This window comes from Janthinobacterium sp. PAMC25594 (genome assembly GCF_019443505.1).
Classification (GTDB): Bacteria; Pseudomonadota; Gammaproteobacteria; order Burkholderiales; family Burkholderiaceae_D; genus Janthinobacterium.
Genome location: NZ_CP080377.1, coordinates 2,687,803 through 2,745,473, shown reverse-complemented (window position 1 = coordinate 2,745,473; position 57,671 = coordinate 2,687,803). Strand labels below are relative to the sequence as shown.

Sequence of the window (57,671 nt, the reverse complement as noted above, 5' to 3'; positions counted from 1 at the left end):
AAAGCAAGAACGTCTGGCCAAGCTCGACGCGGAAAAAGAAGCCCAGGCGAAAGCCACGCAACAGGCTGAATTGGCTGCGAAGAAAGAAGCTGACGCGGAAGCGAAGAAAGCCGCTGCCAAGGCTGCTGCCGCGCCTGTCCCCAGCGCCGCTGCGCCTGTCGTTGACGACGCCGCTGCCGAAGCGAAAAAAGCTGCTGCCGCTGAAGAAGCGAAGAAGAAAGCCGCCGCCGCTGCTGTTGCCGCCAAGGAAGCCGCTGACAAAGCGGAAGCCACGGACCGTGCACGCAAGGCCGTTGCCGACGAAGTCGCCCAGATCAAGGCCATGATGAACGCGCCACGCCGCGCCATCAAAGCTCCTGAACCCGTACCGGTTCCGGTCAAGCCGAAGGCGCCGGAAGGCACCCTGCACAAGCCTGCTGACAAGAAACCTGGCGACAAGCCGGGCGACAAGAAGCCTGCTGTTGCAGACAAGAAATCCATCAAGTCGGCGAATGTGTCGTCCACCTGGTCCGATGACGCGAAAAAACGCGGCACCACCGGTGGTCCGAAGCCACGCGGCAATAGCGGCCCAGGCGGCCGTGACAGCTGGCGCGGTGGCGCGAAGGGCCGTCGCCCGACGCACCATGACGACCGTGAATCGAACTTCCAGGCGCCTACGGAAGCCGTCGTCAAAGACGTGCACGTACCGGAAACGATCACCGTGGCCGAACTGGCACACAAAATGTCCGTCAAGGCATCCGAAGTCATCAAGCATTTGATGAAATTGGGCCAGATGTGCACGATCAACCAGGTGCTGGACCAGGAAACCGCCATGATTCTGGTGGAAGAAATGGGCCACAAGGCGTTTGCCGCCGAGCAGGATGATCCGGAAGCGTTGCTGGCCGATGTGGGCGAGCACGCGCACTTCGAGTCGAAGCCGCGCGCACCGGTGGTCACCGTCATGGGTCACGTCGACCACGGCAAGACCTCGTTGCTCGATTACATCCGTCGCGCCAAGGTTGCCTCCGGCGAAGCGGGCGGCATTACGCAGCATATCGGCGCTTACCACGTCGATACGCCACGCGGCATGATCACCTTCCTCGACACCCCGGGCCACGAAGCGTTTACCGCGATGCGTGCCCGTGGCGCCAAGGCAACCGACATCGTCATTCTGGTGGTTGCCGCCGACGATGGCGTGATGCCGCAAACGAAAGAAGCGATTGCCCATGCGAAAGCAGCCGGCGTACCGCTGGTGGTGGCGATCAACAAGGTCGACAAACCAGGTGGCAACGTGGATCGCGTGACGCAGGAACTGGTCGCCGAGCAAGTCGTGCCGGAAGAATACGGTGGCGAATCGCCATTCGTGCCGGTCTCGGCCAAAACGGGTCAGGGTATCGACGATCTGCTGGAACAAGTGCTGTTGCAAGCCGAAGTGCTGGAACTGAAGGCACCGGTCGATGCGCCTGCGCGCGGCCTGGTCGTCGAGGCGCGTCTGGACAAGGGCCGTGGTCCTGTCGCGACGATCCTGGTGCAGTCCGGTACATTGAAGCGCGGCGACGTGATTCTGGCGGGCTCTTCGTATGGCCGTGTTCGCGCCATGCTGGACGAGAACGGCAAAGCCATCGCTGAAGCGGGTCCGTCGATTCCGGTCGAAATCCAGGGCTTGACGGAAGTGCCGGTTGCCGGTGAAGAAGTCGTCGTCATGGCGGACGAGCGCAAGGCGCGTGAAATCGGTCTGTTCCGTCAAGGTAAGTTCCGCGACGTGAAACTGGCCAAGCAGCAAGCTGCGAAACTGGAAAACATGTTCGACCAGATGGCCGAAGGCGAAGTGAAAAACTTGCCGCTGATCATCAAAACCGACGTGCAAGGTTCGCAAGAAGCGCTGGTCGGTTCGCTGCAGAAACTGTCGACCTCCGAAGTGCGCGTACAAGTTGTTCACGCGGCAGTCGGCGGCATCACGGAATCGGACGTCAACCTGGCAGTCGCCTCGAAAGCGGTCATCATCGGCTTCAACGCCCGTGCTGATGCCCAGGCACGCAAGCTGGCCGAGTCGAATGGCGTGGACATTCGCTACTACAACATCATTTACGATGCGATCGACGAGATCAGGTCGGCGTTGTCGGGCATGTTGGCACCAGAGAAACGCGAAACCGTCATCGGCCACGTCGAGATCCGCCAGGTTATCCTGGTCTCGAAAGTGGGCGCGATTGCCGGTTGCCTGGTCACCGATGGCGTGGTCAAGCGTGCTTCTTCCGTCCGCCTGTTGCGCAACAACATCGTGGTGTGGAGCGGCGAGATCGACTCCCTGAAACGCTTCAAGGACGATGCGAAAGAAGTTCGCGCCGGTCTGGAGTGCGGCCTGTCGCTGCGCAACTACAACGACATTCAGGTTGGCGACACCCTGGAAGTGTTCGAAGTCCAGGAAATCGCTCGTACCCTGTAATCTCAGCAAGAACAATGGCGCGGACATAGTGATGTCCGCGCAAACACGTGGGGCGCATTGGTCAACGGGCAACCGTTTGACTCATGCGCCCTGCGGCACTTAGGACAGCATAAAATCATGGCTAAACATAGCAAAACCATGCCAGCGCGCGGCTTGCGCGTGGCCGACCAGATCCAGCGCGATCTGGCTGAAATCGTCGCCTACGAATTGAAAGACCCGCGCGTGGGCACGATGATCACCATCACCGAAGTGCAGATCACGCCCGATTACGCGCATGCCAAGGTGTTTTTCACGATGTTGAAAGACAGCAAGGAAGCCATCAAGAACACCACCGAAGGCCTGATGGCCGCGTCTGGCTTCATCCGTGGCTTGCTGGGCAAGCGCCTGCACATCCATACCCTGCCGATGCTGCATTTCGTGCACGACAGCTCGACCTCGCGCGGCATGGAAATGTCCTTGCTGATCGACAAGGCCAACGCCACGCGCGCGGCCGACGCCGAGCCGGACGAAAAGCCTGCCGACAAAGCGGACGAGCAATAAACGTGGCGGGTCCGAAGAAACCACCGGGCATCAAGCGGGTGCGCGACCTGGTCGACGGCGTCTTGCTGCTCGATAAGCCCGTGGGCTGGTCCAGCAATGACGCCCTGATCAAGGCCAAGCGCGTGCTGAATGCGAAAAAAGCGGGCCATACGGGCACGCTGGACCCGTTCGCCACGGGCTTGCTGCCGCTGTGCTTTGGCGAGGCGACGAAATTCTCGCAGGACTTGCTGGAAGCCGATAAAACCTACGAAACCCTGGTGCACCTGGGGCTGACGACGGATACGGGCGATACCGAGGGCGACGTGCTGGAAACACGCGACGTCAACGTCACCGAAGAGCAGATCGAAGCCGTGCTGGCGCGGTTCCGCGGGCCGATTTTGCAGACGCCGCCCATGTACTCGGCCTTGAAAAGGGACGGCAAGCCCTTATATGAGTATGCAAGGGCAGGCATCACGCTGGAGCGCGAAGCGCGCCCGGTGACCATCCACAAGCTCGAGTTCCTCGGCTACGAAGCCCCGTTCCTGAAATTGTCCGTGATGTGCAGCAAAGGCACGTATATCCGCGTGCTGGGCGAAGACATCGGCCATGCCCTCGGTTGCGGCGGCCATCTGAACGCCTTGCGCCGCACGCAGGTGGGCAGCCTGACGTTGGATGGCGTTGTCACCCTGGACGAGCTGACGGCGCATGCCGCGCCGTTGAGCCTGCTGGCGCCCGTCGATGCATTGTTGTCGAGTTTCCCCGCCGTCCAGCTGACGGAAGAATTGGCCAAGCGTTTCCTGCATGGTCAGCGCATCGCACTGGGCAAGGAAGAGGTCGCCGTACCAGCCGAGCCGGGCAGGGTGCGCGTGTATCACGACAGCAAGCTGCTGGGCACGGGCCAGTTGCAGGAATACAGCATCCTGGCGCCGGAGCGTCTCATTGCCACGGCGCATCAATAAGTCACAGCAACGTCATATTACCCAGCGACACTCGTTAAACAGTGTCGCTTTTTTAAACAAATCGTCCCCGACTGTGGGAGCCGCCTGCATTTTTAGATAGCGCTGCAACGCAACATGCTATACTACGCGGTTCCGGAAATAGATTAGCATTCGGGTATCTCGTACACCTTGTACGCACTCCGCAGTTTTTCAGTAACTACTACGACCATGTCAAATACAAAACGCGCAATTCGTAATATCGCCATTATCGCCCACGTTGACCACGGCAAAACCACGCTGGTGGATCAGCTGCTGCGCCAATCCGGCACCTTCCGTGAAAACCAAGCGGTCGACACCCGAGTCATGGACTCGAACGACCTGGAAAAGGAGCGCGGCATTACGATTCTGTCGAAGAACTGCGCTGTTGAGTACGAAGGCACCCACATCAACATCGTCGACACCCCAGGCCACGCCGACTTCGGCGGCGAAGTGGAACGTGTTCTGTCGATGGTTGACTCGGTTCTGCTGCTGATCGATGCACAGGAAGGCCCGATGCCGCAAACCCGTTTCGTCACGCGCAAAGCGCTGGCACTGGGTCTGAAGCCTATCGTCATCGTCAACAAGATCGACCGTCCAGGCGCACGTCCGGACTGGGCCATCAACCAGACGTTCGAACTGTTCGACAAACTGGGCGCTACCGACGAGCAACTGGATTTCCCTATCATTTACGCTTCGGGCCTGAACGGCTATGCCGGCCTGACCGAAGACGTACGCAGCGGCGACATGAAGCCGATGTTCGACGCCATCCTGCAACACGTGCCTGTCCGTGATGACAATCCGGAAGGCCCGCTGCAGATGCAAATCACCTCGCTCGACTACTCGTCGTACGTCGGCAAGATCGGCATTGGCCGCGTCAACCGCGGTACCGTCAAGGTTGGTCAGGACGTTCTGGTCATCAACGGTCCAGGCGCTACGCCGATCAAAGGCCGCATCAACCAGGTGCTGAACTTCAAGGGCCTGGAGCGCGTGCTGGTAGACGAAGCCGTTGCCGGCGACATCTGCCTGATCAACGGTATCGACGAAATCGGCATCGGTTCGACCCTGTGCGCACTGGATACCCCGGAAGCGCTGCCTATGCTGACCGTCGACGAGCCAACCCTGACCATGAACTTCATGGTCAACAACTCGCCACTGGCTGGCCGCGAAGGCAAGTTCGTGACCTCGCGTCAATTGCGTGACCGTCTGGACCGCGAACTGAAAGCCAACGTTGCTCTGCGCGTAGCGCCGACCGACGACGACACGATCTTTGAAGTATCGGGCCGTGGCGAATTGCACCTGACGATTCTGCTCGAAAACATGCGTCGCGAAGGCTTCGAGCTGGCCGTATCGCGTCCGCGCGTGGTCTACAAGATGGTCGATGGCGTACGCCACGAGCCGTTTGAAAACCTGTCGGTCGACGTGGAAGAAGTCAACCAGGGCGGCGTCATGGAAGAGCTGGGCCGTCGTCGTGGCGACCTGCAAAACATGGAATCGGATGGCAAGGGCCGCGTGCGTCTCGAGTATCTGATCCCGGCGCGTGGCCTGATCGGCTTCCAGGGCGAATTCATGACCCTGACCCGCGGCACCGGCTTGATGAGCCACGTATTCAACGAATACGCGCCAGTCGACAACACCCGTGGCGAAATGGCTGGCCGTCGTAACGGCGTGCTGATCTCGCAAGATGACGGCGCCGCTGTTGCCTACGCCCTGTGGAAACTGCAAGATCGCGGCCGCATGTTCGTGGTCCACAACGATCCAGTGTACGAAGGCATGATCATCGGCATTCACTCGCGCGACAACGATCTGGTCGTCAACCCGATCAAGGGCAAGCAGCTGACCAACGTGCGTTCGTCGGGTACCGATGAAGCAGTGCGCCTGGTACCACCAGTGCAAATGTCGCTGGAATACGCGGTGGAATTCATCGCCGACGACGAACTGGTTGAAATCACGCCTAAATCGATCCGTCTGCGCAAGCGCTTCCTGAAAGAAAACGAGCGTAAGCGCGCCGGCCGCGACGCGTAATTGTTGTAGTGAGTGGTGCGGCGCTGCGTCGCCGCGCCAACCAGACCCGCTGTGCTTGCATGACCTTGCGGTGATGCGACGCAGCGGGTTTGCCGTTCTGGATTCCCTTTTTTGTAGCGAGCGTATTGTGACTGTCCCAACCCTGCCTTCCCGCCGCCTGTCCGTCGCCCCCATGATGGACTGGAGCGACCGCCATTGCCGCAAGTTCCACCGCGAAATCACGCGCCATACCTGGCTGTACACTGAGATGGTGACGACCGGCGCGCTGGTGTACGGCGACGTGGAACGCCATCTGCGCTTCAACGAGGAAGAGCATCCGGTGGCGCTGCAGCTGGGCGGCAGCGACCCGAGGGACCTGGCCACCAGCGCGAAGCTGGGCCAGCAGTGGGGCTATGACGAAATCAACCTCAATTGCGGCTGCCCGTCCGAGCGCGTGCAGAAAGGCGCGTTTGGCGCCTGCCTGATGGCCGAGCCGCAACTGGTGGCCGATTGCGTGAAAGCCATGCGCGACGTGGTCGACATTGACGTCACGGTCAAGCACCGCATCGGCATCGATGACAGCGAGTCGTATGACTTCGTGCGCGATTTCGTCGGCACCGTGGCCGATGCCGGCTGCAAGACATTTATCGTGCATGCGCGCAATGCCATCCTGAAAGGCCTGAGCCCGAAGGAAAACCGCGAAGTGCCGCCCCTCAAGTATGACTATGCCTACCGCTTGAAGCGTGATTTTCCCCAGTTCGAGTTCATTATCAATGGCGGCATCAAGACGCTGGACGAGATCGACCTGCACCTGCAGCACCTGGACGGCGTGATGCTGGGCCGTGAGGCCTACCACAACCCGTACGTGATGGCGCAGTTCGACCAGCGCTATTACGGCGACGACACGCCTGTCAAAACGCGCGATCAGGTGCTCGAAGCGATGATTCCGTATATTCGCGCGCAGCTGGAAAAGGAGGCGGGGCGGCTGAAGCTCAACAGCATCACGCGCCACATGCTGGGCCTGATGCAAAACCTGCCTGGCGCGCGCGGTTTCCGCCAGACCTTGTCCGACTCGAAGAAGCTGGCCTTGGGTGACCCGCGCCTGCTGCTGGAAGCGGCGGCGCGCCTGTCTCTGCCTGCCTGATGAACGGTGACTGCCACAGCTTTGCGCGCCTGATCGATGGCTACCTGCTGGCCGTCAGCGCGCTCAAGGATGATGGCAGCCTCTTCGCGTGTACCTATCTGGGCGCGCAGCCGCCGCAGGCATCCTTTGACGCGCTGTGCCGCGCGCTGCAGATAGCGCCGGACGGCCTGCGCCTGCAGCCGATCGAAACGGTCGTGTGCAGCGGCGCCCTGTGCACGCCGCGCCAGTGGCTGCTCGAGCGCTTGCACCCGATCAGCGAAGCGGACCGCCAGCCGCTCGATGCGCGTTTATATGACGGTTTCGCGCGCGAACTGGCCGAACTGCTGGGCAGCGAGCCGCACTGGTATCAACTGGTATCATCGGGTCGGCGCAGCCTGGCCGGACAATTGGGCGCCATCTGGAGCGTCTTTGTCTTTGGCACAGTGTGCCACGCCTATGTGATGCATTGCAGCTGGGACCGCTGATCCAACTTGTCTATACCGCTGCCCCGGCGCAGTGGTATTGTCCGCACTCCCCCTTCCTCTGAGTCCCCCTCCCGAAACGATGCCATATGGTTATGCCATGTGTTGTAAATGCGCTGTTTCGGCGCACGCGCGCACTGCCTTGGGGCATTTCTAGTAGGCAAGAAACGGCGTTGTTGCCATTTCCCCGAAGAAAGTTAATCAGGCATTTATTCAGGTACTTATTGCTTGCTTTGAGGCAAAATTTACACCTATAATTGATTATAGACAAATATTTCTCATATGAATGTTTGATGTTGATCTCACATCAACGGTGTCAATAATTCAGTGTGTGGAACAAATTTGCATTCGCAGTCACTGGCGTTTTCAGGGCTGTTGTAGACCAGGAAGTACCCCAGGCTGCGTGCGGCCGGATACCGCCAGCATACCAATGGGTAAGGGCGGATACCGGTGTCTCGCGGCCTTCGTCTTGTCGTGCCGGGCAAAAATTCTTATCAATAGTTTCATTTACGAAGAGCCGAAATGAATTTAGCAAAAATGAAGGTTGGTACACGCCTGGGCCTGGGATTCGCCCTGGTACTGGTTCTGCTGGTGGCCGTCACCGTCCTCGGCATCGCGCGCATGGCGCAAATCCAGGAACGTCTCGATCACGTGATCAATGTCAACAATGTCGTCACCCGCCTGGTGATCGACATGCGTGGCAACGTCAGCGACCGCATCACCTCGCTGCGCATCCTCACCCTGATGACCGACGCGAGCGATATGGAGCCGGAAATGGCGCGTATCAAGACGCAGACCAGCACCTATCAGGAAACGCAGAAAAAGCTCGAAGAGAAATTCGCCGCCGAGTCGACTGCCGAAGAAAAAACCTTGCTCGCTTCGATCAAGGAATACGAGGCGGCAGCCATGCCGGCCATCGCCAAGGCGTCGGCACTGTGGATGGCCAACGATGCGGAAGGCGCCACGCGCGTGATGATCAAGGAAATCCGCCCGGTACAGAAAAAATGGATGGACGCGCTGGAGCAACTGGCCACCCTGGAAGACAAGTTGAACGAGCAGATGCAATCGGATGCCCGCAAGGCGTTTGACAGCGCGCGCCTGTTCATGATCATCCTCGGCGTACTGGCCGTGGCGATGGGCGTGGCGGCGGCACTGGTGATTACCCGCGGCCTGCTGAAACAGCTGGGTGGCGAGCCTGACTACACGGCATCGATCGCCGGCAGCATCGCCAATGGCGACCTGTCGATCGGCATCCACACCGAGCCATCCGATACGTCCAGCCTGTTGGCGGAAATGAAGGAAATGCGCAACAGCCTGGTAGGCATTGTCGGCCAGGTACGCATCGGCACGGAAACCATCGGCACGGCGTCGCGCGAGATCGCCGATGGCAATATCGACTTGTCGTCGCGTACGGAAATGCAGGCGAGTGCACTGGAAAAAACGGCGTCGGCCATGGAAGAGCTGACCTCGACCGTGAAACAGAATGCGGACAATGCGCGCGAAGCCAACAAGCTGGCCGCCACCGCTTCGGACGTGGCCCTGAAGGGCGGCTCCGTGGTGTCGCAAGTGGTTGACACCATGAGCTCGATCAATGAATCGGCGAAGAAAATTGTCGACATCATCGGCGTCATCGATGGCATCGCCTTCCAGACCAACATCCTGGCGCTGAACGCGGCCGTGGAAGCGGCACGTGCCGGCGAGCAAGGCCGCGGCTTTGCCGTGGTGGCCTCGGAAGTGCGCAACCTGGCCCAGCGCTCCGCTGGCGCCGCGAAAGAAATCAAGATCCTCATCGACGATTCGGCCGAGAAGACGGAACGCGGTACGCGCCTGGTCGGCCAGGCCGGCGTGACGATGGGTGAAGTGGTCGACAGCGTGCGCCGCGTCACCGACATCATGAGCGAGATCGCCAGTGCCAGCCAGGAACAAAGCGCCGGCATCGAACAGGTCAACCTGTCGATCATCGAGATGGATGGCATGACGCAGCAAAATGCGGCCCTGGTGGAACAGGCGGCCGCTGCGGCGCAAAGCTTGCAAGACCAGGCGGCGGAACTGGCCCACGTGGTCAGCATCTTCAAATTGGTCGAAGGCGAAGAGAAGCCGGCAGCGTATGTGCCGGCACCGGTGGCCGCCGCACCCGTCGCCGTGCGCAAGCCGGCGCCGGCATTGCGCCCGGTCAAGTCGCTGACCCGCAAGCCGGAAGCTGCCGCTCCCGTGGCGGCTCCTGCGCCACGCAAGGCGGCAGGTGGCGGCAGCAATGACGAGTGGGAAGAGTTTTAAGCGCGGCCAACAGCGCACAGGGAATTGTAATTACCGTATCTGATAATCATGGGGAAGCACATGTTTGAGAATAAGCGTTTGATGAGTGTTGCAGCAGCCTTGCTGGTGTCCGTTTCTTCCGCCGCCTTCGCGGCCGAGGTGCCTGCGTCGTTCGATGCCAAGAGCTGCAAGGCCGACTATCCAAAAGCCTCGCTGATGAACGAAGAGCAGGGCACCGTGTCGATGTCCTTCCTGGTCAATGCCGATGGCAGCGTTGCCGATTCGAAACTCGACAAGAGCAGCGGCTTCAAGAACCTGGACAAGGCCGCCATCAAGGCCCTGTCCGCATGCAAGTTCAAGCCGGGCACCAAGGATGGCGCCGCGGCGCAAACCTGGACCAAGGTCGATTACGCCTGGAAGCTGGACTGATCCACCTAGCGCCGGGAGCGGGTCTCCCGGCATGGCCGTATCCGCCACGGGCGGCGCCTGCAAGGGTGCCGCCCGTTCTGTTATGTGCGCCAACCAACGGCACCGTCGCTGCCGATTCTGTTACCCTCGAAACATACCTTCGGGAAATCCCATCACAAGAGGCTTACCATGCTGCGCATCCTGACACTTTCCTCCCTGGCCGCCACCGGCTTGCTGCTTTCCGCTTGCACATCGCTGGGCACGCCTGCGGGCTTGCAGGAGGGGCAGACGGTGGCCGTCGTGAATAGCCTGAGCTGGGACAATCCCCTGACGGGCAAGCGCGACGGCGTGCGCACCAGTTGGCCCATCAAGGATGGAAAGATTGCCCCTGAATATTTTCCGCTGGCGCAATTGAAGCAATGCGCTGCGGATGGCAAGCCTTGCGCCTGGGGCGTGATGCGCGCGCAGCGCGGCGCACCCACGCTGGCCTATGTGGACGGCGGGGTGGATCTGGCCGTGAGCGTATCGATCGACGTGGCGCGGCGCCAGGATGCGCGCCAGGGCGAGACGCAAACGGCGATGGCGATTCCCCAGGATGTGGCCGCGCTGGCGGGCAAACAGCGCGTGCAGCCCAGCTGGAAATTGAAGTATGGCAAGGTCGAGCAAGTCGAACTCGATTACGGCGTGCGCTACCAGGTGTGCGTGCAGCGCTACGATGCCGCCGGCAAGGCCATCGATAGCTGCGCGATTCCATTTATCTGAGGAAACCTGCTGCGCAGGCCGCTTGTGGCGCCATTGCCACATTTCATGTTGCGGCGTGCGTCGGGGTGTAACAATCGGTAAAAGCGCAGCAAAGCTCGGCGTAATTTCTTATAGTACTTACTTGAAGTAGTAGATATTAGGAGAATTGCGATGAAAACCCTGTTGGCAGTAATCTCGCTGGCCGCCTTGGGTGGCTGCGCCGTGGCGCCCCCCGGTCCCGCGTATTACGGTTCGCGCGCGCCGCAGGGGGCCTACAATCCCTATGACTGGCATACGGTCTCGTCCGAGCCGGTGCAGTCGGGCCGCGTGATGAGCGCACCGCGCGTGGAATACACGAATGAACCCGTCTACGTGCAGCAGCAACCTGTGTACGTGCAGCAACCTGTGTATGTGCCGGCGCCCGTGTACGCGCCACAACCGTATTATTACAATCCACCCGTATCGATCGGGCTGGACTTCATGTTTGGTTTTGGACGCTACGGTGGACACCGTGGCGGCTGGGGCGGGCACGGACGCTACTACGGCCGCCGCTAGCATGTGACGATGTGACGCCAGAAAGCGCGCCACGAAGCGGAATCAGTGGAAATATACCGAATTCTGGTGCAGCACATCCGCCGAGCACAGGATATACACCGCCGCCGCTGCCAGACCTATTTGCAAGGCGCCAAAGCTGATCGGGATGAGGCGGGACATGTCGTACTCCTGAGTGGTGGGAAATGTGTGGTCAGGCTTTCATCATAGGTTGAGTTGATGCTCTCGGGCATCGGATGAATGTCCGCCGCGATGTAGGACAACACCTCGCGCCGGGCGCCCCGCCTCGCTCTCCCGCCGCCTAGCGGTTTTTCCAGCGCACCACAGGCTCTTCCGGCGCCGTGTCCGGCACGTTCGAGATCGCCAGCCAGTGCGTCAGGCGCTCCGGATGCTTGAGATTGATGCCCATGCCATCGATGATGCCGACCTGTTCCAGCATGCGCGCATCGATTTTCGCCTTCGACACCGTGGGCGCGCCCATGACCATGCGGTCATACGCCTTGCGCGCCTTGTGTTCCCACTTGTGCAGACTGCTTTCGTCGAAGCGGTTTGCTTCGAAGTACACGGTCAGGGTGCCATCGAGGTTGCCGAAGCCGACGATGCCAGCGCCCTTGCGGATGGTGGTGGTGTTGGCGATGTCAAATTCCGCCGTGGGCACGAAAATGCCGGCGCGGCCATCGATATCGGGACGTCCCACGGGCGTGTCCTTGCCGTAGGAACTGGTTTCGGTAATGGTTTTCTCTGCAGACATGGTGCGTGTGTGGCGGCCGTACCGGGAGCGCAATCGGGCCCGGCAGCGCCAGTCATCCTGTTCAAAAAATGCGTGCTGATGATCAGGGCGGGGTAGGGGCCCTGGCGGAGCGATGCTTGGCATTGCTTGATACCCCGCTATTGTAGCGCCAATTTAATTCTTCTTGGCAACATTTCCTGAAAATTATGCTCCCGTTTTCCTATGAAAAAAGCCGCCCGGCCAGGTGTGGCGGGGCGGCTGTTGCGCGGCGACTGTCCGGGTTCAGGCGGCGTTCTTGCGGCGCACCACGAAACCCAGCAAACCCAGGCCCAGCAGCATCATGGCGTAGCTTTCCGGTTCCGGCACGGCAGCCATCACCGAGACATTGTCCAGGTAGGAACCATAGGTCGGTGCGGAGACCGGGCCGATCGATTCGAAGCGCAGCAGGGTGGACGAACCGAGCGCGGACACGTTCTGGCTGTAGGTTTTCCATACGCCGCTCGTGGTGCCGATCAGGGCCGTTGGCGTGAGCAGGGTGGAACCCCAGTAGACATTCATCAGGCTGCTCGCGCCGCCTGGCGTATCCGGGCGGCCCGAATAGGCAAACGACAGCGCATACGTGCCGCCGGCCGTGGTGGCGATCGATTGCGATACGGACGTCAGGCGCGCGGCGTTGAGTTCCAGGTATTGTGTACCGGCGGCGGCGACGGGGTTGAAGCCGCTCTGGCCGCCTTGCGTGGCGCCTTTCTGGATTTCAAAGGCCGAGTTGCCGCTGGCTGACGAGGTCCAGCCTGTCACGCTGCTGAGCGCAGCCCAGGATGAGGAGATGACATTGTTTTCAAAACTGCCATTGACCACCAGTTCGGTCGCGGCATTGGCTGTGCCAGCGGTGGCCAGGGCGGCCAATGCGGCAATCTTCAAGAGGGTGGCTGGCATTTTCATGGTGTTCCGATTTAGTTGATTATAGGATAATTTAATTTCTTAAATGACATTTAAATGATATCACTAAAACTCACACAAAAAACAAGGACCGACTAAAAATATTTGCAATTGTGAAATCATTAATGTCTGTAATGCAATTAATTTGTGTGGCGAAGCAATTACTGCCGTGATGCAAGGCGAGCGCGACTATGAACCTTCTTGCATGGCAGTATTTTTGTAACATCAGGACGTAAAAAAACCTGCATCGTAACAACAACGTTGCAGGTTTTTTTTGAGGGTATGTGCGGCTGCGGCCACATATCGATTCGATAGGCACTGCCGCATGCAGCGCTCAGAACGCCAGGCGACCCTGCAGATAGACCATGCGCGGCGCGCCCACCAGCTTGCCCAGGTTGCCGTCCGAGGTGCGCGTGAAGTAGCGCTTGTCGGCGAGGTTGTTGACGCCGGCGACCAGCTCCAGGCCCTTCTGGCCCGGCACCTTCCATTTTACTTGCGTGTTCCAGGTGCGAAAGCCAGGAATCACACCCAGGTTGCCGGCCGGGTTTTCCACCACGGTGTTGGCTTCGTCGGCGAATTGGCGGCTCTGGTGGCTGCTCGACAAATCGAAGCCCCAGGCGCCCAGCTGGTAGTGGGCGCCGACGGTGTCCGTGGTGCGCGAATAGAACGGCACGTCATTGCCCGCGTTCGCGCCATCTTGCAAGGTCGCCTTGGTGTAGGCGTAGCTGGCGTAGGCGTTCAAGCCGGCCAGCGGGCCGGACTTGTCGAAATGGTAGTCGACGGCCGTTTCCAGGCCCCGGTGATGCGTGGCGCCCACGTTGTAGAAGACGACGTTTTCGCCGCTGCCGACGGACTGGATCTGGTTGTCGAACTTGATGTTGAACAAGGTCGCCTCGGCCGACAGCTGGCCACTCTTCCAGCGCGCGCCCAGCTCGGCGGTTTTCGCCAGTTCCGGCTGCAGCGGGTTCTTGCTCGACTGGGCATTGAGCTGCGTGTTTTGCACGGCGCCAAACGAGCTGTTGTAGTTGCCGAACAGGGTCACGTTGTTGCTCAGCAAGTAGGCCACGTTCAGCGAGGGCAGGGCCTTGTTGTTGAGTAGTTCGATCTTCTGGTCGACCGGCAAGTGGTTGTAGCGTTCCGTCTTGATGTGTTCATAGCGCACGCCGGGCGTGATGCGCCAGGCGTCGATGGCGATCTTGTCGTCGATATACACGGCTTGGGCATCGGTGGCATTGTCGGCGAAGCGCGTCGGCGCCTGCCGCACGCCGCTGGCGATGACCACGTTGTAGATGGCTTCATCGGCCCGCTCGGCCAGGTAGCGGTAGCCGACGGTGATGTCCTGTGTGACCTTGCCGGTAATAAAGCGCTGCGTGTAGCGGGGCTCGATGGCCGTCGTTTCATAGTTGCGCGGCTGGTGGCCCAGGCCTTTCAGGTTGGCGCTGATCAGCGTGCTTTCGCGCGAGCTCTTGTTGTAGTAGGCGCGCACCTCGAATTCCTGCGTGCCGGACAGGGCGTTCAGGTAGCCGATGTCAAAGGCCTTGCGCTCGCCGCTCCAGAAGTCGGTCGGGCGCGTGTTCTGGAACGGGTCGGCCTTGTATTGCGCCGCGGTCAAGCCGCCCGGCGTGCGCGACGTCACGTCGTAGTAGGACAGCTTGGCGTACACCTCGGCGGTGGGGCTCAGGTCGTAGCGCAATTTCAGGGCGAAGTCGTTGACCTTCTCGTCGCTGCCGACGCGCCAGTCGCTGCCGCGGATGCCGGAATACAGCACCGCCAGGCCCAGGCCGCTGTCGAGCTGGGTGCCGGCAAACACGCTGGCCTGCGTGTTGTGGCCCACTTCGCTGTACGTGTTGTAGCGCACGGTGGCGTCGCCCGTAACGCCTGGCGTGGTGGGCACGCGGCGCGTCTTGAAGTTGATGATGCCGCCCACGTTTTGCGGGCCGAAGCGCACGGCGCCGCCGCCGCGCACCACGTCGACCGTCTCGACATTGGCCAGGCTGACGGGCGCGAACGACAGTTGCGGCTGGCCATACGGCGCGACCGACATCGGGATGCCGTCCAGCAACACCGTGCTGCGTGGCGAATAGCGTCCGGCCAGGCCCCGCACGCCGATGTTGAGCGAGATGGCGCTGCCGGCGCTGCCCGAGTTGTCGCTGATCTGCACGCCGGGAATGCGGCGCATCACGTCGCTGAGGCTGGCCGCGCCCGAGTTTTCGATGTCATCCTTTTGCACCACCGTGCGGGCGCCGGCGAAATTCTTCGTGCTGGCGGCCATGCTGGTGCCCAGCAGGTTGCCGCTGACCTGGATTGATTCCAGGATGGGGCCGGCGCTATCGGCTGTACTGGCGCTATTGGCATCTTGCGCCCGCGCGGCGAGGGACGCGCCCAGGCAGGCGAGGGCGATGGCCAGCGCGCACGGGCGCAGGGAAAACGGCAATGGGGAAAAAGTGGCGGCCATGCATGGATCTCCGTAATGACAATGTTTGCGCGTTCGCTCAGGCGGCGCGACAACATCGTGGCGTAGGCGTCCGGCGCAAGGGGATAAGAATGATAATGATTCTCATTTTATCCGTCAATTGCGCAAACTGCGTAGGGCTGGCTTTCTCCGCGCGGGGTGGGGAAGTGTTGCTGGCGCGGTACAGCGGGGTGCCTGGATTGCTGCTTGGCACCATTGCTCGGGTGCGGCGGCATTGCGCGCGCTTCTTGTATACTGCCGTTTTTGCAGCCGTCAGACGTGAAGGTACAATGAGCCAGACAACTGAAACGACACCAGGCAGTTCCTCCATGGAACGCCGCCAGGACGACCAGCCGGCAAGTGCTGCGCGCAAACTTAATCTGCTGGTGGTCGACGACAACCAGGAAGTGGGCGAATCGCTGGCCATGCTGCTCGAAGCGCTGGGCCACCACGCGGTGGTGGTGCGCAACTGGCAGATGGCCGTCGAGCAAGTCAAGCTGTGCGTGCCCGACGCCGTCTACCTCGACATCGAAATGCCCGGCATCAGCGGCATCGAAATCGGCCGCCGCCTGCACCACAATCCCGAAACGGCCAACGCCGTGCTGATCGCCGTCACCGGCCACAGCCTGCCCATGTACATGGACGACGCGCTGGCCGTGGGCTTTCGCCACTTCCTTGTGAAACCCGTGCGCCTGGACGACCTGGCGACGACGGTGCAGTCGGTGCTGGCGGGGTAGTCTTACCGCTGCCACGCCTGATGGGTGGTCAGGTGTTCAGCGCTGCGGCGCGGAATTGCAAACCGAGTGCATGCATCACCTTCAAAATGGTGTCGAAGCTGGGATTGCCTTCGCCGGACATGCTGCGGGAGAAGAGGGCTGATGTTGCCTCATGCATGTGCGCGGAAATGAAAAAAGGGTTACAAGCCGAAGCATGTAACCCTTTTATTTACCGCTAATTCTGTGGGGTGGCTGATGGGGCTCGAACCCACGACAACAGGAATCACAATCCTGGACTCTACCAACTGAGCTACAGCCACCACTGTCTTACTTACCTGTTTAGCTGTTTTTCTGAACAGGTGCCGAATTATACAAAGAACTCGGCGAAGTGGCAAATCTAAATGCAGTCTTTTTTAAAGAATCGAAAGATTGCATGAAAACGGTCGCTTTTGCTCACACCGCTCATACGGACAGGTGTGTGACGGGCGGCTGCAAGTCCAGCAAACCGGCGAAGGCTTTCGCCAATGCTTCGACCCTGGCCGTCGTGTAGCCCTGCAACTGCGGGGCCTCGTTGTCGATGCGGCGCAGGCTTGCCGCGTCGAGCAAGCGGGCCAGCTGGCGCGCCACGGCGTCGCCTGTGTCCACCAGGGTAATCTGTTCCTGCGTATGCGCGCGCACCGTGCGTTCGATGGCGTCTTGCACGAACGGGTAGTGCGTGCAGCCGAGCACCAGAGTGTCGACGCCTTGCGCCAGCATGGGCGCGATGTAGCGTTCCAGCATGGCGCTGGTGGCGTCCGTCGGATCATTGCCCAGCTCGCACTGCTCGATGCGGTCGGCCAGGCCGATGCAGGGCTGCAAGATGAACGTGGCGCCCGTGGCGGCGCTTACCTGTTCGCGCAGGGCCAGCAGCTTGTCGCCGCGCAAGGCGCGTTCCGTGGCCAGCACGGCGATCTTGCCGTTGCGGCTGATGGCGGCCGCTGGTTTGAGGCCCGGTTCGACGCCGACGATGGGCAGGTCGGGGTAGCGCGCGCGCAGCGCCTTGATGGCGGCGATGGTGGCCGTGTTGCATGCCACCACCAGTGCTTTCGCGCCTTGCTGCAATAAGAAGGCGGTGATCGCCAGCGAACGATCGACCACTTGCTGTTCCGTCTTGTCGCCATACGGCGCATAGCCGGAATCGGCAAAGTACATCAAATCTTCCTGCGGCAGCTGCGCGCGGATATGGCGCAGCACCGACAGGCCGCCCACGCCGGAATCAAAAATGCCGATGGGCGCGTCCTGGCGGGCAATGCTTGCAGTAAAAGTCATAGGGAACCGTTGAAGATAAAAAAACGCCGCGCTGATGTTGCCGCGCGGCGTCTATGGTAGTGCTTGTTTAAGCGACCGTCACGGGAATCTTGCTGACGCTATTGAGTTGCTCGATCTTCGCCTGCCACTCTTTCGGACCCGTGTTGTGCACCGACGTGCCTTTCGCATCCACGGCCACCGTCACCGGCATGTCGACGACGTCGAATTCGTAGATCGCTTCCATGCCCATGTCGGCAAAGCCCAGCACCTTGGCGTGCTTGATGGCTTTCGATACCAGGTAGGCGGCGCCGCCCACGGCCATCAGGTAAGCCGACTTGTGCCGCTGGATCGATTCGATGGCGACAGGGCCACGTTCTGCCTTGCCGATCATGGCGATCAGGCCCGTCTTTTCCAGCATCATGTCAGTGAACTTGTCCATGCGCGTGGCGGTCGTCGGACCGGCCGGGCCGACGGCTTCGTCGCGCACGGGGTCGACTGGCCCCACGTAGTAAATGACGCGGTTCTTGAAATCGACCGGCAACTCTTCGCCCTTGGCCAGCATGTCCTGGATGCGCTTGTGCGCGGCGTCGCGGCCCGTCAGCATCTTGCCGTTCAACAGCAAGGTCTGGCCCGGCGTCCACGAAGCGACTTCTTCCTTCGTCAGGGTGTTCAGGTCGACGCGCCTGGATTTTTCCGTGTCCGGCGTCCAGTGCACTTCCGGCCATGACGACAGCGACGGCGGCGTCATGTAGGCAGGGCCGGAGCCGTCCAGCACGAAGTGACCGTGGCGCGTGGCGGCGCAGTTCGGGATCATGGCAACCGGCTTCGACGCGGCGTGCGTCGGGTGCATCATGATTTTCACGTCGAGCACGGTCGTCAGGCCGCCCAGGCCTTGCGCGCCGATGCCCAGCGAGTTGATCTTGTCGCACAGCTCGATACGCAGTTCTTCCAGTTTATTCTGCGGGCCGCGCTGTTTCAGCTCAAACATGTCGATGTCTTCCATCAACACCTCTTTTGCCATCAGCATGGCTTTTTCAGCCGTGCCGCCGATGCCGATGCCCAGCATGCCTGGCGGGCACCAGCCGGCGCCCATGGTCGGCACGGTTTTCATGACCCAGTCCACCAGCGAATCGGACGGGTTCATCATGATCATCTTGGATTTGTTTTCCGAGCCACCGCCCTTGGCGGCGACTTTCACGTCGACGGTATTGCCTTCGACCAGTTCCATGTGCACCACGGCTGGCGTGTTGTCCTTGGTGTTCTTGCGGTCGAAATGCGGGTCGGCCACGATGGAGGCGCGCAGCTTGTTGTCGTCGAAGTTATACGCGCGGCGCACGCCTTCGTTGACGGCGTCGGTGACGGTGCCGGAGAAGCCTTCGAAGCGCACGCCCATGCCGATTTTCAGGAAGACGTTGACGATACCCGTGTCCTGGCAAATCGGACGCTTGCCTTCCGCGCACATGCGCGAATTGGTCAGGATTTGCGCGATCGCATCTTTTGCCGCCGGGCTTTGCTCGGCCGCGTAGGCGCGCGCCAGGTGCTCGATGTAATCAGCAGGGTGGTAGTAGCTAATGTACTGCAACGCTGCGGCGACGGATTCGATCAGGTCTTCTTGCTTTATGACAGTCATGGTGTTCTCGCGGTGGATAAGAAGGGTAAGACTTTGATGCTGTTTGCTAATCAGTATGGGAGCGCCGGAACTTAATGGGGTGCCCGGGCCTGGTTCTGCGTCACCGTCATGATGCGGTCCGTGTACGCAATCGCCATCGCCGACAGGATGAAGACCATGTGTATCACCGTTTGCGCGATGATCACTTCGATCTTGTACGAGTTGGCGTTGATGAAGGTCTTCAGCAGGTGGATGGATGAAATGCCGATGATGGCCATCGCCAGTTTCGTCTTCAGCACGGACGCATTCACATGCGACAGCCATTCCGGCTGGTCCGGATGGTCGTCCAGGTGCATGCGCGAGACAAACGTTTCATAGCCGCCGATGATGACCATGATCAACAGATTCGAGATCATGACCACATCGATCAAGCCCAGTACCACCAGCATGATGGTCGCTTCATTGAGCTTGGTCGGCAGGGCGCTGCCCGGTACGGCCACGGCCGTCAAGACGTGCTGCAGGGCCGCGTCATTGCCGAACACGGCGCCGATCAGGTCCGACAGTTCCACCCAGAAGTGAAATACGTACACGCATTGCGCAAGGATCAGGCCCAGATACAGCGGCAGCTGCAGCCAGCGCGACATGAAGATGAAGGCGGACAGGGGATGCAGTTTGCTATGGGAGGGCTTTTGTGAGTGGTCGATCATCTGGAGTTTCCTGGGGGTAAATACCAATTTTTGGTATGCCCGACATTTTACACTTGCTACTGATCCCTGCGCATGCCCTCGATCTGGATTCTTGGCCTTGATGAAACACAAAGCGAGCTCATCTAATTGACTTGTTATCAGTTTTTCCATCCAGAATACTGGGCGGCGCGCGCTTGACGCCCGTCGCCGGTGGCGATTATGGTTAGAATGGATCGTGGAAAACGCTGCATGTAAGGCGTCCGTAAGACAGCAGGAATATGGTGTTACCAAACAATTACTACACTGGAGACTAGCATGGCCGCTATAGAGAACCAAGGGCAGGGCACTGAGCAGCAGGGACCGGAAGAGTCGCGCGTATTTCAACCGTCGGCAGCATTTGCCGCACAGGCAAGGATTTCCGGCATGGACGCCTACCGCGCCATGGTGGCCGATGCCGAACGCGACTACGAAGGCTTCTGGGCCAAGCTGGCGCGCGAAAACCTGAGCTGGAAAAAGCCGTTTACCCGCACCCTGAACGAAGACAACGCGCCGTTCTACAAGTGGTTCGAAGACGGCCTGTTGAATGTGTCCTACAACTGTCTGGACCGCAACATCGAAAATGGCCTGGGCGACAAGACGGCCATCATCTTCGAAGCGGATGACGGCACCGTCACCAAGGCAACGTATACAGAGCTGCACGAAAAAGTCTGCAAGTTCGCCAACGGCCTGAAAGCCAAGGGCATCGCCAAGGGCGACCGCGTCATCATCTATATGTCGATGTCCGTCGAAGGCGTTGCAGCCATGCAAGCCTGCGCGCGCATCGGCGCCACCCACTCCGTGGTGTTCGGCGGCTTCTCGGCGAAATCCCTGCAGGAACGCATCATCGACGCTGGCGCCGTGGCCGTCATCACGGGCGACGAGCAATTGCGCGGCGGCAAGAAGCTGCCATTGAAATCCATTGTCGATGAAGCGCTGGCGCTGGGCGGCTGCGAGTGCGTGAAAAACGTCATCGTGTACAAACGCACCGGCAGCGATCTGCCGATGGTGGCTGGTCGCGACATCTGGCTGCACGACCTGGTCGAAGGCCAGAGCGCGCAATGCGAGCCGGAATGGGTCGATGCCGAGCATCCACTGTTTATCTTGTACACCTCGGGTTCCACCGGCACGCCGAAGGGTGTGCAGCATTCGAGCGGCGGCTACCTGCTGTGGGCCGCGCTGACGATGAAGTGGAGTTTCGACATCAAGCCTGACGACGTGTTCTGGTGCACGGCCGACATCGGCTGGGTGACGGGCCACAGCTACATCGCGTATGGCCCGATGGCCGTGGGCGCCACGCAAGTGGTGTTCGAAGGCATCCCGACCTACCCGAACGCGGGCCGTTTCTGGGAAACCATCAAGAAGCACAACGTCAGCATCTTCTACACGGCGCCTACGGCCATCCGTTCGCTGATCAAGGCAGCCGACGTGGACCCGAAAGTCCATCCAAGCAACTACGACCTGACCAGCCTTCGTTTGCTGGGTACGGTTGGCGAGCCGATCAATCCGGAAGCGTGGATGTGGTACTACAAGCACATCGGCGGCGAGAAATGCCCGATTGTCGATACCTTCTGGCAAACGGAAACGGGCGGTCACATGATCACCCCGTTGCCAGGCGCCACGCCGATGGTGCCCGGTTCCTGCACCCTGCCATTGCCGGGCATCATGGCCGCCATCGTCGACGAAGCGGGCCACGACGTGCCGAACGGCCAGGGCGGTATCTTGGTCGTAAAACGTCCATGGCCATCGATGATCCGCACGATCTGGAACAACCCCGAGCGTTTCAAGTCCAGCTATTTCCCGGAAGAACTGGGCGGCAAGATGTACCTGGCAGGCGACGGCGCCATCCGCAACAAGGAAACGGGCTACTTCACCATCACTGGCCGCATCGATGACGTCTTGAACGTGTCGGGCCACCGCATGGGCACGATGGAAATCGAATCGGCCCTGGTAGCCAACCCGCTGGTGGCCGAAGCGGCCGTGGTTGGCCGTCCGGACGACACGACAGGCGAATCGATCTGCGCCTTCGTGGTGCTCAAGCAAGCGCGTCCGACGGGCGAGGAAGCGAAACGACTGGCGCTGGAGCTGCGCAACTGGGTCGGCAAGGAAATCGGCCCGATCGCGAAACCGAAGGAAATCCGTTTCGGCGACAACCTGCCGAAAACCCGCTCCGGCAAAATCATGCGCCGCCTGCTGCGCGTGCTGGCCAAGGGCGAGACGATCACGCAAGACGTCTCGACCCTGGAAAACCCGGCCATCCTGGATCAGTTGAAAGAAACGTCTTAATAACCCCAAGCAACATCCGGGGTCAGACCCGCCGGGTCTGACCCCAGCAGTTACTGGGCTGGGTGTTTCAAACTTTTACCCCAGGGTAAATAACTTTGGCAGTCTGTAGAATCTTTGCTATAATCTGCGGCTTCGCGACAAGCGATATGCAGTACACAATGTGAGCAAGCAAGACGCGCGCATTGCCTTCAGGAGAGATGGCTGAGCGGCTGAAGGCGCACGCCTGGAAAGCGTGTATAGGGTAATACTCTATCGGGGGTTCGAATCCCCCTCTCTCCGCCACGGATAGTAATTAAGTAAGATCAGGACGTCTCAGGAAGTCCCTCAAAAACCGCTTAGAGCCTTGATTCTAAGCGGTTTTTTCGTTTCTGGACGTTGCACAGCGTCCCAGGATATCCACCTCAAGTAGGCGCAAGTTTGGGGGCTTCTCGTACTCAGCCATTGCCGCTTGCCCCAAAAATTCAAAAAAACGACTATATTGATCTTTACAGCATGCCGCGCAGGAGGTTTGCCATGCCAAAGATCATTGCTCCGTTGACAGACTTACTCATCCGCAACGCCAAGCCACGCGAGCGGCCATACAAAATGTTCGATGGTGACGGCATGTACCTCGTCGTCGCGCCAACCGGTTCCCGCATCTGGCGTTTCAAGTTCCGGCAGGCCAATGGCAAAGAGAATACGCTGACGTTCGGCCCTTACCCGGAAATTACCCTGCAGGATGCACGGGAAAAGCGTCTGGCGACACGCCGCCTGCTGCTGCAAGGAATCGACCCCGCCAAGCATCGCGACGACGCCAAACGCCTGGCAAAGGATAAGGCGTCCAACACGTTCGAAAAAATCGCGCGCGAGTGGCACGGCAACAAAGTGCCGACGTGGAGCGAACGCACCGCCAAGAACACCATCCAGCGCCTGCAAGCGGACATCTTCCCAGCCATCGGCCGCATGCCGATCGATGAGATAAAGCACCGCGATCTGATCGCCGCACTGCGCAAGATCGAGGAACGTGGCGCAAGTGAAGTCGCCCATCGCCTGAGAGCGGTATGTGCGTCAATTTTCAGCTACGCGATTCAATGCGGATTCACAGAGCGCAATCTGGTCACCGATATGAAGGATGTGTTGAAGACCGTCCGGGCCGGACACTTCGCCGCCATCAGCGCCGACGAACTACCGCAGTTTCTGGCCATTCTGGACCGCAACGAAGCACGCATGTTCGCGCCGACCCGCATTGCGCTGCGGCTGATGCTGCTGTGCTTTGTGCGTACCAGCGAGTTGATCGAGACGCCCTGGAGTGAAATTGACTTGGAGCGTGGCGAGTGGATCATTCCATGGCAGCGCATGAAGCGCGGCAAGCTGACCGTCAATCCGGATATGACCAACCATCACGTATGCCTGTCGCGCCAGGCGCTGGAGCTGCTGCGCGAACTGCATGCGATCACGGGCCGCAGCAGGTACCTGTTCCCGAATCAGCGCGACCACGAAAAGCCGATCAGCAATAACACGATACTGGTGGCGCTTGGACGCATGGGATACAAGGGCAAGATGACCGGCCATGGCTTCCGGGCGCTGGCCATGAGCACCATCAAGGAGCGCCTGGGCTACCGGCATGAAGTCGTGGACCGGCAACTGGCACATGCACCAAAGGATAAGGTGGCCAGCGCCTATGACCGGGCGCAGTTCCTCGCGGAACGGCGCAAGATGATGCAGGATTGGGCCGACTACATCGATGCCGTCAGCGGCAAGGGAGCGCCGCCGCAGTCGCCCAGATTAACGCTGGTCAGCGGTGAATTTAGCCGGGATGGCGGAACAGGAGGGCACCATGTCTAAGTATGTACTGCGCCTCACGGATGCGCTTATCAAGCAAGCTGCTCCGAAGGACAAATTATATAAACTTTCCGATGGGGCCGGTCTGTACATCGAAGTGCAGCCCAGCGGCAGCAAGATCTGGCGCATGAAGTATCGCCAGCAAGGCGGTGGTGAAAGCGTTCTGACTTTTGGCCGGTATCCCGAAGTCTCCATCTCCAAAGCCCGCGAACACAGGCTTGCAGCGCATCAGATGCTGGAGCGGAAGCAGGACCCGAGCACAGAATTCAATCGAGAAAAATTGCATCCACTGCCAAAGCCTATTGCAATCGACGAAATATTCGATGAGCCGGAGTGGGGCCATGTGCAGACCAGTGTTCTGCGGGCGACCCTGCTCGCTATCCGTCACCTCGAAACCGCCTTATTTCCTGCATTGGAGCGGGAGCGCATTTCCATCAGTGAAGCACAGGATAGCATCCAGCAAGCAGCCATTCGGCAAATTGAACAGGACGGTTTGCAGGTCGTTTCCCGACACCTGGAGGGTGTCGCGACGGCGCTCGCTGCCAGCTATTTACGTAACGGTATGAGCATGGACCAATTGGTCAGTGCGACGAAGGAGTCAAGGAGGCGGGTACGGCGCGAGTCCGACAGCGTGCATTAGCTATTGGAGTCTTTGTCCGGGTCCCAATTCTGCGCACTACCAAAAGCGCACTTGATGAAACGAACCGCTTGCAAACGTCGTTAACCGGCATAAAATGAAGCTCTCTTATGTGGGAATCGCTCCCACGAGGGCATGCATCGAGCATGTCCCTATGCTTAGCGGCATAGGCGTTGCGGTCGTTACCCGCCACCATGATACATAGCAGTTTCTGCTAGATTGATCGCCGGGCCATGCAGAAGCATGCACATCTCGGCACGATAAAGCGCTGCCTTCAGCGTCTTCATATCCCACAATCCGCAAGACGGATTGCCTGGATGATTGCGCCCGATGGGCGCTTCCTCAAACAGGAGCAAGACTCCTGCCCCGATTGGTTCGCATGCCCCACGAGGTAGCGCACCGTATGAAGCACAGCATGGCTTTGCCGCAAGCCGCACCGTCAGCAGAAATGCCAGCGATGCGATGCCATCGCGGCTGCCGCCAGCGCGTGCGCTTCAGAGTCGCCAGTATCGTCACCGCGAGTGCGATGCTGGCATGTATGCCGTCACATGCCATGGCTACGTGCGCGCGTCGTTACTGGCGGCGTGCTGCCAGTGACGACGCGCCGCCGACGGCATAGGCCCAGGCGGCAAGTACAGAGCGTCTGCGTGACGGTGCTCAGTGACGAGGCCAGATGCCTCTCCATCGCAGGCTAGCCTTGCGATTTCCTTCGCCCGCTACGGGCTGATTAGTTGAAGTTGATCCGTGCACGATGTGCACTCCATGGACCCTGGGTGATTGGTCCCCGCTGCGGCAGCTCCCTCCGGGAGCGCGCAGCGGTGCCACACGCGCATGCGGCGCGGGCACGCAGTAACAGCAACCGCATACACGGGAGTGGTGTCCCGAGGCCCTTGATTCAACCTTTTCTGCTGAGGCAGTGAGGGTGGCCAGAAACACTTACCAGACAGGATTACACCACGCGGCATCGATGTGAAAACCAAGGATCGAAGGGATGACTTTGCCATGCGCGACCTGAACTACCAGCTCAAGCAACTGTGTCACCGCAACCGGGATGGCAGTTTTGCGACGCAGGCCGACCGCGAGCGCCTATTAAACCTGTGCGCCAACGACTTGGCGGAACGGGGCTTCCAGCATATGAGCGTGGACAGTCTGAAACCGAAGCATGTGGCGGCGCTGCTAGACAAGTGGAAGCAGGATGGCGTCAGTACCGGCACGATCAAGAATCGCATGAGCGCCTTGCGCTGGTGGGCCGAGAAGATCGGCAAGGAGAACATCATTGCGCGCACCAACGGCGAATATGGCATCGCGGAGCGGGTGTTTGTCACCAATGTCTCGAAGGCGAAGGTGCTTGATGCCGACACGCTCGCCCGCGTGAACGATCCTTATACGCGCATGTCCCTGCAGCTGCAGGCGGCGTTTGGTTTGCGGCGCGAGGAAAGCATCAAGATCAAGCTGGGGTGGGCCGATGGCGGGAACATTCTGCGGCTGCAGGATAGCTGGACCAAAGGCGGAAAGTATCGCGAGGTGCCCATTGCCACCATGCAGCAGCGCGCCGTGCTTGATGCGGCCAAGGCGCTGGCGGGAAAAGGCAGCTTGATTCCGGCGCAGTTGCGGTATCGGGACCAGTTGAACCGCTTTCGTGCGCAGTGCGACAAGGCTGGCCTCCATGGCGTGCATGGGCTGCGCCATGAGTACGCGCAGCAGCGCTATGCGGAGCTGACTGGCCGACCTAGTCCAGCCAGTGGCGGCCCGACGTCGAGGCAGCTGGATGCTTCGCAAAAACTCGCAGATCAAGCTGCGCGGCTGAAGATTTCAATGGAGATGGGGCATGGGCGTGAGCAGGTCACCTCCATCTACCTGGGGAGATGACGGCCCGCCTGTAGCAGGTCCGCAGTTCATGGAACAGAAGATATGCCAGGGGCAGCAATGATGCTGCCGGAACTACCGGGGAGAGGCGGCATGACTCTCCATTGTTTGCTGTTCATCAATCGAAGGAGAATCTTATGACCACGACTAAAAAATTCCTCCGCTTGCCTGCGGTAATCGAGGCCACCGGCTGGTCCCGCGCCACAATCTGGCGCAAGGTGAAGGCAGGCGTGTTGCCAGCTCCTATTCCCATCGGACCCAAGTCTGTTGCCTGGGACGCAGAGGAAATCGCTCTATGGCAGCAGCGCTGTATTGACGCTAGGCGTGGAGTCGCTTGAGTGGGAGTTAATAGTGGCTGGATTGAAGCGCCCCACCTCGTAAGGCGTCATGTGGTGGGCCTACCGGCCTTCTCTGAATCGTCCAACTGCTGCCGCTGCGCGGCGGCCCCGCGCGCCTGTGGTTCTATTGGGTATCGATTGAGCATGCTTTTACGGCGTCCAATGCATCAGGCTGTGTCCGAATGGCGGACCTGACTCTGGGGGCCTTAAAAGTGTTTTGCTGTGTGCGGCGTGAGCGAGCCTGCGCCCGTTGCGATCGAATCGTTCAGAGAACTGCTCCCAGTCGACCGATTGAGCGCGGCATCGCCGCGCCAGTGCCGTTGTACGCAGCAGTCTGGCGTGCGGCACAAGTCGGCTGCAGGATATGGTTGACTTGGGCTGTGCACGCAAGCTGTCGGCTGTGAGCGCTGGGTACTGGAATAGCTGTCAAGCTGATCTGAGAATCGCTAGCCGCTTCAATGAGGATATTCACTTTGACTACGCAGGGCAGGGTGTTACGTGCCACTATGCAACGATGTGACTTCCAATAACCTTACATTTGTTGACAATAATGCACATCTGTGGCCTGCTATAATTCCGTGCAAAGTTTTTGCACGGTACTGCTCTTGTTCAACTCGCGTATCGCACAAGGATAATAATGGCCACTCCCGCCGACAGTGAAGCACTTGCTCAGGTTGATGATACTGCTTTGCCTACCTCAGAAACAATACCAGAGCTATCGACATCGCCTTATACCTTAAGAATATCTCGTTTAACTGTTGATAAACTTGGAGTCAAGTTATACGACAAGGTAAGCGCTGTGGTAGCTGAGCTAGTTGCAAATGGTTATGATGCTGACGCTGAAAATGTTGTAGTTCGGCTACCGATAAATATTCAATTAGCCAGCAAAGCGGGGCGTGAATTGACGGATCTTAGTTATGCCATCGAGGTTCAAGATGACGGGCACGGTATGACACCGGCAGAGGCAATTTCATTTTATTTACGTATAGGCGCAGATAGAAGAACTCGCACGGATCAAGATGGGAGTAAATCTCGCATTAAGAAGCGGCCGGTCATGGGGCGGAAGGGCATTGGTAAGCTAGCACCATTTGGAATTTGCCGTCGAATTGAGGTTTTGTCTGCTGGGGGGGGGGGCGCACTGAACGTGGCTTTGCTGTAACGCATTTCTTTATGGATTTTGATCGTATTGTGCGAGATGACGATGACACAGTACCATTAGACGTTGGACCCGATGATCAGGGATGGAGTGAGAAGTCAGGAACTACAATAAGAATGACATCGTTTCTGGCAAAACGAGTTCCTGATTTAACTACTTTTTTACGTCAGTTGGCATTCCGTTTTACTTTTGCAAGAAGTGATTTTAATGTTCAGGTAATTGACTCGTTATCCGAAGATAAGCTTCCAGTAAAAGTAGATCCATTAAATATTCCACTTTTGCCAGGGACGCGAATAGATCTCGCGGATCGCCCTGTTATTACAGATGAAGGGGTGGCGCTGAAAGTGTCTGGCTGGCTGGGAATGGCGAAGGATGCCTATAAAAATGAAGAAATGACAGGCGTGCGTATATATGCCAGAGGAAAGATTGCTGGAGTCACACGCGATTTTAATCAACCTTCTGGGTTTACCGGGGAATTTGCGGTGCGCTCCTATTTGGTTGGTCATGTTAATGCTGAATGGCTGGATTTGGATGATGGTGATGATTTGGTTCGTACCGATCGACAAGACATCCTATGGGATTCTGAATACGGTCAATTACTACGTCAATGGGGCGCGGATGTAATCCGTGAAATCGCATCTAAATCTAGAGAGCCGAGACGCATCCGTGTTCGGGATGAATTTCTAAAGCGCTCGAAGATTGAGGAGCGAGCAAAAAATAGATTTGGTGATAAGCAGGTCGCAAAGGTCGCAGTCGAGTTGGCTAAAAAATTTGGTGGGTTTGCCGCAGAAGATGAACTTAATGACGATATATATGTTGAGGATCTATCGCTTATAATTTTATCGGTCGCTCCTCATCAGGCATTAATGGAGGCATTCCACGAGTTTACGAACCACGTAACCGCTGGCCAAACTTCTATCGATCAGATGGTAGATATTTTTGATAAGGCTCAAATAGCAGAATTGGCATCTTACGCTCAAATTGCATCTCAGCGTGTGAGAGTAATTAGTGAATTAGAGAAAATAATAGATGAAACATCAGATGAGCTTCAGTTTCAAAGATTGTTGGAGAAGGCGCCATGGCTAATCGAGCCTTCTTGGACGGTAATCAGTAAAAATCAGTCTCTCAAAAACTTTAAAAGTTCTTTCGAAAAATATTGGAAAAAAGAGACTGGGAATGATATAGTTCTAGCCATTGATTACGAAAATAAGCGCCCTGATTTTACTCTTGTTAGTGTTGATGGATTGCTGCACATTGTTGAAATAAAAAAGGCTGGACATAAGTTTGATGACGCTGATTTTGATAGACTAATTAATTATGTTGAGGCATTTGAGAAGTTTTTTGAAGAGAATCAATTTGTTGTTGCTGATTTCCGCAGGGGGTGGCGTATAGATTTTATTGCTGATGGGGTTGACGTTAAAAAGGCACAAAATAAGCGCGCTTTTACTCAGATTTGTGATGCGGGCCATTTATTTAGGATGACATGGCGAGATTTTTTAATAAGAACGAAAAAAGTGCATGAGCAGTTCTTGGATGTTCACGACTTAAATAGTAGTTTAAAGCAAGGAAAAGCTGTATGAGTTCGTTTAAAGCGGTAAGTCTTTTCTCAAACTGCGGTGCCGGTGATGTAGGTTACCGTAGCGCAGGATTTCAGTTTGAGGTTATGGCTGAACTCGACCCAGATCGTTTAGAGGTCTGTCTTTTAAATCATCCTGGAGCATCTGGAGTGCCCGGTGATCTGCGTAAGACTTGGGCCACTGTTGTGAACACGTATCGAGAGCGGGCGGGGGATGAGCGTCCTGCATTGTTGTGCGCGTGCCCACCCTGCCAGGGAATGAGTTCTGCAAGGTCTGGAATGGGAAAGCATGATGATGCCGATGCTGGTTCAAAAGATGAACGAAATTTGCTTGTGACCGTTATTGCCAAGGTCGCTAAAAAATTACAGCCATCATTAATTGTTGTCGAAAATGTTCCTGCTTTTTTTTCGAGAAAAGTAAATCACCCAAAGGATAAAAACCCAGTATCAGCGGCAAATTTTTTAATTTCTTCATTATCACGGGATTATGTGGCGTTCCCGTTAAGTGCTGATTTAAGCGATTTCGGTATTCCACAATCTAGAAACCGAGCGTTCCTTACCTTTGTGAGAAAAGATGTTGCAGGGCTACGCGAGCTTTTAAGATTAAACCGCGCACCTTTCCCAAGGGCTACTCATTCGATAAGTGCAGGCTTGGCGCCTCATGTTTCGATAGCAGAGGCGTTAACAAGTTTTAGGCTTCCTATGTTAGACGCTTCTACTAAAGGCTTGGCGCATGCTGAGGAGTATCGCGGATTTCATTCAGTTCCAGTGTGGAGCGAGCGGATTTATGCCATGGTTGCCGCGATACCACCGGCATCGGGGAGAAGCGCGTGGCAGAATTCTTCATGCTATGTTTGCGGTCCTGTGGAGTGTGGTGAGGAAACAGTTTTATGCCCTCATTGCAACGATCCTTTATTGCGACCAATCGTCCAAGAAAAAAATGGAACTTATCGTTTGGTTAAGGGTTTTAAAAGTAGCTATCGACGTATGCATAATGATCGACCTGCGGCGACGATTACAACCGCTAGCGGACACATTGGTAGTGATTACACGATTCACCCTACACAAAATCGGCTATTGAGTACTTTGGAATGCGCATTGCTTCAGACCTTCCCTAAAGACTTTCAGTGGGGTGATGCACTAGAAAGGCTTGGGCATACGAATGTTCGGGAAATGATTGGCGAGGCCGTTCCCCCAGGCTTTACGAAATTGCACGGTCTAGTGTTGTTGGGAATATTGAAACACCTCTGGACGCGTGCTCCTATCACTCAAGATGATGAGCGCTGTGAGAAGGGGTGGTCTGCGCTTAAAGAGGCTGCAAAAAAAGACAACCGGCAAGATCCTCGCAAATATTTCAATTATAAGAACCCCGTTATTAAACGCCCTTTTGCGCAATGTACCGTCGTTGTTGCTGCTTAGTTGATAAATACTATAAATAAAAGGTAAAACGATGACTTCGAGCGGTGAAACTATTATTAAAACTTTTAAGCTGGAATTTTCTAACCGAGTTATTGAACACCTTGGTATCAAGCTGTATCAAAATAAACCGACTAACGTTGTCGCCGAATTCCTATCAAATGGGTGGGACGCTGACGCGACAGAAGTAAACATTGAGCTAAAAGCTAAGGGTAAGGATGGGCATCCTATTGTCGTGATTACTGACAATGGACGAGGTATGTCTCGAGATGAGCTTACCGATGAGTTCTTAATCATCGGCAGGAATAGGCGAGCTGATCCTACAGCTCGCACGCCGGGTGGAAGAACTCCGATGGGGCGAAAAGGAATCGGTAAGCTTGCCGGGTTTGGTATCGCGAGAACTGTCGATATTCTTTCTTCACCCAATGGAATTGTCCGTAATGGTAAGCCTGACGACGATCCTAAGTTTTATTGGCTTCGTTTTTCTTTAGAGGACTTACTTGCTAAGTCCGCATCTGCTTTTGCAAGTACCTATGAACCTAAAGTTATTGCGGATGGGGTAAATTTTTCAGATTTTCAAAAAATCTTACTGTCTGAAAATCAAGGCGATGTCTTTGATCATTTCCTAGATAGTGTAAAACTAGGCGGTGGAGGTGTATGCGTATTTTTAAGTAATACTACCCTAAAAAAAGCAATGAATACCGAATCATTGTTGCAGTCAATGGGTAGGCGCTTCACGGTTTCTACTTTACGTCCTGATTTTGTAGTTAAGGTCAACAATAGAATAATTACTCCTGAGCAGGCTTTGCCTCCGTTGCATGAATTTGGCTTTGGAGATTGGAACAATCCGGTAGAGGAAATGATCGTTGTGAATGGAATTGATCGTAAGGTCAAGTATTGGATTAAGTTTGTGAGTTTACAGGGATCTGATTGGTCAATTGAAAATGCAGGTATTGGGGTTTATGCGCATGGAAAAATTGCTCAAGATAGACCATTCTTCTTTGGTAGCAAAGGCAAAGAAATCCTTAGTCGTTATCTATATGGCGTTATTGAGGCAGATTGGCTTGATGAGCTGCCAAGCGATGTTGTCTCGACTGATCGTCGATCTATCGACTGGGATACAGATGACACGATTCAATTCCATGAGTGGGGCAACACAAAAATATCCTCGTGGCTAGAAGAATTTCGTAAGTGGCGTGCTAAGTGTCAAGACCGGCCTGGTTATATACGCGTTTAACGAATAATTCCGGCTTTTTCTCCTGCCATTTCTTCATCGCCTGAATCGGTGTTGCGTTATCCAAGGCGCGCTGGGGAATGTTGTGGTTGTAGATTTTCAGGTAATTGCGCAGCGTCGATTCCAGTTCGGCCCGGGAGCCGAAACGAGTCTGGTTGACGACCTCGCTGATACGGCCATTGAAGCGTTCGACCATGCCGTTGGTTTGCGGGTGACGCGGCGGAATCAATCGATGTTCGATCACCAATTGCTTGCACAGCACGTCAAAGACATGCTTGCCGCTCGGGATACGGTCGCCGCTGACAGGGTCTTTTTTCTTGCTGGTAAAACGGTCGGTGAACTGGCTGCCGTTGTCAGTGAGTAGTTTGACGATGGTGATCGGGCAAGCATTTTTCAGTTTGAGCAGGAAGTCGGTACTGCTGCTGTCGGACTGGTTGGCATAGATTTCCATGAAGACCCAGCGTGTGGCGCGGTCAATGGCGACGAACAGGTAACGGCGTTCGGTTTCATCGAGCATCTGCGGTAAGTACTTGATATCCATATGTAAAAAGCCCGGCTCGTAGTCCTTGAACGACTTTTTGGTAACCGGTTTGTCGTCTTCGAGTGCGGCCATTTTAAGCAAACTGGAGACACCATGGCGCCGCAAGCAGCGGCCCAGGGCGCCACGCGAAAGCGCCGGGTTGACGAACTCACGCGCCACCGCCAGCAAGTCGTCGGTGGGCAAAAGCAAGGTGGTGCGTAGCGCGATGACGACCAGTTCCTGCGCTGGCGTCAGCGTCGTATGCATGGTGTGGGGCCGGTGCGAACGGTCCTCGGCGCTGTCGCGGTTCTGCCATTTACGGATCGTCAGGCGGCTCACGTTATAGCGCTCGGCAAGCTCCCGTTGGGGCAGTGTCGAGTTGCGGATTTCTTCCCGGATCAGGTGGGTGGTGCGGGCTCGGCTGTGAAGGGCTTGGGTCATGGCGCTGGCGGTGAGGTGACAGGAATCAACAGTGTACTCAACAGGCGCCTGGCTTTGAAGTAGGGCAAGCTGCGAATAGGAATATGATCACCCAATTCTAAACAGCTAAGCAACCAAAGAAAGATATAGTAGATAGGATTCGTTTGGTCACACCTCGATCGACGCTTACTGGTGCCGAGGAAGAGGCCTTAGCTGAACTTTTAAGCGATGTTTTACCAAGCCTCGCGAATGATGAAGAGGCAAAAAATCGCACGACGAAGAGTTTTACCGAGGCGTGGACGCATGCTCCTACGAGACTATTAACAAAGAATCTTTGGACGAAAATATTTTCTTCGCTCGATTCCGAAACCGCAGTCTTCGCTGAGCTAGTTGAAAGTTTACGAAAAAGTATGGTGCCTGAAGCTATGGGGCTTGCAGTTACGATGGCTCAGCGTGTAGCCGCTATTACGGTGATGCGGCGCATGATCGAAGAAGATAAGACCGAAACACATTTGCAGCGTTTAATCGAGGTATTTCCGTGGCTGTTAGGGCCGCAATGGGAACGTTTAACAGCTAATCAGGAAATTAGGACTTTAGTTACTAAAAAACATAAGCCGGATGAGGCATTAGGCGAATGGGCGTTAACTAGCCAAAAAATAAACTTAAAACCAGATTTCGTATTTTTAAGTGATCCTGGTGCACAAAAAGAATTTATTGTTTTTGAATTGAAGGGGCCAGAATCCGGTAAAACACTCCAACCTGTAGAGTATGATCAGCTGGCAGAGTATCTAAGGATTATTCGGGCCGTATATACTGATCGGAACATTTTAGTTAGAGGTGTTTTAGTCGGACATGATAAGGGCGGATTTGAAGAGCATGATAAACGTATTGAAGTACGTACATGGACTGAGGTGTTAGTTGAAGCGCGCAACTTACATCTTTCGTATCTTCAAGCGCTTCTTCTTGCTTCTGATCCCGGGGCCTCAGATATACGCCTTCAACAGATTGCAGATTTTGGCGGTAAGGAAACTATGGAACTTCTATCAAGGCTGGCGCCAGTGGGAGAGTTTCCAATGGTCATTACAGATACGTTGCATTTGCTCGATGGCAAGCCTAGTTAACTGTAGAGATTGAGAAAAAATTGACGCGAGTTTTATCCAATAATATATTTTAGGGTTGCGTTTCCTGTAATTATTTATCGCACGGAGACAACTTGCTCGTCATATAGATGAAGCCCTGAAAGTAAGAATGATGCGACGATTTCTTGCCAGATAGGGCTCGCCATCACCATCGCAATAATAATAAAGTTGGCACTTTGGCGAGAATTTTCTAGATGGATAATGATACCAACTAGGGAATGTCTTCCACGAGTAAAATTTTTTACTGATCTTCCCTTAAAATCACATATTCAAAGTCCTCCAGCGAAATTGAAGAGTAATCTATGCTTTCCAATGCATTGTTCATATTTATTTTGTAGCCAAGTGAGCGAAAAAAGTCTGCGTGGGTTTTTGGAATTTCTTTGCCCGATGATCCATCATGCCCAGTTCCGCTAATATTGACGGAATAAAGTTCTGCACCATTTCCATTTTTTCGCGCATAAACGTGTGCATGTTTTTCAGTTTTAGTATTTGTGTTGCCAGCATCCTGTCTATAGGAATTTGATGTGTTTGGTATTGTCTTGTAGGTTTGGTGTTCGAGCGCGAAGGTCAATTCAGAAAGGATTTTTTTGCGCTCATTTATTTCATTCAGTTCACGCAATAATTCCATTGGTTTTCGGCGCATTTTACAGTCCTTTTGATTATTGATGATTGCTTAAATGGAATCTTTTTTTGGGATGGCCATCCATATAGCTTCTTCAAGCTGCTAGGGATTCTAGTACTATCAGAAGAGTTGCCGCTGAGAACTACTACCTGTGTCGAGGATAGCATAAAGATCTGTTTTAAGAGTTACTTTGGTTTGGTTAAGACCTTGCTTATGGCGGTCTTTAAAAAACCTGCACCCGCTGGCCTCAGCCGGTAAGATTCCGGCGTTATCTAAGCCGGCAAGTCCCCACGATTATGAAGCCCCGGATCAGCCTGTTTGCCTAACATGAGAACGAAGATCAACGTACAAAAATCGGTGACCCGCCGGTCGGCTTAACCAAGCACATGGACTGCGAGGCGATGGCCGGCGGCATCAATGTGGCGGCGCAGAGCCCATCGCCAGCCTATGATGGCCGTCCTCCATTCCGACGTCCTGGTGCTCCAGCGGGGCATATTTGGGGGCATGTTCCGGCGTTGGTCGGGGAAAATGCAAAGCGTAGATCTGGATCTTTCTACGATGCGTATCCCCCTCTCGGGTCGCTGCTAGCTTCGCTGCCAGCCGGCTGGGCTGAGACTGGCTTGGCACGCGGGCGCGGTTTTACATTATTCCCCCTCAAACGTTATCCCATCTCAATTCCCCATATTTTTCCCTAATGTATCGTAAGCCTCTCCCACAAAGCTAGGAGAACCCCATGTCCTACACCTACACCAAAGTCGACGACCTGGAAAAAACCACCATGGTCGGCAACCATCAGTGCGTCGCGCTGGTCCGCCACTACGCGGGTGCGCCTGCCACGTTGGCCTGGAAGCAGGGGGAAGTAGTGCTGGGAAATCGCTTGCTGCGCAAAGGTACAGCCATTGCCACGTTTATCAACGGCAAGTATGCGAATCAACAACATGGCAATCACGCGGCCCTGTATATAGGGCAGGCGCTGGACGGCATCCTCGTCATGGATCAGTGGAAGGGCAAGCGCCCGCCTCTCGTTACGTCGCGGACCTTGCGTTCCAAAGGCCGTTACAAGAATGGCTTGTATATCGATCCCAGCAATAATGCCGACGCTTTTTTCGTCATCGAATAGGGGAGCATCGATGCAACATCAACGTTTGCTGGCCGGCGCCGCCTGCTGCCTATTCCCCGTGTTCGCGCAGGCTGCCATGCCCGCCCCCGCCCCCGCCCCCGCCGCCCATGCTTGCCCGGACAGCGTGCCTGCGGCATCGATCAGCCTGAATGCCGTGCCGGCTGGCTGGACGCCGTATATCGGCAGCCCACTCTACCTGAGCGCCGCGGCGCCGATCGACGGCGCACCGCAGCGCAGGGGGCAGCTGGTGCCGAGCGGGGAGCGCAAGAACAAAGGGCAAACGACGCTCAGCTACCGTCTGGAAGGCCGCTATCCAGACGGCAAGTGGTTGCAATGCAGCTACGGCGTGCATGGGGAAGTCACGCTGTCGAGGAGAATGGACGACAGCGTCAGCCTGTGCCAATTCACCTACAGAAAAGGCCGCAAGGCCGGGCAGAACGAGATCGATATCGATTGCCGGTAAGTGAGTTGGTATCGGCGCTATTGCTGGGGGGACCGCAGGCCGCAAAGCCCGATGCGACTGCGCCTGTGCATGTCGGCTTACGCGTTCGCTAAGCCGACCTACGAAATTGTCGCCTGCCCGAGCGCAGACGCAAAAAAAACCCGCCGAAGCGGGTTTTTCACTCTACAGTCAAGCCAAAAACTTAGAACTGGTTCATGGTGTTGTCTTTACCAGCCGCCTTCAGTGCCGCTTCGCCGCTGAAGTAATCCTTGTGATCGTCGCCGATGTCCGAGCCGGACATGTTTTGATGTTTCACGCAGGCGATGCCCTGGCGGATTTCCTTGCGCTGCACGCCGGCCACGTAGCCCAGCATGCCCTGGTCGCCGAAGTATTCCTTGGCCAGGTTGTCGGTCGACAAGGCGGCCGTGTGGTAGGTCGGCAGGGTGATCAGGTGGTGGAAGATGCCGGCTTCGCGGGCCGAGTCGGCCTGGAAGGTGCGGATTTTCTCGTCGGCCGTGATCGCCAATTCCGTCTGGTCGTATTCCACGCTCATCAGCTGGGCGCGTTCGTAGGCGGACACGTCCTTGCCGTCGGCCTTCATGATGTCATACACCTGCTGGCGGAAGTTCAGGGTCCAGTTGAACGATGGGCTGTTGTTGTACACCAGCTTGGCGTTCGGGATGACCTTGCGGATTTCGCTGACCATGCCGCCAATTTGCGCGATATGCGGTTTTTCCGTTTCGATCCACAGCAGGTCGGCGCCGTTTTGCAGCGAGGTGATGCAATCCAGCACGCAACGCTCTTCGCCGGAACCGGCGCGGAACTGGAACAGGTTGCTTGGCAGGCGTTTTGGACGCAGCAGCTTGCCTTCGCGCTTGAGGATGACGTCGCCATTGCCCAGCGCGTCGGCCGACACTTCTTCGCAGTCGAGGAAGGAGTTGTATTGGTCGCCCAGGTCGCCTGGTTCATTGGTGACGGCGATCTGCTTGGTCAGGCCGGCGCCCAGCGAATCGGTGCGGGCAACGATGATGCCGTCGTCCACGCCCAGCTCAAGGAAGGCGTAGCGGATGGCGCGGATCTTGGCCAGGAAGTCTTCATGTGGCACCGTGACTTTACCGTCCTGGTGACCGCATTGTTTCTCGTCGGATACTTGGTTTTCGATCTGGATGCAGCAGGCGCCCGCTTCGATGAACTGTTTTGCCAGCAAATAGGTGGCTTCGGCATTGCCGAAACCGGCGTCGATGTCGGCGATGATGGGCACGACGTGGGTGATGTGGCCGTCGATCTTGGCCTGGATCGCTTGCTTCTCAGCACCTTGGGCCGCGTCCAGCTGGCGGAACAGGCCGCCCAGTTCGCGGGCATCGGCCTGGCGCAGGAAGGTGTAGAGCTCGCGGATCAGGCTGGTGACGGCGGTCTTTTCATGCATCGACTGGTCTGGCAGCGGGCCGAACTCGGAGCGCAGGGCGGCGACCATCCAGCCGGACAGGTAGAGGTAGCGGCGGTCGGTGCTGTTGAAGTGCTTCTTGATGGAGATCATCTTCTGTTGACCGATGAAACCGTGCCAGCAACCGAGCGACTGGGTGTACTTGGATGGGTCCGCATCGTAGGCAGCCATGTCGTTGCGCATGATCTTCGCCGTGTAGCGGGCGATGTCCAGGCCGGTCTTGAACTTGTTCTGGGCGCGCATGCGGGCGGCGGACTCGGGATTGATGGCGTTCCAGGCGCTGCCTTGTTGGTCTTTCAAACCAGCAACAGCTTTGATGTCGTCTTGATATTGGGACATGTGAATCTCCTAAAAAGAAAAGCTATGTTTGAGAAAATCGCCGAGTGCGCCACAACGTCTTGTCGAAGCAAACTGCATGACTAAATAGTAGGCCGATTCGCGCCAATGTTCAAGTCTTATATAAGACATATAACTTAAATTAAGTCTTTGTTTTTCAATGGCTTAATTATGATTTTTCAGGATGTGAAATGAATTTTCAAAAAGTGAGAGCATCAATGGTTGAGTCTGCTGTTTGAAATTTCGCGATGTGAAACGCCTTTTCAGAATTTGGTGCAGCGCGACAAATCGGGGCGAAAAAAAACCGCCCGAAGGCGGCTTGGGGCGCAGGCGGCGCGTTTATCGTCCCACGGTCTGCCGCTGATCCTTGATGAACAGGGCCGTCAGCATGCCCACCACGCACACGCCGATCACATAATAGGCGGGGCCCAGCACGTTGTTTTTCAGCATCAGGGTCACGACCACGGGCGTCAGGCCGCCGAAAATCGCGTACGACAAGTTGTAGGAAAACGACAGTCCCGAGAAGCGCACCTGCGCCGGAAACGCTTGCACCAGCACGTAGGGCACGGCGCCGACGACGCCGACGCACAGGCCCGTCATCGCGTACAGGGGCAGCAGCAGGTCGGGGCGGCTGCCGATGGTGGTGTAGAAAATATACGTGGAAATGGCCAGCAGCACGGAGCCGACGAAGATCACGCGCTTGCCGCCCAGGCGGTCGGCCAGCATGCCGGCGATGATGCAGCCGAAGGCCAGGCACAGGGTGGCCACGGTATTGGCCACCAGCGTGGTGCGCGGCGCGATGTGGTGGATCTTTTGCAGCAGGGCAGGCGTCATCAAAATGACGACGACGATGCCGGCCGACAGCATCCAGGTCAGCAACATCGATACGACGACGGCGCCGCGGTGGCTGCGCAGCACGGATTTCAAGGGCATTTCCGTGGACAGCGCCTTGCGTTGCTGCATTTCCGCAAAGACGGGGGTTTCATGCAGCCAGCGGCGCAGATACATGGCGCCAAAGCCGAAGAGGCCGCCCAGCAAGAACGGATAGCGCCAGGCGCCATCGGTGATTTCCGCCGGCGTGTAGACGGTGTTCAAGCCCGTCGCGACGAGCGAGCCGAGCAGAATGCCCACCGTCAGGCCGGCCGTCAGCACGCCGCAGGCAAAGCCCGTGAAACGGCTCGGTACGTGTTCGGACACAAACACCCAGGCGCCCGGCACTTCGCCGCCCACGGCCGCGCCCTGGAAAACGCGCATTAAGAGCAGCAACAGCGGGGCGGCCAGGCCGATGCTGGCGTAGGTGGGCAGCAGGCCGATCAGCAGGGTCGGCACGGCCATCATCAGGATGGACAGGGTGAACATGCGCTTGCGGCCGAGCAAGTCACCGAAGTGGGCCATGACGATGCCGCCCAGTGGACGCACCACGTAGCCGGCGGCGAAGATGCCGAAGGTTTGCAGCAAGCGCAGCCATTCCGGCATTTCCGGCGGGAAGAACAATTGGCCGATGGCGTTGGCAAAGAAGACGAAGATGATGAAATCGTAGAATTCCAGCGCGCCGCCGAGGGCGGCCAGCGACAGGGTCTTATAGTCTTGTTTGGTGAGGGGACGGCTTGCGGCGTTGATGGCGGCGGTGTTGGAAGTAGGCATGTGTCTCGTTCTTGTGTGTTATCGGAGATTGCCAGATCTAGCATACGCATTTCCGCCGCGTGAGTAAATGCGGCGCGTATGGGGAGTAGCCTCAGCTGCGCTTAATACAACGCCGCTATCATCAGCGTTGACTTCATTGGAAAGGACACACAATGCACATCATGATCGTGGGCGCCAGTCGGGGCCTGGGACGCGCGCTGGTGGATGGTTTGCTCGCTGACGGTCATGCCGTCATCGGCGTATCGCGCCAGCAACCCGCCGACTTGCCTGCCGGCCAGGGCACGCAGCTGCAATGGATCGCGGCGGACCTGGCCGCACCCGCCGAGGCCGTCGAACGCATCGCCCGCGAAGCGCCCGCCGTGCTGGACGCGGTGATCTACAATCTGGGCGTGTGGGAAGAAAAGGCCTTCAGCGATGACTACGCTTTCCTCGGCGATGCGGACGAGGCCATCGTCGACATGGTCAATACCAACATCACGGCGACGATATTGCTGCTCAAGCGCCTGGTGCCGCGCTTGCTGGCCAGCAGCAAACCGCAGCTGATACTCACGGGGTCCACGTCCGGCCTGCGCCAGAGCGGCCGCCCGGAAGTGACGTTCAGCGCCTCGAAATTCGCCTTGAACGGCATCGCCGATGCCTTGCGTGAAGGTTTCCGCGCGCAGGGACTGGCCGTGACGGCGCTGCAGCTCGGTTATCTGAATACCTATGATGGCTTGTCCGTGCCGCTGGCGGACGCCGCCGCGCGGGGCGAAGGCGAGCTGATCCCCGTGCATGACGTCGTTGCCGTCGTGCGCATGCTGCTGAATCTGTCGAATGCCTCGTTCGTGCGCGAACTGGTGCTGCCGGCGCTGCGCGACGAGCGTTTCTGACTGTTATGCACCTTCGCCGTAGACCTCGGACCAGCCGAGACGCTCTTCCAGCCACTCGTCCACCTCCGAGCTATCCATGTGCAGCAGGGCAGCGCCCAGCCGCAGCTTGCCCTTGGCAAGGGCCAGCACGGCAAACACGGATTCCAGCATGACGGGATCGAGCTGGCCCTGCAAGTCGCGCGCGGCGATGGCGGGCAGTTGCGCCCCGGCGGCCTGGTAGCTGTCGGCCAGCCAGTCTGGCAGCGGCGGATTGTGCTTGCGGTGGCGCTCGATTTCAATCAGGGCGATGAGCGCATAGAAATCTTCCTCGCGTGATGGCGCGCCGCCCAGCATGGCGACGAGCTGGGGCACGGCCGCATACGAGGCGATGCCCACGTCGCCCTGGTGATGCAGCTCTTCCCACAGTTCATGCCAGACGTCTTCGCCCGCCTGCATGGCCTTGAGCGCTACGGCCACGTCGTAGGGCATGCGGTAGCCGCCTTCCAGGGTGGGCCAGATGGGGTCGTCGAGTGATAACAGCATGGGTTTCCTTCTTCAAACATATAAGTCATTATGCCTGGCGAGCATACGCAAACATATTAGTGCTGGAAGCGCCGCTGGGCTTCGTCGGGTGGCGTGAGGCTGTCGCCATCCTGGATGATATTGCCCACAATTAGTAATTCGGTTTTCCAGAGTTCAAAGGCGGTTGGCATGGCTGTGCCTGGCGAGAGTGGCGGCGACCCTGATTATGCCCCGACCATTGGTGTTTCAGCGTGCTGATTGAACATGCTACAGTCCGCCTTTGCCGCCAGCCCGGTGCGGCTTTGCCTGGATCAATGCGCTATGCCCACCTGGACTTCCCCGCCACAACTCGTCGCCCTGGCCGCCTTTTATGCGCAGGCGCAAGCCCATCCGGAAACGCTCAGTGATGCTGTCTTCCTGGACAACGTGAAAAACGCCCACTGGCCCACCAACTGCTGGAGTTACGCGCAAGCGTCGTTCGCCATCATCGCGCCCGCCTGCCTGCTGCGTCCGCATCTGACCGCCGAGCTGATCGCTTTCCCCATCGATGCCTTGATCGCGGGCGGCCTGGAGGAGGCGGAGCAAGTCATCGCGATCGGCCTGGACTGCGCCAGGCGCGACGCGCCGTATGTCGAGGTGAGCGAGGATGGCAGGCGCTGGCTGACACAGGTGTGGCCTGGACTGGGGGAGGTGGTCGAGACCGTGTTTCAGGCCAGTCTGCAGGCGGCGCTGGCCGATGATGAGGACTAAGCAAGCCTGTGCTTGACCTGGAAAGCTGGTTTACGTTAGGGTATACGTAACTACTTACATATATTCATTCAACATGTCTTCCAACCTGCAAACCTACGGCTCCCTGATGCTGGCCAGCCGCCTGCGCCGTCTTTCCGATCAACTGTATGCCGGTGTCGATACCAGTTATCTGGCGGCCGGCGTCGAACTGACGTCGCGCTGTTTCCCCTTGTTATTGCTGCTGCGCGACAACGGCCCCACGGCGATCACGGCCCTGGCCGCGCAGATCGGGCAGACGCATCCGGTGGTGGTGCAGCTGGGGCGCAAGCTGCTCGATGCCGGCGTGGTGACGGAGCTGCCGGACGCCAAGGATGAGCGGCGGCGCCTGCTGGCGCTGTCCGACGCCGGGCAAGCCTTGCTGCGCAGCATGGCGCCTTTGTGGGACGACGTGCGCGCGGCCGTCGATACGGTGTTCGAACACGGCACGCCGCAGCTGATGGCGAGCCTGGACCGGGCCGAGGCGCGCTTGCAGGCGCAGGGTTTCGGCGAGATGATCGCCGCCTGCCGGCGCCAGCGCGAACGGGCCGCCGTGGAGATCATCGCGTACGACGTCCAGTACGCGGCCGACTTCAAGCGCCTGAATATCGCCTGGCTGGAACGCTACTTCTATGTCGAGGCGCTCGACGACAAGGTGCTGTCCGATCCGCAACGCTCGATACTCGACGCTGGCGGACAGATTTTTCTGGCGCGCCTGGACGGCAAGATCGTCGGCACGTGCGCGCTGATCCGTGCCGGCGAGGCCAGCATCGAGTTGTCGAAGATGGCCGTCACGCCGGAATGCCAGGGCTTGGGCATCGCGCGCCGCCTGATCGAGCGGGCCTTTGACGCCTTCGAGGCCAGCGGCGCGCAGCTGCTGTTCCTGGAGTCGAACAGCAAGCTGGCGCCCGCCATCCGCCTGTACGAAAGCAGCGGCTTTACCCACGTGGCGCGGCCCGCCGGCGACGCCCATTACCAGCGCGCCGACGTCTACATGGAGTGGCAGGGCAGGTAGCACCCGCCAGGGCGCCACGCGGCGCCCCCCATCGGCCGTCTCCCGCGTTACAATACGCGCACCCATAACGGAACTCAGGTTCCACTATTCGAGACGCCGACGCCGCATGCCTTCCTTCCCGATGCCCTTCCCGCAGATGATCGTTCCACCGGAGCCCACCCAGGCGCGCAGCAAGCAAGCGTTCGAGCGCCTGCTGCTGGTGGGCGAACAGTTGCTGGCGGAAAACCGTTTCGATGAAATCGGCGTGGCCGACCTGGCCAGGCTGGCGGAAACATCCGTGGGCACCTTTTACCGCTTGCTGGGCGACAAGGACACCTTGAGCCGTTTGCTGCTGCAGCGCTTTTTTTCCGACATGGTGGAAAAGGTCGAGACCCTGACGGAGCTGCGCCAGTGGGAAGGGCGCAGCCTGGAAGACTTCATCCGCGCCATGGTAGCCATGTTCGTGGCCGTGAATGGCGGGCGCAGCGGCGTCTTGCGGGCCTTGATCACGCGCGCGTCGCAGGATGCGCAATTTCGCGACAGGGTGCACCAGATCAATCATTTGATCTCGCAACGCACGGTGGCCGTGCTGGCCAGCAAGTCGGCCAGCATCCGCCACCCGAATCCCACGCAAGCGATGATGGTGGTGCCGCCCGTGCTGCTGGGCATCCTGAACCAGCACACCTTGACGGGTTCGCTGTCCTTTTTATCGGGCGCGGCACTGGAAGATGAACTGGTGCGTGTTGCTTTAAATTATCTGACCTAAGATATTTAGCGATTTAACTTGAAATCGGAATTCGGATTCCGTATTATGTTTTCCAACAGCAGGAAAACATATTCCTGCACCTGAACACAAAGCATGTTCAACAGCAAGGAGACAGAATGCGGCGTCACACGACATCCGATGTTCCATTGCATTACCTCGACCTGGGCAAGGGGCAGGGCGATCCCGTGTTTTTGTTGCACGGCCTTGGTTCCTGCGCCGCAGACTGGCGCCCGCAGATCGACGCCCTCGGCGCAAGCTACCGTTTGATCGTGCCCGACCTGCGCGGCCATGGCGCCAGTCCCGCGCCAGACGGCGACTGGCAGATCGGCGACTTCGCCAACGACCTTTTCAATTTGATGGACCAGCTCGACGTGCCGCGCGCGCACATCGTCGGCTTTTCTCTGGGCGGCATGGTGGGCCTGGAAATGGCCAACCGCGCGCCTGGCCGGGTGGCCAGTTTGTGCCTGATCAACTCGCAACCGTTCCAGGGCAGCAAGCCGGCGTCGTTGCTGTTTGCCTACTGGCTGCGGCGCACAGTGATCGCCACCTTCGGCTTGAAAGCCATGGGCAAGATCATCGGCAAGAAACTGTTTCCCGATCCGTCCCAGCAAGCGCTGGTCGAGCGCTTCGCCACGCAAATGGCGGGCATGGACAAGCGCGCCTACCTGGCCGCGCTGGACGCCATTTTCCACTGGGATATCGACATTCATTTCCAGGCCCTGGCCATGCCCGTCTTCATCATGGCGGCCGACCAGGATTACACGCCCGTCGCCAGCAAGCGGGCCTTTGCCGCACAGTTTCAGCAGTGCGAGATCGAGATCATCGCGAACTCGCGCCACGCCACGCCCCTGGACCAGGCGCAGCGTGTGAATACCTTGTTGCAGTCCTTCCTCGCCACACATTCAAAATAAACAGGCCACTCGCCGCACGGGCAGGGGCCGGGAAACAGTCATCGCAGGACAGGTGCACGCTTTTTGCGCGCGGGTACCGTTACGTCTTGCGATCCTGGAATCCGGCCGTCTACCCTGGTGGCAAGCAAGCCTGACATTGGAGACGCTATGAAACTTGCTTTGAAATTGATGCCCGCCGCCCTCGCCGTTGCCGGCGCGTTTGCCACCCAGGCCCAGGCGCAGGAAGCCACTCCCGCTGCTGCCAGCACGGCCCAGGAAGCCAGCGATGCGAAAGAACGCATGGAAACCGTGACGGTCTCTGCCCGCCGCCGCGAAGAGCGGCTGCAGGACGTGCCGCTGGCCGTCACGGCGTTTTCCGCCAAGGCCCTGGAACGGGCGAATATCCAGAACCTGGCCGACTTGCAGGAGCGCGTGCCGAACCTGACCGTGTACGCCTCGCGCGGCACGAACACCACACTGACGGCCTTCATTCGCGGCGTGGGCCAGGCCGACCCCGTCTGGGGCGTGGACCCGGGCGTGGGCATTTATTTTGACGACGTCTACATGGCCCGTCCGCAAGGCGCGCTGCTCGACGTGTTCGACGTGCAGCGCATCGAAGTGCTGCGCGGTCCGCAAGGCACCTTGTACGGCAAGAACACCATCGGCGGCGCCATCAAGTACATTTCGCGTCCCCTGGCGAAGGAAAACGGCGCCTCGGCGGAAGTTGGCATCGGTAATTACAACCAGCGCAACTTCAAGGCCGCCTTCAATGTGGCCAACGAGAACGGCACCTGGCGCGCGCGCTTGGCGGCCGCCAAGCTGGACCGCGATGGTTTCGGCCGCAACACGTTTAATGGCGAACAGGTCAGCGACCAGGACAGCACGGCCGCGCGCCTGTCCGTCGGCTACTTTCCGCAGGACATACCGCTCACCGTCGTGCTGAGCCTGGACGCCACGGATGATAAGTCCGGCGTGCGCGGCTTCCAGCGCATGGGCGTGAGCGCGTTTGACCCGCTCAAGCGTCCCGCCAGCACCAGCGCCTACGATATCCAGAGCGGCATGCCGGGCAACAACTTCACGCATAACCGGGGCGGCTCGCTGGTGGCCAATTACACGCTGTCGAACCAGTGGTCCGTGAAAGTGATCGGCGCCAAGCGGCGCAGCACGTCCGAGCAAACCATCGACTTCGACGGCTTGCCGCAACCGATTGCCGACGTCTTCGGCGATTCGCGCGACGAACAGAAAAGCCTGGAATTGCAGGCCTCGTACAGCGGCGACTACGGCGCCGGCGTGATCGGCCTGTACCGCTTCGAAGGCACGGCGGGCGGCGGCATCTACAATAACTTCCTGGGGCGCCAGTTTACGGCCGCCGTCAGCACGGTGGAGACGGACAGCACGGCGCTGTACACGGACTGGACCTGGCCGCTGGGCAAGGTGTGGAGCATCAATGCGGGCTTGCGCCACACGCGCGAGGAAAAGCGCGCCATCGTGCTGAACCGCGCTTTTGCCGACGTGGGCTTCACGCGGCCCATCCAGACGGCGGCCGACTTCGACAAGTCCCTGTCGGTCAGCAATACCTCGCCGAAAATCTCCGTGCGCTACGAAGCGTCGAAGACGACGAATTTCTACAGCAACCTGTCGCGCGGCTTCAAGTCGGGCGGCTACAACGTGCGCGCCAACAACCTGGTGGTGCCCGATTCCGCGCGTCCCTACAAGGATGAAAAACTCGACGCGCTGGAAGTGGGCATGAAGTACGCGGCGCCCGACGACACGTTTGACGTCAACGTGGCCCTGTTCTACAACCGCTACAAGGATATCCAGTTGTCGGTGTTTACCAGCTATGTGCAGCCGGGCGGCGTGCCGGGCTTCTATGGCGACTTCACGAATGCGGGCAAGGCGACGGTGAAAGGCGCCGAATTCGAATTCTCGTGGCGGCCGAACCGCCAGTGGAAAGTCAACGGCTTCCTCGCGCTGCTGAACGCCAACTATGACGAGTTCATGAGCGGCGGCAAGAACATTGCGGATACGCAAAAGTTCAGCAATACGCCAGCGCGGCAAGTGGGCTTGAATGTGACGCGCACGGACCGCGACGTCTTCGGCGGCGCCCTGCGCAGCATGGTCGGCTACGGCTACCGCAGCAAGGTCTATCCGACCACGGACTTGAGCGCAACTCTGGCGCAGGGCGGCTACAGCATCTGGACGGCCGGCGTCGTGTGGGAAGCGCCGAAGAACTGGACCTTCAGTCTGCACGGCAGCAACCTGGGCAATAAACGCTACCGCACGGATGGCTACAACATTCCCGCCGTGTTCATCCTCGACGGTTTCTATGGCCCGCCGCGCCAGATCATCGCCAAGGCTGGCTATAAATTTTAAGAAGTTGTAGAAGTACCGGCTTGATGTGCATCAAGCCGGTTCGTTGTCACTGTTTTCGTCCTTAAGAATAATCAGGAGACTGGCATGGCACATCTGCATCAGCAACTGCGTCACTTCTTATCCGCAATCATCGCCGCCTGCGGTTTGCTGGCCGCGCTGCCGGCTGCCGCCGGGCAATGGGACTTCGGCCTGTACGCGAGCCTGTGGGGTTCGCGCGAGTACCAGGTCTGGTTACCGAGCAATTACAACCCGAACACGCCGCTGCCCGTCGTGCTGATGCTGCACGGCTGCGGTTCCGAGCCCAACAGCATGGCTGCCGTCAGCCGCTACAACCAGCTGGCCGACAGCGAAAATTTCATCGTCGTCTATCCGCGCCAGAACGCCACGGCGAACCCCATGCGCTGCTGGAATTTCATGTTGCCGCTGAACCAGGAGCGGGGCACGGGCGAGCCGGCCGTGTTGATGGGCATCTTGAACAAGGTCAAGAGCAAGTATGCGGTGCAGGACAGCCGCGTGTACGTGACGGGCATCTCGGCCGGCGGCGCCATGGCTTCCATCATGGCCGCCTGCTACTCGGACGTGTTCGCCGCCGTGATGGTGCATTCGGGCGGCATGTACAAGGGCGCCATCGGCATGCTCACGGCCGCCGATTCGCTGTTCAACGGCAGCTCGTTCGACCCGAAAGTGCGCGGCAAGGATGCCTGGCGCTGTTCCGGTTCGCCGCGCCGGCTGATGCCGACGATGGTGTTTCACGGCACTGCCGACATCGTCGTCAACCCCGTCAACGGCGAGCAAACCATCGAGCAATTCCTGCAGACCAGCGATTATGGCGACGATGGCCTCGACAATGACAGCGTGCGCTACCGTGCCGACAGCATCGTGCGCCAGACCGTGCCGTACGGCCGCAGCTACGCCATCGATACGTATCTGCACAACGGCGCCGTCATCGCGCAAAAGTACACGGTCGAGGGCATGAATCACGCGTGGAGCGGGGGGCCTCCCGGCTGGCCCTTCAGCGATGAGCTGGGCCCGGACGCCACCGTGATCAGCTGGAATTTCTTCAAGCATTACCAGCGCTGATGGCGTGAGGAGATGTGTAGCCGGGATAGTGGGGCGCAGCGATGGCGCTCCATTGTGCCGCTCAAGGCCCGCCCTGCTGGCCAAGAGGAAAAGGTTGATGCAAGTATTGGGAGCCTTGGCGGATTCTTACTAAATATCAAGTATTTCCTTGCCATCCCATGGCATTGTCGGTTCTCCAGCTTGATTAGATGCAAGTGTGAATGAGGAGAGCGCCATGGACGGTGATGCATCGATGTTGGGTGGCGAACGTCCCTTGCGCCTGCGCCTGGGCGTATCCCCAAAGGTGCCCGCTGGTGCGCTGATACCGCAGCGCATCGTCGGCAACGAGGCCATCTATGGCGGGATCGAATACCGTGTGCTGTGCGTCTCGACGCATGCGGATTTGCCGCTGAGCAGTTTCATCGCCTTGCCGGCTGCAATCGACATCGTCACCGACCAGGGGCAGCTGCGCAGCATCTGCGGCCTAGTCACGCAAGCGAGCGCCGGCGACAGCGATGGCGCGCTGGCCAGTTACCAACTGGTGCTGACGGACGCCTTCGCCATCATGGAAAAACGCTGCAATACGCGCGTCTTCCGCCGCCTCACGGATATTGAGATCGTCAAGACCCTGCTCGATGAATGGATACGCAGCAATACGGTGATGGCGCATGCCTTCCAGTATGTGTTTGCCGATTTCTTCGAAGCGCAGACGTATCCGCAGCGCGAATTTGTCATGCAGCACAATGAGTCCGATGCGGCCTTCGTGCGGCGCCTGCTCAAGCGCAGCGGCGTCGCCTGGTTTTTTCGTGCCGAGGGCAATACGAATGCACATGCCGAGCCGGCGCATACCCTGGTGCTGTTCAACCACGCCGATGGCTTGCGGAAAAACATGGCGGACACCGTGCGCTATCACGCGGACCGGGCAACTGAAGAGCGTGACACTCTGACGTCGTGGAACGAACTGCGCAAGCTGCAGGCGGGCAAGGTGACGCGCCATAGCTGGAACGAGGAACACCCGCGTGCGCGGCCGTTCATGACCGCCGATGCCTTGGGGCAGGGGGTACAAGGCATGCATGGCAATGCCATTGCCGCCACCCTTGATGATTACCGCGTGCTGCCGCCGCGCGCGGGCATGGATCATGATGCCTTGTGCCAGCTGGGCATGCTGGCCATGCAGCAGCACGCTTACGAGAACCATTGCTTTCATGCCGAAGGCAGCGTACGCGACCTGTGTCCGGGTGAATATTTTACGCTGGCCGAGCACCCCGATATCGACGCCTTGCCAGCGGCCGCGCGCGATTTTGTCGTCACGTCGCTGCACGTGGCGGCGCAAAATAATTTACCCAAGGAGCTTGCCGCCCGGGTGGCACGCCTGTTTGCGCGTAACCGTTGGCTGGCCGATGAGGCATCGCTGCCGCAGCGCGAACTGGCGGCTGTGGTGGATGGCGGCCCCTTGCGCATGCATATCGAACTGACGGCAGTGCGGCGTGGCGTGGCCATCGTGCCGACCTACGACACGCGCATCGACCTGCCGCCAGTCACCATGCAAAGTGCGGTGGTGGTGGGGCCGGCCAATGAAGAAGTCCATTGCGATGCCATGGGCCGGGTCAAGGTCCGCTTTCCCGCCACGCGCAAGCTGGACCATGAGCATGCAGGCGGCACGGGCGCCTCCGACACGGATGCCGATTCGGCCTGGGTGCGCGTCGCGTCGAGCTGGGCGGGGAACGGACCTGGCAGCATGCAGCAATGCGGCTACCTGGGCTTGCCCCGCGTGGGCAGCGAAGTCTTGCTGGCTTTCCTGGGCGGCGATCCGGACCGGCCTATCATCGTGGGACAGTTGTACAACCATACTGCGCAGCCGGTTGCCTTGAGCAAGGCGGGCGACCTGCCGGGTAACCGTTATTTGTCCGGCATCAAGAGTCGCGAGATCAAGGGCACGCGCGCCAACCAGCTGCGCTTTGATGATGTGCATGGGCAAATCAACGCCCAGCTTGCCAGCGATCACGGTTCCAGCCAGCTCAACCTGGGCTGGCTGACGCAGGACCGGCGCAATGGCCAGGGCACGGCGCGCGGCGAGGGCGCCGAGCTGCGTACCGATGAGCAACTGGCCATGCGGGCGGGCAAGGGCATGCTGATCTCTGCTTGGAAGCGCCTGAACGGCGATGGCGGGCACATGGCGCGCAGCGAATATCTGGGTCTGATGGAAAACTGCCTGGAATTGTTTCGCTCGCTGGGCAGCTATGCTGCCACGCATCAGGCGCTGGAGAACGCGGACGAAGCGCAGCAGGAGTTGCAGCAAAGCTTGAAAAGCTGGGAAGGCGGCAGCAATACGCAGCCCCGAGCCGAACTCGGTGGTGCGGCGGCGATTGCCGTCACGGCGCCCGCCGGCATCAGCTTTGCCAGTTCGAAAGCCATCGTCAGCTATGCCGTCAGCAATATCGATACGGTGGCGCAGCAGCACCTGCAAGCGGTGGCGGGCCAGCGCTACAGCGTGAACGCGGGCAAGGGCATTTCGCTGTTTTCCCATGCGGATGGCATCCGCGCCATCGCCCACCATGGCAAGTTCCTGCTGCAAAGCCAGCATGACGACATGGAACTCAACGCGGCGAAAAACCTGAAGCTCACCGCCAGCGAAGGCAAGCTGACGGGCATGGCCGATGAAATCGTGTTGATTTCCAAGCATGGCGCTTTCATCCGCATCGCCGACGGCATCACCTTCGGCAGCAAGTCGCCGCTGAACTTCAATGCGCCCAACTTCGTTTTCAACGACCCGCAGAGCATGGCGGTGGAGTTACCAAGCTTTGCCGAGGGCAAGGCCGACCAGCAATTCATTTTTCAATACGAGGGCGACGACAGTCCCGTCGATAGCGGGCCGCAACAACCGCAGTTGGCACCGCAGGCGCACTTCGCCGTGAAGCTGGGCGATGGTTCATCTGCCGATGGGCGCAGCGATGGGGGCGGCAAGACGGACGTGCTGGAGCGTGCAGCGATGCACCTGGCCGCCATCGAAGTGTTCAACAACAAGGATTGATGACGCCAGGAGAGTGCGATGGGCAGCTATCCGAAAGTGCCGTACGTGGTGGGCGATGACGTGGCGCTCCTGCATTGCGAACGCAGCGTCTGCAAGAAGGTGAAAATACGCCGCAACTTGCCGGGCAATATCATCGTCATCCATGGCGTCAACGATGTGGGCGTCAGCTACAAGGCGGTGGAAGATGGACTGTGCGAGGGATTGAAGCAAAGGCTGGGGCGCGGCTTTACGCCAGCTTCTTACCGCATGCCGGTGGCGGCGGACAAGGACAAGCTGGAAGACGACCCGGATGCCGTGTTCTTCAAACGCACGATCGCCAAGGATACCAACAGCCCCGTGATCCCGTTTTACTGGGGCTACCGTGAGGTGAAGGACAAAATCGACATCGTCAATGGGCAGTTCGTTGATCGCTATGGCAACCGGCTGGACAAGGATTTGTCCAAGGAAGGCGGGCCGTTCGGCAACGCCACCAGCAGCTTGCCCGACATGTGGCGCAGGGGTATTTATGCACCTGCCGATCCCATGGGTGATGCCTTGCGTCCGCTGAAGACGGCGCCTGGCCGCATGTACATGGTACTGGCGGCCCAGCGCCTGGCAGCACTGATTTCCATGATCCGCGATTACGACTCGGATGATACCGTCAGCATCGTTGCGCACAGCCAGGGTTGCCTGCTGTCGCTGTTGGCGCAAGCCATGCTGATGGAGAAAGGGTTGGCGCCGGCCGATAATTTGATACTCACGCATCCGCCGTATAGCCTGGTGGAAAATATTCCCTTTCTGCTGAGGAAGGCAAGCGGACTCGATGGTGGCGAGGATGCGGCGATGCGGGCGCACTATCATCTACTCGACGGTGTTCAGACGCTGGCCGCGCGCCTGCAGACGCTTATCAATATTGTTGCTGGGGTAGCGAAAGAAAATGGACAACCCTGCGTTCCGTTATTTACTGAGTTGAATGGTGATCAGCATCGCGGTATGGTCGGCGCCAGTTGGAGCAATGCAGCGGATCGAAATAACCGCAGGAAAGTATATCTGTATTTTTGTCCCGAAGACATGACTGTAGCGCTCGATAACATTCAGGGAATTGGCTGGGATGGCGTACCCGATTTTGTAACAGGAACCGAGGTGAAGTCCGAAGAGGAAATTTATGCCTATGGAGGAAGAAATTACTCCACTGGTCGCTTTCATAATCGGGGTACTGAACAAGTACGAAAAGCACTCTCCGAATTGGGAAGCAGGTTTTATCAACGGGTGTTCAGTAACAAGATACGTGTCGATCCAGGCACTGGAAAGAAGGCAGTGTCTCTTGTCGGCATGCCACCACCCCATGATTACCCACTGTGCCTGGAAAAAGAAGACGAACATGCACATGTGGAGGCATCTGTACGCGGCAATCGGGGTACGCACAAGGCAGTCGCATGGCCCATCAATACCAAGCTGAAACCTGTCGAGCAGCGAAACGGTATACGCACAATTACTGGTGAAGGATTGCGCAAGCCTGTTCCTGCAGACCTGCGCGGCACCTCGCAAATTGACCCGGCAGACATACCCCGCGATTCAATAATGCACGGTAGAGCGAAGAAGGATGAGGGGCCGACGGAAGCGGTGGATCCTAATGATGCAGCAACGGCAATTGCCAGCGGTCGCGGCCTGATCAGTAAATCGGAAGAGCGTCCGGATCCTTCTGGTTATCGCAAGTTTCCAGAGAGTGTTGAGGCCTTACGCGAAACCGAATTGCAAAAGATGACGGTGGCCTACAACAAGGAACAGAAGCTGGATGACAAAGGCCCGTTGGCACAACGCAAGGTGCTTTCTGCGACGAGGGACAAGAAAGGCAATGTATGGGCAAATATCCAGGAAAGCCCTAACGAAGCACGTCTGCGTTGGCAACACGAGGTCAGTGCCAAGTCCTTTCACAGTTCGATTATTGGCAACGTGAAGAATCATAGCCAGGTGACAGCGTATGACGTTGCCATAGGTAGTGGCAAGGCCAGCTCTGATCCACAGTTCTACGAGTACTTATGTGCTGTGGCGGATTGGCGAGTGAAGGATTTGAAGACTAATGATAAAGGGCGTAAAGGAATGCTGATAAAGGAAAAATTCTTATCTGATTTTGCAGCATATTTATCCGTAGAACCTGCATGGAGAAGTGCTGCGATCAATGGCGGCATGGACTATTACAACACTGGAATTCTGCCCGCAGGACTTCCATTGTTATCGGGTGCTTTATGGAAGATCGTTGTGTCACAAACAAAAGACATGAAGATAGTGACTGAAAAATAATTGGATGGTCTAGGACTCGTCGAAAAAACTTGTTTGGACCCATGATCTTTTCTCTTGAATAGTGGACCAAAAAGGTGAAAGCTATGATGACGCTTCGTTGGTTGGGAATATCAATAGTTATTGTAATTTTATTTTTTGGCTTGTTATGGCTAGGTGCTTTGTCGAAGAGCCAGGCGCGTGAAATTGCATTACAGGTTCAGGAAAAACAGCCAAGGAAACCGGTGGAGCCACGGCAAGAGTATGTGCTGGAAGTGATCGGATTGGGTGTGACGCTGGACAAGTATCGGCAGGGTAAATTGTGGGGAGCCTTGCAAAAAGGAAGTCCTTACACGAGCATACGCGAACAAGATCCCAAGAAGTATCCCTGGACGGGTAATGACAAGGATGGCGACGGTGGTAGCAGAGCCTACGATGCGCTGGAAAATGGCATCAATTTCACTCCGATGTATTGGAACCTGCCTTCGTTTTATGCTGGAACGCCCATTCTTGACCCGACTGCACAACCGAGCTTGATAGAGCCGATGGCGGGACTCGTGGCTGGCGCTGGTACGGGGGGCATGCCCTTGCATCTATTTTCCGTGGCTTCCTGGAAGCTGGATGAACATCCCGACCAATTGCTGATTGATGTGTTTGATTTTTTCGATAAGCATCCTGACGTACCTTACGTCGCCTTGCACTCCGAGGATAGCGTTGGCACGCGGGATGGCAACCGGAAGCCAGGAACTGCAAGAAAATTGGTAAACGGGTATTTCATTCCGGATATGCCTGATGCCACGGCGGTATTCATCCTGGCACGCCGCGAACGAATAGAACCGTTGCGCCCATTTGTATGGGATGACCCTGCGAATAAATTCGTTAGGGAGCAACTCCGCGCCATGTACAACGAACTGATTCAATCACTTCCTTCACGCGCGAAACAGCAGCGACCCGAAGCCTTCAGCGAGCGTCAACCCACTGTCGCCGAATGGCTCGCCGCTGCCGCCGCTTTCGCCCAGCGGCCCGATATCCGTGGTGTCGGCTTGCATATGTTCGACAAGCTCAATCCCTGGGAAAATCGTCCCCCGCGTGACTGGAAGCCGACGCCGTGGTTTCCCATTCCGTGGAACCGGGAGCAGATGGAAACATTTGACCGCCTGCCCTCGTTCGGTTTCGTGCACCGGCCCGTGTTCGTCAAGTTCACGGATGAGGACGGCAAGCCCGTCACGCGGCGCGATGCGCGCCAGCATATTTTCAACGCGGGCTGGCGGCAGGCGCTGCAGACCTTGCCGGAAGCCGAGCGCGGCAAGGGGCCGGCGCGTATCGTGGCCGGTATGGGGAACCAGCCGGAACAGTTGCTGATGTTGGAAAGCCTGTTGCATGACTATGCGTCACAAGGCGGACCGGAAATCGACAGCGGCAAGAGCGCGCAGTTCATCAATACTGATCTTCGCCTCGGCAACACGGGCGCAGCCACCTGGTTCATGCAGATGGCCATCGGCGTGATGGGCAGCTATCGCGACGGTGGCGCCAGTGCGGCGATTAATTTACGCGACAGCAATGAGGCCAGCATCATCTTCATCACGCCGCCATCGGACGCCAAACGCCGGCAGCAGGACGCCAATGGTGATATCTTCCGTAGCCGCGTCACGCCGGCCGTCGATCCGGCCAACTATGCGGCGCCATCGGTGGAAGCCATCCTGGAAAGCTCGGCGGGCAAGTAGAAGGGGAGGCAGCATGCGCAAAGTCATCCGTTTGGGCGACACTACGTCGCATGGCGGCAAGGTGCTCAGTTGTGCCGCCACGCACTTCACGGTCAATGGTATTGTTGTTGCCTGCGTCGGGGACTTGTGCAGCTGCCCCATCAAGGGGCATCAGGGCTGCAAGATTGCCAGCGGCTCATCCCGGCATAGCATCAACGGCATTGCCATCGCGTTTGAAGGCGATACCACCACCTGCGGCGCCAAGCTGCTCGCTGGCGGTGTCAACTTCCGCACGGCCTGACGCCGTACGCTCCCTGTATTTCCTGGTAACTATATAATCTGCGCTTGGGCGATACCCGCCCCTGAACGTCGATTGAAGGAATGCCATGCCAGGATATTTCATGCGCTCTGTAGCGCTCTTTACCGTATCGGCCGTGCGCATCTCAGCCACTGCCGCCGAGGTGGTGGCAGTGGATGCGCAGCAGCGCGCGTCCTTGCTGGATTTTTATGCGCAGCAATATCCGGGCGAGCCGGCTGCGCGCACCGTGTTCGAGAGCGTGCCCGTGGTGGGCGGCCGTGGCAGCGAAGTGGTGGGCAGCGTGGAAACGTCGCCGTATCGCGGTCATGGCGCGCTGTGCCGTACGCAGCGCACCAAGTTCGTGCAGCATGGCGAGGGCAAGCAGGCGCGCTGGCAGGAGGCGGGCATGGAGTATTACGCTTGGCTCGACCGTGGCACTTGCCGCGCGGTGGCCGAACCCGTGCGCATGCTGCAACGGATACCCGATGTGGAACTGGAAGGCGTGTTGCTGTACCAGAAGCCGCTGCTGGAGCGGGCACGATTATTAATGGCGGGAAATACGGCCTGCGCCCCATTGCGGGCGCTGAAGTTTACGCTGGCGGCCGTCGACGTGGGCACCGCCGCACCGCGCGCCGAAGAGCGCTATGCGCTCGTGTTCAAGAGCGACCGCGACAGCTACGCCCGCGTCTGGCTGCGCAAGAGCGGCGCCCAGTATGACGCCTGGAATGTGACTTGCCCGCCAGTGCTGTAAGCTGCGCACCCTCGATTTATTTTTTTGACTGTTGCAACCATGAACCAGAATTCCACTTCCGCCCGCAGCTGGGGCACCATCGTCACGCATAGCGACGAGATGGCCATCATTTACCGCTATGTCGACGCCTTCCATGACGACTGGGACCTGTCGTCGCAGCCGGATCGCATCATCATCGCCTGGCGTTATGAAGATGAAACAGGCATGCCCGCGCCGAACGAGCGCGAGCACATGGAAGAGCTGGAAGCGGCGCTGGCGCCCGTGGTGGAAGAAGGCGGCTTCGCCACGCTGGCGCTGGTGTCGACGGGTGAAAACCTGCGCGAATGGATTTATTACACGCAGTCGGGCGAAGAGTTTTTCAATCGCCTGAACACGGCGCTGGCGCCGCGTCCAAAGTTCCCGATTGAAATCCGCAGCGCGGCCGATCCCGCCTGGTCCACGTATGCCGGCTTCATGGCCGCGTTACCGAAGTAATTACGCCAATGCGGCCGTCACGATGCGCGTGGCGGCCGTGATGATGTCCTGGTTGGTGTCCGCGTTTTTCTGTTCGCGCGTGTAGTACACGGCGATCACCAGCGGTGCGCCGCTGGGCGGGTAGGCCACGCCGATATCGTTGACGCTGCCATACGCGCCCGAGCCCGTCTTGTCTGCCACCTGCCAGCCGTCGGGCACGCCGGCGCGGATGCGCTTGTCGCCCGTCGTGTTGCCGCGCATCCAGGCGTCCAGTTGCTGGCGCTGCGGCGCCGGCAAGCTATTTCCCAATAACAATTGCTGCAAGCTGTGCGCCATCGACGCGGGGCTGGCCGTGTCGCGCACTTCGCCGGGAATGGCGCTATTGAGTTCCGTTTCCCAGCGTTCCAGCTGGAATACCGTATTGCCGATGCTGCGCGCAAACGCCGTCACGGCTTGCGGCCCGCCTAATATTGTCATCAAGAAATTGGCCGCGCTATTGTCGCTGTACTGCAAGGTGGCGGCGCACAGGTCCGCCACGCTCATGCCGCCGGCCAGATGCTTTTCCGTGATCGGTGAATACGTGACCAGTTCTTTTTTCTCGTAACGCACGTGCTGCGCCAGCAAGCCCGGCTGGCTGGCGCTGCGGGCCAGTACGGCGCCCGCCAGCATGGCCTTGAAAGTGCTGGCCAGGGGAAAGCGTTCGTCGGCGCGGTAGGCAACGCGCAGCTCGCTGCCGTGGCGCCAGGCGGCAACGCCGAGGCGTCCGCCGGCAGCCTGTTCCAGCGCGGCCAGTTGCGTCTGGGCGGCGGCGATGCCGGTGGCGGGCGCGGCAAACAGCAGCGGCGTTGGGCACAGCAGGACAGCGCCGCTGGCCAGCAGAAGGTGGCGGCGGACGTGGTTCGGGGAGTCAGTCATGGTCTGTCGGTATTTTCGGAGTGGAAAGGGTGGCCAGCAGTTCGCCGATGGCGAGCAGGTTGGCCGGTTTGGTCAGATGGTGGTCGAAGCCGGC

49 protein-coding genes and 2 tRNA genes (2 of these 51 only partly in view) are annotated in these 57,671 nt (G+C 58.2%); 37 read left to right on the top strand and 14 right to left on the bottom strand.

Annotated elements, in window-relative coordinates; genetic code table 11:
- The 10 genes from infB to KY494_RS12365 all read left to right on the top strand — a co-directional run.
- Positions 1–2,422, top strand: partial view of a translation initiation factor IF-2 gene (gene infB, locus KY494_RS12410; RefSeq protein WP_219891136.1) — the 3' portion only. 437 nt of this gene lie to the left of the window's left edge; the window shows 2,422 of its 2,859 coding nt (coding positions 438–2,859); its start codon lies beyond the left edge, outside the window; it ends in the stop codon at positions 2,420–2,422.
- A gap of 117 nt (positions 2,423–2,539) precedes the next feature.
- On the top strand, positions 2,540–2,962 hold the full coding sequence (rbfA, locus tag KY494_RS12405) for a 30S ribosome-binding factor RbfA (protein WP_034782531.1): 423 nt from the start codon (positions 2,540–2,542) through the stop codon (positions 2,960–2,962).
- 2 nt (positions 2,963–2,964) lie between these two features.
- Positions 2,965–3,900 (top strand): tRNA pseudouridine(55) synthase TruB, encoded by a 936-nt coding sequence (gene truB / locus KY494_RS12400; RefSeq protein ID WP_219133073.1) that lies wholly within the window; start codon positions 2,965–2,967, stop codon positions 3,898–3,900.
- Positions 3,901–4,107: 207 nt separating this feature from the next.
- Positions 4,108–5,940: a translational GTPase TypA gene (typA, locus tag KY494_RS12395; protein WP_116743332.1), complete on the top strand. Its 1,833-nt coding sequence runs from the start codon at positions 4,108–4,110 to the stop codon at positions 5,938–5,940.
- A 172-nt stretch (positions 5,941–6,112) separates the two neighbouring features.
- Positions 6,113–7,063: a tRNA dihydrouridine(20/20a) synthase DusA gene (gene dusA / locus KY494_RS12390; RefSeq protein WP_258194927.1), complete on the top strand. Its 951-nt coding sequence runs from the start codon at positions 6,113–6,115 to the stop codon at positions 7,061–7,063.
- A complete protein-coding gene (locus KY494_RS12385) occupies positions 7,063–7,527 on the top strand; it encodes a hypothetical protein (protein ID WP_219891135.1) in 465 nt (154 codons plus the stop codon). Before dusA ends, KY494_RS12385 begins: the two co-directional genes overlap by 1 nt.
- A gap of 519 nt (positions 7,528–8,046) precedes the next feature.
- Positions 8,047–9,801, top strand: a complete 1,755-nt coding sequence (locus tag KY494_RS12380; RefSeq protein ID WP_257571978.1) for a methyl-accepting chemotaxis protein — start codon at positions 8,047–8,049, stop codon at positions 9,799–9,801.
- A gap of 60 nt (positions 9,802–9,861) precedes the next feature.
- The gene (locus KY494_RS12375) at positions 9,862–10,209 is read left to right on the top strand and encodes an energy transducer TonB (protein WP_219133079.1); all 348 of its coding nucleotides are present in this window, start codon (positions 9,862–9,864) and stop codon (positions 10,207–10,209) included.
- Positions 10,210–10,377: 168 nt separating this feature from the next.
- Positions 10,378–10,950, top strand: coding sequence for a hypothetical protein (locus KY494_RS12370; protein ID WP_219133080.1), 573 nt, complete (start codon positions 10,378–10,380; stop codon positions 10,948–10,950).
- Positions 10,951–11,100: 150 nt separating this feature from the next.
- Complete coding sequence (locus KY494_RS12365) at positions 11,101–11,484, top strand: hypothetical protein (RefSeq protein WP_219133081.1); 384 nt, start codon at positions 11,101–11,103, stop codon at positions 11,482–11,484.
- 298 nt (positions 11,485–11,782) lie between these two features.
- Here KY494_RS12365 and KY494_RS12360 read toward each other — a convergent pair whose 3' ends face one another.
- The 3 genes from KY494_RS12360 to KY494_RS12350 all read right to left on the bottom strand — a co-directional run bounded on the left by KY494_RS12360 (position 11,783) and on the right by KY494_RS12350 (position 15,605).
- Positions 11,783–12,232, bottom strand: coding sequence for a hypothetical protein (locus tag KY494_RS12360; protein ID WP_219891134.1), 450 nt, complete (start codon positions 12,230–12,232; stop codon positions 11,783–11,785).
- Between the two features lie 261 nt (positions 12,233–12,493).
- Positions 12,494–13,153: an FxDxF family PEP-CTERM protein gene (locus KY494_RS12355; RefSeq protein ID WP_219891133.1), complete on the bottom strand. Its 660-nt coding sequence runs from the start codon at positions 13,151–13,153 to the stop codon at positions 12,494–12,496.
- Between the two features lie 331 nt (positions 13,154–13,484).
- On the bottom strand, positions 13,485–15,605 hold the full coding sequence (locus tag KY494_RS12350; RefSeq protein ID WP_219891132.1) for a TonB-dependent siderophore receptor: 2,121 nt from the start codon (positions 15,603–15,605) through the stop codon (positions 13,485–13,487).
- A 287-nt stretch (positions 15,606–15,892) separates the two neighbouring features.
- Here KY494_RS12350 and KY494_RS12345 point away from each other — a divergent pair, with 287 nt between their 5' ends.
- Entirely contained in the window at positions 15,893–16,339 is a 447-nt protein-coding gene (locus tag KY494_RS12345; protein ID WP_219891131.1) for a response regulator, read from the top strand.
- Positions 16,340–16,562: 223 nt separating this feature from the next.
- Here KY494_RS12345 and KY494_RS12340 read toward each other — a convergent pair.
- The 4 genes from KY494_RS12340 to KY494_RS12325 form a co-directional block, all read right to left on the bottom strand.
- Positions 16,563–16,638, bottom strand: a tRNA-His gene (locus KY494_RS12340).
- A gap of 142 nt (positions 16,639–16,780) precedes the next feature.
- Positions 16,781–17,626 (bottom strand): glutamate racemase, encoded by an 846-nt coding sequence (gene murI, locus KY494_RS12335; RefSeq protein WP_219891130.1) that lies wholly within the window; start codon positions 17,624–17,626, stop codon positions 16,781–16,783.
- A 67-nt stretch (positions 17,627–17,693) separates the two neighbouring features.
- Positions 17,694–19,235, bottom strand: a complete 1,542-nt coding sequence (locus KY494_RS12330; protein ID WP_219891129.1) for a fumarate hydratase — start codon at positions 19,233–19,235, stop codon at positions 17,694–17,696.
- A gap of 71 nt (positions 19,236–19,306) precedes the next feature.
- Positions 19,307–19,921, bottom strand: a complete 615-nt coding sequence (locus KY494_RS12325; RefSeq protein ID WP_071079162.1) for a YqhA family protein — start codon at positions 19,919–19,921, stop codon at positions 19,307–19,309.
- 294 nt (positions 19,922–20,215) lie between these two features.
- Between KY494_RS12325 and acs the strand changes: the two genes are divergently transcribed.
- The 10 genes from acs to KY494_RS12275 all read left to right on the top strand — a co-directional run bounded on the left by acs (position 20,216) and on the right by KY494_RS12275 (position 32,269).
- Positions 20,216–22,222 (top strand): acetate--CoA ligase, encoded by a 2,007-nt coding sequence (acs, locus tag KY494_RS12320; protein ID WP_219891128.1) that lies wholly within the window; start codon positions 20,216–20,218, stop codon positions 22,220–22,222.
- A gap of 191 nt (positions 22,223–22,413) precedes the next feature.
- A tRNA-Ser gene (locus KY494_RS12315) sits at positions 22,414–22,504 on the top strand.
- Positions 22,505–22,735: 231 nt separating this feature from the next.
- Complete coding sequence (locus KY494_RS12310) at positions 22,736–24,046, top strand: integrase arm-type DNA-binding domain-containing protein (RefSeq protein WP_219891127.1); 1,311 nt, start codon at positions 22,736–22,738, stop codon at positions 24,044–24,046.
- Positions 24,039–24,683 (top strand): DUF4102 domain-containing protein, encoded by a 645-nt coding sequence (locus KY494_RS12305; protein WP_219891126.1) that lies wholly within the window; start codon positions 24,039–24,041, stop codon positions 24,681–24,683. The genes KY494_RS12310 and KY494_RS12305 overlap by 8 nt, the downstream gene beginning before the upstream one ends.
- Positions 24,684–25,682: 999 nt before the next feature.
- On the top strand, positions 25,683–26,549 hold the full coding sequence (locus KY494_RS12300; RefSeq protein ID WP_219891125.1) for a phage integrase N-terminal domain-containing protein: 867 nt from the start codon (positions 25,683–25,685) through the stop codon (positions 26,547–26,549).
- Positions 26,550–26,683: 134 nt separating this feature from the next.
- Entirely contained in the window at positions 26,684–26,884 is a 201-nt protein-coding gene (locus tag KY494_RS12295; protein ID WP_219891124.1) for an AlpA family transcriptional regulator, read from the top strand.
- Positions 26,885–27,521: 637 nt separating this feature from the next.
- Entirely contained in the window at positions 27,522–28,043 is a 522-nt protein-coding gene (locus tag KY494_RS12290; RefSeq protein WP_219891123.1) for an ATP-binding protein, read from the top strand.
- Positions 28,044–28,054: 11 nt separating this feature from the next.
- Positions 28,055–29,620, top strand: coding sequence for an ATP-binding protein (locus KY494_RS12285; protein ID WP_219891122.1), 1,566 nt, complete (start codon positions 28,055–28,057; stop codon positions 29,618–29,620).
- Positions 29,617–31,035, top strand: a complete 1,419-nt coding sequence (locus KY494_RS12280) for a DNA cytosine methyltransferase (protein ID WP_219891121.1) — start codon at positions 29,617–29,619, stop codon at positions 31,033–31,035. Before KY494_RS12285 ends, KY494_RS12280 begins: the two co-directional genes overlap by 4 nt.
- A 31-nt stretch (positions 31,036–31,066) precedes the next feature.
- Positions 31,067–32,269 (top strand): ATP-binding protein, encoded by a 1,203-nt coding sequence (locus tag KY494_RS12275; RefSeq protein WP_219891120.1) that lies wholly within the window; start codon positions 31,067–31,069, stop codon positions 32,267–32,269.
- Here the strand turns inward: KY494_RS12275 and KY494_RS12270 are convergent.
- Positions 32,232–33,227, bottom strand: coding sequence for an IS481 family transposase (locus tag KY494_RS12270; RefSeq protein ID WP_219887543.1), 996 nt, complete (start codon positions 33,225–33,227; stop codon positions 32,232–32,234). The genes KY494_RS12275 and KY494_RS12270 overlap by 38 nt on opposite strands.
- A 143-nt stretch (positions 33,228–33,370) precedes the next feature.
- Between KY494_RS12270 and KY494_RS12265 the strand changes: the two genes are divergently transcribed.
- A complete protein-coding gene (locus KY494_RS12265) occupies positions 33,371–34,327 on the top strand; it encodes a hypothetical protein (protein ID WP_219891119.1) in 957 nt (318 codons plus the stop codon).
- A 259-nt stretch (positions 34,328–34,586) separates the two neighbouring features.
- On the opposite strand, the gene KY494_RS12260 is transcribed toward KY494_RS12265, so the two are convergent.
- Positions 34,587–34,988, bottom strand: coding sequence for a hypothetical protein (locus tag KY494_RS12260; RefSeq protein ID WP_219891118.1), 402 nt, complete (start codon positions 34,986–34,988; stop codon positions 34,587–34,589).
- 712 nt (positions 34,989–35,700) lie between these two features.
- On the opposite strand from KY494_RS12260, the gene KY494_RS12255 reads away from it, so the two are divergent.
- Together KY494_RS12255 and KY494_RS12250 are read left to right on the top strand one after the other, a co-directional pair.
- On the top strand, positions 35,701–36,087 hold the full coding sequence (locus tag KY494_RS12255) for a BPSL0067 family protein (protein WP_219891117.1): 387 nt from the start codon (positions 35,701–35,703) through the stop codon (positions 36,085–36,087).
- Positions 36,088–36,097: 10 nt separating this feature from the next.
- On the top strand, positions 36,098–36,550 hold the full coding sequence (locus tag KY494_RS12250) for an STY0301 family protein (protein WP_219891116.1): 453 nt from the start codon (positions 36,098–36,100) through the stop codon (positions 36,548–36,550).
- Between the two features lie 181 nt (positions 36,551–36,731).
- Here the strand turns inward: KY494_RS12250 and KY494_RS12245 are convergent, their stop codons facing one another.
- Positions 36,732–38,312, bottom strand: a complete 1,581-nt coding sequence (locus tag KY494_RS12245) for an isocitrate lyase (protein ID WP_219891115.1) — start codon at positions 38,310–38,312, stop codon at positions 36,732–36,734.
- 336 nt (positions 38,313–38,648) lie between these two features.
- Positions 38,649–39,953 carry an MFS transporter gene (locus tag KY494_RS12240; RefSeq protein WP_219891114.1) on the bottom strand — a complete coding sequence of 435 codons (1,305 nt, stop codon included), beginning with the start codon at positions 39,951–39,953 and terminating at the stop codon, positions 38,649–38,651.
- Positions 39,954–40,105: 152 nt separating this feature from the next.
- Between KY494_RS12240 and KY494_RS12235 the strand changes: the two genes are divergently transcribed.
- Positions 40,106–40,822, top strand: coding sequence for an SDR family oxidoreductase (locus KY494_RS12235; RefSeq protein ID WP_070218177.1), 717 nt, complete (start codon positions 40,106–40,108; stop codon positions 40,820–40,822).
- Positions 40,823–40,825: 3 nt separating this feature from the next.
- On the opposite strand, the gene KY494_RS12230 is transcribed toward KY494_RS12235, so the two are convergent.
- Positions 40,826–41,344, bottom strand: a complete 519-nt coding sequence (locus KY494_RS12230; protein WP_219891113.1) for a hypothetical protein — start codon at positions 41,342–41,344, stop codon at positions 40,826–40,828.
- A 300-nt stretch (positions 41,345–41,644) separates the two neighbouring features.
- On the opposite strand from KY494_RS12230, the gene KY494_RS12225 reads away from it, so the two are divergent.
- The 12 genes from KY494_RS12225 (at position 41,645) to KY494_RS12170 (ending at position 56,683) form a co-directional block, all read left to right on the top strand.
- Positions 41,645–42,073 (top strand): hypothetical protein, encoded by a 429-nt coding sequence (locus tag KY494_RS12225; protein WP_219891112.1) that lies wholly within the window; start codon positions 41,645–41,647, stop codon positions 42,071–42,073.
- Between the two features lie 73 nt (positions 42,074–42,146).
- The gene (locus KY494_RS12220; protein WP_219891111.1) at positions 42,147–43,103 is read left to right on the top strand and encodes a bifunctional helix-turn-helix transcriptional regulator/GNAT family N-acetyltransferase; all 957 of its coding nucleotides are present in this window, start codon (positions 42,147–42,149) and stop codon (positions 43,101–43,103) included.
- A gap of 106 nt (positions 43,104–43,209) precedes the next feature.
- Positions 43,210–43,848, top strand: a complete 639-nt coding sequence (locus KY494_RS12215) for a TetR/AcrR family transcriptional regulator (RefSeq protein WP_207780977.1) — start codon at positions 43,210–43,212, stop codon at positions 43,846–43,848.
- A 116-nt stretch (positions 43,849–43,964) separates the two neighbouring features.
- The gene (locus KY494_RS12210) at positions 43,965–44,759 is read left to right on the top strand and encodes an alpha/beta fold hydrolase (RefSeq protein WP_219891110.1); all 795 of its coding nucleotides are present in this window, start codon (positions 43,965–43,967) and stop codon (positions 44,757–44,759) included.
- A 147-nt stretch (positions 44,760–44,906) separates the two neighbouring features.
- Positions 44,907–47,111 (top strand): TonB-dependent receptor, encoded by a 2,205-nt coding sequence (locus KY494_RS12205; protein ID WP_219891109.1) that lies wholly within the window; start codon positions 44,907–44,909, stop codon positions 47,109–47,111.
- Positions 47,112–47,195: 84 nt separating this feature from the next.
- On the top strand, positions 47,196–48,191 hold the full coding sequence (locus tag KY494_RS12200; RefSeq protein WP_219891108.1) for a PHB depolymerase family esterase: 996 nt from the start codon (positions 47,196–47,198) through the stop codon (positions 48,189–48,191).
- Between the two features lie 214 nt (positions 48,192–48,405).
- Positions 48,406–51,201, top strand: a complete 2,796-nt coding sequence (locus tag KY494_RS12195) for a type VI secretion system Vgr family protein (RefSeq protein WP_219891107.1) — start codon at positions 48,406–48,408, stop codon at positions 51,199–51,201.
- 18 nt (positions 51,202–51,219) lie between these two features.
- Entirely contained in the window at positions 51,220–53,481 is a 2,262-nt protein-coding gene (locus KY494_RS12190) for a DUF3274 domain-containing protein (protein WP_219891106.1), read from the top strand.
- An 83-nt stretch (positions 53,482–53,564) separates the two neighbouring features.
- Positions 53,565–55,181, top strand: coding sequence for a DUF2875 family protein (locus KY494_RS12185; RefSeq protein ID WP_219891105.1), 1,617 nt, complete (start codon positions 53,565–53,567; stop codon positions 55,179–55,181).
- A 13-nt stretch (positions 55,182–55,194) separates the two neighbouring features.
- Positions 55,195–55,461 carry a PAAR domain-containing protein gene (locus KY494_RS12180; RefSeq protein ID WP_219891104.1) on the top strand — a complete coding sequence of 89 codons (267 nt, stop codon included), beginning with the start codon at positions 55,195–55,197 and terminating at the stop codon, positions 55,459–55,461.
- Positions 55,462–55,561: 100 nt separating this feature from the next.
- Positions 55,562–56,209 carry a hypothetical protein gene (locus KY494_RS12175; protein ID WP_219891103.1) on the top strand — a complete coding sequence of 216 codons (648 nt, stop codon included), beginning with the start codon at positions 55,562–55,564 and terminating at the stop codon, positions 56,207–56,209.
- Positions 56,210–56,248: 39 nt separating this feature from the next.
- Positions 56,249–56,683 carry a DUF695 domain-containing protein gene (locus KY494_RS12170; protein ID WP_219891102.1) on the top strand — a complete coding sequence of 145 codons (435 nt, stop codon included), beginning with the start codon at positions 56,249–56,251 and terminating at the stop codon, positions 56,681–56,683.
- Here the strand turns inward: KY494_RS12170 and bla are convergent, their stop codons facing one another.
- Together bla and KY494_RS12160 are read right to left on the bottom strand one after the other, a co-directional pair.
- Positions 56,684–57,577, bottom strand: a complete 894-nt coding sequence (gene bla / locus KY494_RS12165; protein WP_219891101.1) for a class A beta-lactamase — start codon at positions 57,575–57,577, stop codon at positions 56,684–56,686.
- Positions 57,570–57,671 carry the 3' portion of a PAS domain-containing hybrid sensor histidine kinase/response regulator gene (locus KY494_RS12160; protein WP_219891100.1) on the bottom strand. 2,574 nt of this gene lie beyond the right edge of the window, so 102 of the gene's 2,676 nt are visible here — the last part of the coding sequence; its start codon lies beyond the right edge, outside the window; it ends in the stop codon at positions 57,570–57,572. The genes bla and KY494_RS12160 overlap by 8 nt, the downstream gene beginning before the upstream one ends.

Bases quoted from the DNA above. Each gene is read 5' to 3' on its own strand.
- KY494_RS12360 (WP_219891134.1), bottom strand. From the start codon at position 12,232: ATGTCTGCAGAGAAAACCATTACCGAAACCAGTTCCTACGGCAAGGAC.
- KY494_RS12200 (WP_219891108.1), top strand. From the start codon at position 47,196: ATGGCACATCTGCATCAGCAACTGCGTCACTTCTTATCCGCAATCATC.
- KY494_RS12345 (WP_219891131.1), top strand. From the start codon at position 15,893: ATGAGCCAGACAACTGAAACGACACCAGGCAGTTCCTCCATGGAACGC.
- KY494_RS12350 (WP_219891132.1), bottom strand. From the start codon at position 15,605: ATGGCCGCCACTTTTTCCCCATTGCCGTTTTCCCTGCGCCCGTGCGCG.
- typA (WP_116743332.1), top strand. From the start codon at position 4,108: ATGTCAAATACAAAACGCGCAATTCGTAATATCGCCATTATCGCCCAC.
- KY494_RS12235 (WP_070218177.1), top strand. From the start codon at position 40,106: ATGCACATCATGATCGTGGGCGCCAGTCGGGGCCTGGGACGCGCGCTG.
- KY494_RS12170 (WP_219891102.1), top strand. From the start codon at position 56,249: ATGAACCAGAATTCCACTTCCGCCCGCAGCTGGGGCACCATCGTCACG.
- KY494_RS12180 (WP_219891104.1), top strand. From the start codon at position 55,195: ATGCGCAAAGTCATCCGTTTGGGCGACACTACGTCGCATGGCGGCAAG.
- KY494_RS12370 (WP_219133080.1), top strand. From the start codon at position 10,378: ATGCTGCGCATCCTGACACTTTCCTCCCTGGCCGCCACCGGCTTGCTG.
- KY494_RS12185 (WP_219891105.1), top strand. From the start codon at position 53,565: ATGATGACGCTTCGTTGGTTGGGAATATCAATAGTTATTGTAATTTTA.
- KY494_RS12205 (WP_219891109.1), top strand. From the start codon at position 44,907: ATGAAACTTGCTTTGAAATTGATGCCCGCCGCCCTCGCCGTTGCCGGC.
- acs (WP_219891128.1), top strand. From the start codon at position 20,216: ATGGCCGCTATAGAGAACCAAGGGCAGGGCACTGAGCAGCAGGGACCG.
- KY494_RS12270 (WP_219887543.1), bottom strand. From the start codon at position 33,227: ATGACCCAAGCCCTTCACAGCCGAGCCCGCACCACCCACCTGATCCGG.
- KY494_RS12215 (WP_207780977.1), top strand. From the start codon at position 43,210: ATGCCTTCCTTCCCGATGCCCTTCCCGCAGATGATCGTTCCACCGGAG.
- KY494_RS12325 (WP_071079162.1), bottom strand. From the start codon at position 19,921: ATGATCGACCACTCACAAAAGCCCTCCCATAGCAAACTGCATCCCCTG.
- KY494_RS12330 (WP_219891129.1), bottom strand. From the start codon at position 19,235: ATGACTGTCATAAAGCAAGAAGACCTGATCGAATCCGTCGCCGCAGCG.
- bla (WP_219891101.1), bottom strand. From the start codon at position 57,577: ATGACTGACTCCCCGAACCACGTCCGCCGCCACCTTCTGCTGGCCAGC.
- KY494_RS12195 (WP_219891107.1), top strand. From the start codon at position 48,406: ATGGACGGTGATGCATCGATGTTGGGTGGCGAACGTCCCTTGCGCCTG.
- KY494_RS12230 (WP_219891113.1), bottom strand. From the start codon at position 41,344: ATGCTGTTATCACTCGACGACCCCATCTGGCCCACCCTGGAAGGCGGC.
- KY494_RS12375 (WP_219133079.1), top strand. From the start codon at position 9,862: ATGTTTGAGAATAAGCGTTTGATGAGTGTTGCAGCAGCCTTGCTGGTG.
- KY494_RS12225 (WP_219891112.1), top strand. From the start codon at position 41,645: ATGCCCACCTGGACTTCCCCGCCACAACTCGTCGCCCTGGCCGCCTTT.
- KY494_RS12355 (WP_219891133.1), bottom strand. From the start codon at position 13,153: ATGAAAATGCCAGCCACCCTCTTGAAGATTGCCGCATTGGCCGCCCTG.
- KY494_RS12255 (WP_219891117.1), top strand. From the start codon at position 35,701: ATGTCCTACACCTACACCAAAGTCGACGACCTGGAAAAAACCACCATG.
- KY494_RS12190 (WP_219891106.1), top strand. From the start codon at position 51,220: ATGGGCAGCTATCCGAAAGTGCCGTACGTGGTGGGCGATGACGTGGCG.
- KY494_RS12175 (WP_219891103.1), top strand. From the start codon at position 55,562: ATGCGCTCTGTAGCGCTCTTTACCGTATCGGCCGTGCGCATCTCAGCC.
- rbfA (WP_034782531.1), top strand. From the start codon at position 2,540: ATGGCTAAACATAGCAAAACCATGCCAGCGCGCGGCTTGCGCGTGGCC.
- KY494_RS12240 (WP_219891114.1), bottom strand. From the start codon at position 39,953: ATGCCTACTTCCAACACCGCCGCCATCAACGCCGCAAGCCGTCCCCTC.
- KY494_RS12365 (WP_219133081.1), top strand. From the start codon at position 11,101: ATGAAAACCCTGTTGGCAGTAATCTCGCTGGCCGCCTTGGGTGGCTGC.
- KY494_RS12300 (WP_219891125.1), top strand. From the start codon at position 25,683: ATGCGCGACCTGAACTACCAGCTCAAGCAACTGTGTCACCGCAACCGG.
- KY494_RS12290 (WP_219891123.1), top strand. From the start codon at position 27,522: ATGGCCACTCCCGCCGACAGTGAAGCACTTGCTCAGGTTGATGATACT.
- KY494_RS12220 (WP_219891111.1), top strand. From the start codon at position 42,147: ATGTCTTCCAACCTGCAAACCTACGGCTCCCTGATGCTGGCCAGCCGC.
- KY494_RS12260 (WP_219891118.1), bottom strand. From the start codon at position 34,988: ATGCGCCGAAAACCAATGGAATTATTGCGTGAACTGAATGAAATAAAT.
- KY494_RS12275 (WP_219891120.1), top strand. From the start codon at position 31,067: ATGACTTCGAGCGGTGAAACTATTATTAAAACTTTTAAGCTGGAATTT.
- dusA (WP_258194927.1), top strand. From the start codon at position 6,113: ATGATGGACTGGAGCGACCGCCATTGCCGCAAGTTCCACCGCGAAATC.
- KY494_RS12310 (WP_219891127.1), top strand. From the start codon at position 22,736: ATGCCAAAGATCATTGCTCCGTTGACAGACTTACTCATCCGCAACGCC.
- KY494_RS12380 (WP_257571978.1), top strand. From the start codon at position 8,047: ATGAATTTAGCAAAAATGAAGGTTGGTACACGCCTGGGCCTGGGATTC.
- KY494_RS12285 (WP_219891122.1), top strand. From the start codon at position 28,055: ATGGATTTTGATCGTATTGTGCGAGATGACGATGACACAGTACCATTA.
- KY494_RS12280 (WP_219891121.1), top strand. From the start codon at position 29,617: ATGAGTTCGTTTAAAGCGGTAAGTCTTTTCTCAAACTGCGGTGCCGGT.
- KY494_RS12250 (WP_219891116.1), top strand. From the start codon at position 36,098: ATGCAACATCAACGTTTGCTGGCCGGCGCCGCCTGCTGCCTATTCCCC.
- murI (WP_219891130.1), bottom strand. From the start codon at position 17,626: ATGACTTTTACTGCAAGCATTGCCCGCCAGGACGCGCCCATCGGCATT.
- KY494_RS12210 (WP_219891110.1), top strand. From the start codon at position 43,965: ATGCGGCGTCACACGACATCCGATGTTCCATTGCATTACCTCGACCTG.
- KY494_RS12305 (WP_219891126.1), top strand. From the start codon at position 24,039: ATGTCTAAGTATGTACTGCGCCTCACGGATGCGCTTATCAAGCAAGCT.
- KY494_RS12295 (WP_219891124.1), top strand. From the start codon at position 26,684: ATGACCACGACTAAAAAATTCCTCCGCTTGCCTGCGGTAATCGAGGCC.
- KY494_RS12245 (WP_219891115.1), bottom strand. From the start codon at position 38,312: ATGTCCCAATATCAAGACGACATCAAAGCTGTTGCTGGTTTGAAAGAC.
- KY494_RS12385 (WP_219891135.1), top strand. From the start codon at position 7,063: ATGAACGGTGACTGCCACAGCTTTGCGCGCCTGATCGATGGCTACCTG.